Source organism: Streptomyces sp. NPDC033131, from assembly GCF_055578365.1.
Map to the genome: position 1 here is coordinate 1 of NZ_JBVIPA010000006.1, position 54776 is coordinate 54776.

The following is a 54776-nucleotide window of genomic DNA, read 5'->3' on the forward strand; positions in this document are numbered from 1 at the left end:
TACAAGTGCGCCTGGTACGGGCGCGAACTCGTGGTGATCGACCGCTGGTTCCCCAGCTCGAAGCTGTGCGGAACCTGCGGCACGGTCGCGGCGAAGATGCCGCTGAACGTCCGCGAGTGGACGTGCGAATGCGGCACCGTACATGACCGCGACGTGAACGCGGCACGCAACATCCTGGCCGCCGGGCTGGCGGCGTCTGCCTGTGGAGACGGTGTAAGACCTCAACGGGAGTCTTCCCGGACGGGGCGGTCGTCGGTGAAGCAGGAAACCCGGCGGGCGACCGCTGGAATCCCCCGCCTTTTAGGCGGGGGAAGAAGTCAACCGTAGATGTTCAGCTCCTCCTCCTTCGCCCCCGCCAGCTCGTACGCCGCTCCCGCCGCCGACCGCCCCGCGTACAGCCGTACGAGGGTGGCGGCGTCGCCGATGTACCGTGCCGGCGGCCGCTCCCCGGGGACACCGCCCAGCCTCAGCGGCTCGTCGACGTCGTCGAGGTCGGCCTGGAGGGGCACGTGGTCGCGCTCCCGGGTGATCCGGACGAGCAGCGCCAGCGCGTCCGGCAGCCCCGGTCCCGCATACGCCCCCGGCTCGCCGAGCGCCTCGCGCACGTCGCCGGCGTGCACCCACTCCCCCAGGGCGATCCCGTCCAGCACCCCGCCCGCGCGGGCGATCACCGCCCCGGCCTCGGTCATCCCGCGCTCCAGCTCGTCGACGATCCGCGCGTTCGGCCAGTCGGCCCGCTCGGCGATGTCCCGGTCGTTCGACTCGGGCGAGAAGACGTCCTTGTCGTACCTGCTCTCCACCACCCGCATCAACGCGGCCGAACAGTGCGCCAGCACATCGCGCACGGTCCAGCCCGGGCACGCGGGGGCCGGCAGGGCGTAGTCCTCGTCGGGCCTGGCCCGCAGCAGCGGGACGAGGACGTCCCGCTCGGCGGTGAGAAGTCGGCCGGGCAGGTCCGGGTCACGTACGTCGGCAGAAGTCATGGGCACCACGCTAGGGGGCACCCTCGGCTCCCGGGGACAATGGAGACATGGCCGATCCAGACGCCCTGCGCACCCGTTTCGCCCGCGCCCTGGAAGGAGCCCGGGGCCGCGAGGCCGCCGGCCCCGACCCGGCGCCGTACGCCGACAACCTGCTGGCGCGCTGGCAGGAGCCGCAGCGCCGCTACCACACGCTGACCCACCTCACCGCGGTCCTCGACCACGTCGACGTCCTGGAGAAGTACGCCGCCGACCCGGACGTCGTCCGCCTCGCCGCCTGGTTCCACGACGCGGTCTACCTCCCCGACCGCTCCGAGAACGAGGAGCGCTCGGCCCGCCTCGCCGAACGCGCCCTGCCCGAGGCGGGGCTCGCGGCGGAGAAGACCGCCGAGGTCGCCCGCCTGGTCCGCCTCACCACCACCCACGACCCGGCCGACGACGACCCGGACGGACAGGTCCTGTGCGACGCCGACCTCGCGATCCTCGCCGCGCCGCCGTCGGCGTACGCCGCGTACACGGCCGCCGTCCGGGAGGAGTACGGCTTCGTCCCGTCCGACGCCTTCCGCGCGGGACGGGCCGCGGTCCTGCGGCAACTCCTCGACCTGCCCAGGCTGTTCAGGACGCCGTACGGGCAGGCGGAGTGGGAGGCGACGGCCCGCTACAACCTCGCCGCCGAGCTGGAACTGCTGACGGGGTGAGCCCGGCCGGAGTAGCGTCACAGGCCCGGACCTCCGCAGGAAGGATCACCCTCCGTGGGCGACGCCCCGATTCGCATCCACTCCGACCGGCTCATCATGCAGGGCGTCACCCCCGCCGCCGCGGCCAACCTGAGCCTGGGCGGTGAGGGCGGGATCGCGTGGGTCGCGGACGGACCGATCCAGGGGACCCGGGACGGTGCCGGGCTGTTGGTGACGGCGTACGAGGCGGGCGTGCACCGGCCGGAGTGGGGGATGTTCGCGCTCGTCCGGCGCGAGGACGGCCTGGCGGTCGGCGCGATGGGCTTCCACGGGCCGCCGGACGAGGAGGGCCGCGTCGAGATCGGCTACGACCTCGCCGAGTCCGCCCGCGGCAACGGCTATGCCACGGAGGCGCTGCGCGCGCTGTCGCGGTGGGCGCTGGCCCGCCCGGAGGTGCGGGTGCTGTTCGCGGTGATCGAGCGGGACAACCTGCCGTCCCAGGGGGTGATCTCGCGAGCCGGGTTCACCCAGGTGAGCGGCGAGGCCGGCGACGACGAGCACTTCGCCTACGAACTGCGCGGCTGATCCCGCCCCTTCCGCCTCCGCAGCCCGGCCCCGTGCAGCAGCCGCACCACCTCGCGGCTGCTGACCTCCACCGCCCCCGCGGCCACCACCTCGGCGTACCGGTCCGACGGGATGTCGTAGTGGTCCCGCTCGAAGGCCCGCGAGGGCACGCCCAACTTCTCGGCGAACGTGTGCAGTTCGTCGTACGAGACGTCGCTGACGAGGTGGGACCACAGACGCCCGTGGCCCGACCAGGTGGGCGGGTCGATGTACACGGTCATGAGGGCGGCGTCCCGCCGGTGGCCGACCCGAGCGCCCCCACCGCGGCCACCTTCACGCCCGCCTTGTGGCACACCCAGTGCGGGTCGGGACCGAGGTCCGGCTCGACCTCCAGGGCGTGCGGGTCGCCGGTGCCGCACACCGGGCACAGCGGCCAGCGGCCGTACCGGTCAAGGAGCGAGTCCTGTACGTCCTGGGCGATCAGCCCGGACACGAAGCCCGCGCCCTCCGGCCACTGCTCGACCCACCAGCGCCGCTGCACGACGGAGTCCTCGACCATCGACACCACATCCGCGGCGGCCACCTCGCCCGCGGCCAGGTCGGCGAGCACGAGGGCGCGCGCCGCGTGCAACGCCTGCTCCAGGGGGCTGATGGGGTCCATGCACCCATTGTGCGCACTCTTGACCACCACACCGAGCCGAAAATATCTTTCAGGTGTGACCCGGGACGTGAAGGAAATTTTCGGCAACAGTCTCGCCGCGAAGGTGCGCACCCTCGCCCCCTCGATGACCCGCTCCATGCAGCGCGTCGCGGAGGCCGTCGCGCACGACCCGGCCGGCTGCGCCGCCCTCACGGTCACCGGTCTCGCCGAACGCACCGGCACCAGCGAGGCGACGGTCGTGCGCACCGCCCGCGTCCTGGGCTACCCCGGCTACCGCGATCTGCGCCTCGCCCTCGCCGGCCTCGCCGCCCAGCAGCAGTCCGGCCGCGCGCCCGCGATCACCACGGACATCGCGGTGGACGACCCCCTCGCCGACGTGGTGGCGAAACTCGCCTGCGACGAACAGCAGACCCTCGCCGACACGGCGGCCGGCCTCGACACCGTGCAGCTCGGGGCGGCAGTGTCCGCGCTGGCGGGGGCACGGCGGACGGACGTGTACGGGGTGGGTGCGAGCGGGCTGGTCGCCCAGGACCTCACCCAGAAGCTGTTGCGCATAGGGCTGATAGCCCACGCCCACAGCGATCCGCACCTCGCCGTCACCAACGCCGTGCAACTGCGGGCGGGGGACGTGGCGATAGCGATCACGCACTCGGGCTCGACCGGTGACGTCATCGAGCCGCTCCGGGTCGCCTTCGAGCACGGGGCGACGACGGTGGCGATCACCGGCCGGCCCGACGGTCCCGTCACGCAGTACGCCGATCATGTGCTGACCACGTCCACGGCTCGCGAGAGTGAACTGAGGCCGGCGGCCATGTCGTCGCGGACCAGCCAGTTGCTGGTGGTGGACTGTCTGCTGGTGGGGGTGGCGCAGCAGACGTACGAGACGGCGGCGCCGGCGCTGGCGGCCTCGTACGAGGCGCTCGCGCACCGGCACCGGCACCGGCGGTAGACCGCGGGGCCGACCGTCAGACCGAAGTGGAACAGCGCAGTGGAAAAGAGCCATCACCCCATGACCTCCACCTCCGACCCCCGTGACCTCCAGGCCCAGTTGGAGGCCCTCACCACCGAGGCCTTCCGCCCCGAGCTCGCCGACATCGACCGGCTGCCCACCCTCGACATCGCCCGTCTCATGAACGGCGAGGACGCCTTCGTGCCGGACGCGGTGGCGCGGCGGCTGCCTCAGATCGCCGCCGCGATCGACGCCGTGGCCGAGCGGATGAGGCGGGGCGGACGGCTGGTCTACGCGGGCGCCGGTACCGCAGGACGGCTCGGGGTGCTGGACGCGTCCGAGTGTCCGCCGACCTTCAACACCGAGCCCGAGCAGGTCGTCGGGCTGATCGCGGGCGGCCGGGAGGCCGTGGTCACCTCCGTCGAAGGGGCCGAGGACTCGGCGGAGCTGGCCCGCGCCGACCTCGACGCCCTCGCCCTGACCGCCGCCGACACCGTGGTCGGCGTCTCCGCCTCCGGCCGTACCCCGTACGCCATCGGCGCGGTGGAACACGCCCGGCAGCAGGGCGCGTTGACCATCGGCCTGGCCTGCAACGCGAACAGCGCGCTCGCGGCGGCAGCCGAGCACGGCATCGAGATCGTCGTCGGCCCCGAACTGCTCACCGGGTCCACCCGCCTGAAGGCGGGCACGGCCCAGAAGCTCGTCCTCAACATGCTGTCGACGATCACGATGATCCGCCTGGGCAAGACGTACGGGAACCTCATGGTCGACGTACGCGCCTCGAACGAGAAGCTGCGCGCCCGCTCCCGCCGCATCGTCGCCCTCGCCACCGGCGCCCGGGACGACGAGATCGAGCGGGCTCTCGCCGCCACCGACGGCGAGGTGAAGAACGCCATCCTGACCCTCCTCGCCGACGTCGACGGCCCGACGGCCGCCCGCCTCCTGGCGGAGTCGGAGGGGCACCTGCGCGTCGCGTTGGCGGCGGCCCGCTGATACGCCAACGGGGCTTGCTAGTGCTGTGACCGCATAGGTTCACCGGGTTGGCGGTCGTGGCGGTTGAATGGGCGGTGACGTCGCCACCGGCTCGTCTCCAAGGTGTAGACCGCCCGCCCACATCTGTGTGATACCGGAGTCTGACGGGATCCGCCGACAGGGGTACGACCAAGTACCCCTGGAGCCGGACGAGTTGCAGAGAGTCAGGGCCTAGCGTCGACTGCATGATCCCCAGACAACGCAGAGCCGCTGTGGCCACTCTGCTCACCCTGGCCCTATCAGCGCCGCTTTTGAGCGCCGCACCGGCCGTGTCCGTCAACGCCGCGCAGATTGCGCCCCAAGTCCCGTACAGCAGCCGGTTAGAACTACCGCCCCCCACCGGTCCGTACCCCGTGGGCCGCCGCACCCTGCACTTGGTCGACCGGCACCGCACCGACCCATGGGTACCGACGGCCGGTAACCGGGAGCTGATGGTGACGGTGTCCTACCCAGCACGTTCGGCGAGTGGATTACCGGCGACATACATGACAGACGAGGAGGCGCAGCTCCTCTTGGCGGCGAGAGGACTCGACGGCGTCGTGCCCCACGAAACGGTTGCCGGGGCACGTACCCATGCGCACGTGGGCGCTCGTCCGGCGCCAGGGCGTTTCCCCATGGTGCTGCTCTCCCCGGGCTTCTCGATGCCGCGCACCACCCTCACCTCGATCGCCGACGATCTCGCGAGTCGCGGCTACGTCGTCGCCTCGGTGGACCACGCATACGAATCCGTCGGCACGGCCTTCCCTGGAGGCCGGACGCTGACCTGTGTGGCCTGTCAACGGGTCGAGACTCAGGAGGAGCGGGCGGCCGTCGTGCACGGCCGGGTCAAAGACATGTCCTTCGTGATCAGCGAGTTGACCAAGGGCCGACAGGCCGGGGCGCTGTCGCATGTGATCGACCCGAGCCGGATCGGAATCGGCGGGCATTCGATCGGGGGTGCAACCGCGGCGGCAACCATGACCGCCGACCGTCGTGTGCGGGCGGGGGTTGACCTGGACGGTAACTTCCTTGTGCTCCCTGCTGCCGCCGGGCTCGGCGGGCGCCCGTTCATGATGCTCGGCGCCGAGTCCACGCACAGCCCCAGCAGCCGGCCAACCGACTGGCCTGAGGCGTGGAAACATCTGAACGGCTGGAAACGCTGGCTGACCGTGGTCGGCGCTGAACACTTCTCCTTCACGGACCTGCCGTATCTGGCCGTGCAGTTGGGCCTGTCGGACCCTGCCATACCGCTGTCCGGAGAACGCGGGTGGTACATAACCCGCGACTACGTTTCAGCCTTCTTTGACCTCCACCTGCGGGGCATATCGCAGCCACTCCTCGATGGTCCCAAGGCCACGCATCCTGAGGTCGCATTCCAGCAGCCGTGACCTGGCATCCGGTAATCGTGCCGCGACCGCATAGGTTCGCCCAGTTGTTCACGCCGCCGTTTTGAGGGGGCGTCCGCCCCAGCGGATGCCTAAACTCGTACTGCCGCGGCGTACGATCTGCTGCAGCCGCTGCCCTTCCTGGTCGGTCAGTCTGCGCACACGGACAGGCTCGGCCACCGCGCCTCCAGCGGTCGGATCGGACGTCACCGCACATCCAACCGCCCCCGACCACCAACACGGCGAACCTACGCGGTCACAGCACTAGCTTGGGTGTTCGACCAGGGGGAGGACCCGAGATGAAGCCCACGACCACGTTCCGTATCGGCTCGGACCTGGAGGTACGGCGGCTCGGATTCGGCGCGATGCGGCTGCCGACCGAGCCGGCGGACGCACGCGCCGCGTCCGTCGCGCTGCTCCGACGGGCGGTCGAACTGGGCGTCACCCTCATCGACACGGCCCACCTGTACGGCTGGGGAGCCAACGAGGAACTGGTCGCCGAGGCGCTGCACCCCAACCCCGCCGGCCTCCTCGTCACCACCAAGGTCGGCGTCGTACGAACGGAGTCGGGCGACTGGTCCTACGACGCCCGCCCGGCCTCCCTCCGCACCCAGGTGGACGAAGCCCTGCGCCGCCTGCGCACGGAGCGCATCGAACTCCTCCAACTCCACCGCATCGACCCGGACACCCCGCTCGCCGACCAGCTGGGAGCGCTGGGCGAACTCCGCTCGGAGGGCAAGATCGGCCGGATCGGCCTGTCCGAGGTGACGGTCGCGGAGCTGGCCGAGGCCCGCTCGATCGTCGACATCGCGAGCGTCCAGAACCGCTACAACCTGCTCGACCGCGAGTACGAGCAGGTACTCAAGGCGTGCGAGGCGGCGGGCATCGCGTTCCTGCCGTGGCGGCCCGTGGCGCCGGGCGCGGCGGAAAAGGACCCCGAGATCACGGCGGTCGCATCGGAGCTGGAGGCGACCCCGACCCAGGTCGCCCTGGCCTGGCTGCTCGCCCACTCGCCGGTGCTGGTGCCGATTCCGGGGACGGCGAGCATCGGCCACCTGGAGGAGAACGTGACGGCGGCGGACATCCGGCTGACCCGGGACCAGTACGACCGCCTCAACAGGGCAGCCGCCCCTCCGCGTTGACCCTGCGCACCCGCGCCCGCAGCACCTCCTCCTGCGGCGCGGGCCCCGTCGACTCCGGCGGACAGTCCCACTCCCGCCCACCGGCGACCGGCCGGAGCTGCACATTGCCACCCACGTGCCCCATGACCTCCCCGAGCCGCCCGTCCCGCACGTCCACGGCATGCGTACCGATCGCCGGCCGCTCCCCGCGCAGGACGGAGGCCAGCCGCTCGGCGGTACGGACGTTGCAGCGCCCGAGCTCGACCAGGGCGAAGGGCTCGTCGCTCGCGCCGGTCACGGGATCGACGCGCAGGGACGGCAGGACGATGCCGACGCCCACGAGGGCCTCCTTCAGGGACGTCACCACTTCTTCGGTCGACCGCACGGCCTTCTCCCTCCACACAGAGTTGATGATTCGCAACACAGCGTGGCCGCCGTATCCCTAGCCTGGCTATACGGGACATCCCAACAACCTCGTCTGTTCAACCGGGAGCCGCACATGCCGGGACCGAACGATCTCGACCCGTCCTCATCACCGCGCGCGCTGCTGGGCGCGGAATTGCGGCACGCGCGTGAGAAGGCCGGACTGAGCCAGGAGCAGATGGGCCAACGGCTGTTCGTGAGCGGGACGTTCGTCGGGCAGTTGGAGGCGGGGACGCGGCGGATGCAGCCGGAGTACGCCCAGTTGCTGGACGAGGTGCTGGGGACTGCGGACTTCTTCCAGCGGAACTGCGGGGTGTCGGCGAAGTCCAAATACCGGGAGCACTTCGCAGAAGCCGCAGAGGCCGAGTCCAGGGCTGTGGCGATCAGGCAGTACGCGTCAATGCTGATCCCCGGACTACTTCAGACACCCGCATACGCACGTGCCGTCTGCCGCGCCTACCAGCCAACAGCGACTGAAGAGGCGATCGAGGAACTGGTGACGGCCCGGATGGAACGAACCCGCATCCTCGGTGATCCAACAAGGCCGTTGTTGTGGGCAGTGATTGACGAAGCCGCGTTGCGCAGAGCCACGGGCGGGGCAGAGGTGATGGCAGAGGCCCTGCGCCACATCGTCAGCCTGGTCCGCCAGAACCGCGTCATCGTGCAAGTACTACCGTTCGACGCGGGAGCCCACCCAGCGATGCAGGGTTCCATCAAGCTGATGGACTTCGAGGACGCCCCTCCGCTGATCTACCTCGAAGGAGTCGACACGGGACGGCTGGAGGACGACCCCGCGAGCGTCGCGCGCTACAGGCTCTACTACGAACTCCTCACGTCCTCAGCGCTCCCACGCGAGAAGTCTCTGGCCGTGATCGAGGCGATGGCGCAGGATTACGCCCATGAGGAACACCCCTGAGACCTGGCGCAAGTCGACGTACAGCGGCGGTACCGGCGACGACTGCCTCGAAGTCGCCGACGGCCACCCCGCCCTCGTCCCCGTCCGCGACTCCAAGCAGCCCCACGGCCCGAAGCTCGTGTTCCGGGCGCAGACCTGGTCGGCATTCGTCGAGGCGGTCATCGAGGTCAGGATCTGACCTCTTTGACTCCTAGCGTGACCCCATGACCGACACCACACACGCCATCATCACCACCGACGAGCGCACCGACCTGCTGGAAGCCCTGGCCCACAGCCGGCACTTCCTGCGCTTCACCACCCGCGAACTCACCGACGAACAGGCCGGACAGCGGACCACCGACAGCGAGCTGTGCCTGGGCGGTCTGATCAAACACGTGACGTCGGTGGAGCGGCACTGGGCGGAGTTCATCCTCAACGGCCCGTCGGCGATGCCCGACTTCACCGCCATGACCGAGGCCGACTTCGCCCGGCGGGCCGACGAGTTCCGGATGCTGCCCGGCGAGACGCTGGCCGGTGTGCTGGCCAACTACGACGAGACGGCCCGCCGGACCGACGAGCTCGTCACGACCCTGCCCGACCTGAACGCCACCCACCCGCTGCCCAAGGCTCCGTGGAACAAGCCCGGAGCTCGATGGTCGGCCCGCAGGGTGCTGCTGCACATCGCGGCCGAGACCGCCCAGCACGCGGGCCACGCCGACATCATCCGCGAGTCCCTGGACGGCGCGAAGAGCATGGGCTGACCGGCCCCGAAGCTCAAGCCTCCAGCTCCGAGCCCTCTTTCTGAGGAATGGGTGGAGGGCCTCAACCCGCCCTCCCACCCCGCGTGTTGACTTGACGCGTTCGGCTTGCCACGCAGAGTCACGATCGTCTAGCGTGCCCAGATAACGAACAGCCCCCGCCAGGTGCTAGCAACACCTGCGGGGGCTTGACCTACGAGATCGAAGGACAAGTTCGATCCCCATGGCTGATGCCCAGCTTAGTGCTGCCCTCCTGCCCGCGCACGCCCTCTCCCACCCGATGGCCAATCCGGGCTACGGAAAACGCTCCACCCCCGGCCAACGCCCCCGCACCGCGACCGACTTCGCCCATCTCCCGCCCCGCGAAGCCGCCATCGCCGCGTACCTCGACCGGCTCCCCGACGGCGCCGACATCTCCGTAAAGACGCTGGCCAAGGTGCTGCCGTACGGACAGTGCGCGCTCCGCACGGCCCTCAACCGCCTCCAGCAGGCGGGGCACTTGCGGCGGGGACGCGAACATCTGACCGTCGAGTCCTCCGGCTCCCGTTGGATCACTCGATCGTGGTGGTCCCGTACCGCCCGCGACGACGACTGGTGGGCGGCCTTCGCACGAGGTGACGTGCCGGAAGAATCCCGGCCGTCCCCGCCGACCCGCTCCCGCGCCTACATCCTCCTCGCGGCCCTCGGTCGCGAGACCCCCGCGCTCTCCCTCTCCGCCGCCGACTGCGCGGCCCTCGCTCCCCTGGTGACCGAGTGGTACGCCCGCGGCGCCACCGACACTGCCGTACGCCACGCCCTGACCGCCGGCCTGCCCACCCCGGTCCACCACCCGGCCGCCCTCGTCCGCAGGCGCCTGACCACGAAGCTCCCGCCCGAGCCCGCACCGGCCCCGCGCCCACCCCTCCGCATCCTGGAGTGCGCCAAGTGCGGCACCCCGGGCCGCCCGGAGGCGTTGCCGGGTGGCCGATGCAGCGTGTGCCGGGGCGAACGCGCCCCTGCCCAATCCAGTGCCCCCCTGCCCGCACCCGCGATCCACGCCCGCGCGGCCGAGATCCGCACCGCGATGTCCCAGCGACGCCGAGAGAAGGCACCCACATGACGGCTCCTACGGTCCGACGCCACCAGCTCGGGGCACGATGGACGGAAGGAGGCGACGCCATGACCCCAGACACGACCGACCGCCCGCAGATGGATGTCGAAGACTTCGACGAACTCGTTCGCAGGGCTCCGAGGGAGATCCGGAACAGGTTGGAGTTTCTGGGAGGGCGGCTGTGTATCCGGCACGGCCGCCTCGACGTGGACGAGTTCGAGGAGCTTGCTGCGGTGGCTCCCGAGACGGTGCGGCTGGAGTACATCAATGGAAAGGTAGAGGTCAAGGCTGTGCCGGACGGCAACCACCGCTCGATCTTCATGTGGCTGCTGCGTCAATGCATGCGGCACCGCCCTGACCTGGACCTCGTGCCTGAGTCAGGCGTCAAAGCGGAGGCGTACCGCAAGGGCCGCGCTCGAACGGACGGGACTCTCGTGCCGGTGGGCCACTTCCGTGGCGACGGCGAGTGGTCCGACCCCGACGGCTCTCTCATGGCCGTCGAGATCACCTCCCGTGACCGCGACACCAACCAGCGCGACCGCATCGACAAGCCCATCGGCTACGCGGAAGCCGACATCCCCGTCTACCTCCTGATCGACCGCGACAACAACACGGTCACCGTCTTCAGCGAGCCCAAGGACGGCCGCTACCAGCAGTCCGTCTCCTACCCTTGGGGAGACACGGTCGAGCTGCCCTCCCCCGTCGGTATCACCCTCGACACCGAAAAACTCAAGGACTACGCGGACTGATGAATCACGCCCAGCTCACCGCCCTGGGCCGAGCCCTGCGTCTCCTCGGAGAGCACGGCGAGGCCCTCACCGGTGACACCCCCGACACCCGGCTGCACGAGGTCAAGGCGGACCTCAAGCGCGCCCTGGACCTGCTGGCGGACAGCGTCACCGGGGCCGTGCCCTCCACGCGATGCCCCGAGCACCCCAACGGGCCCGTCGACGAGAACGCCCACGATCTCTGCCTGCTCTGCGAGACCCGGCGCCGCGCGGCCCGCCGCTCCGAGTACAACGGGCCCTCCGCGCAACCGCACACGAGCGACCCCACGCCCTCCCGGTACGGCGTGCGCGAGGACCGGCCGCAGCCCCAGCAGCGCTGGCTGCCGGAGCTGTGGAACGGACAGGCGTGGCAGCTGTGCGGGACCCCGCGCCGGGACCGGCACGAGGCCGAGCTCTATCTCGCCGCCCAGCGGCGCGGCCCCCGGGCGGCCATGGCCTACCGGCTCGTGCACGAGTTCACCGACTACGAGGTGCTGCGGGTGTGGGGCACCCCGGTCCGCGTCGACATCGAGCCGCTCGGGAACCTGTAGAAGCCCCCGGCCCCGGTCTCAGCCCAGCAGCGGCATCGGCGGGAACTCGTACCCCTCCCACAGCCGCCTCGACGCCTCCTCCGGATAGGCCCGCACCTGCGGCTCCGCGTCCAGCACCTGCACCAGCCGCTCCTCGGTGCCGTACGCCGGCCAGCCCGGGTCGCCCGTCCTCGCGAACGCCGTCCAGGACTCCCGGAAGCGGTACGACAGCGCCTCGGCCTCCGGCGGGACCTCGCCGCCGGGGAACAGCATGAGGCCGACATCGGCGGTGAACGTGCCGAAGAGCAGCGGGATGTCCAGCGCGTGGCAGGCACCCAGCGCGCCCCCGCCGCCCGGCGCCGTCCAGGTCAGTTCGTAGACGTGGGCGCGGCCGCCGCCCGCGAGCTGGGCCTCGGCCAGGTGGTGGCTGGGCATGCCGAAGAGCCAGTCGGTCTGGACGCGTTCGAACAGCTCACCCGGTGAGGCGTCGGGGAAGGCCGCGCGGTAACCGTCCTCCCCCGTCTCCCCCGCCTCCCCCGGCGCGAACAGCCGCAGTGCCCACCGGGCCTGCTCCTCCGTGATGTTCCCCAGCTGCCCGCCCATCGCCAGGAACAGCCGGAACTCGTCCCGGTTGTGGCCGACGACGAGCTCCACGTCCCGGCCCGCCCCGGCCGCCAGCGCCTGCCAGGGCGTGACCGGCAGCACCTCGCCGTCGACGACGGGAGAGAAGGGGGTGAGCGTCGGGGCGGCCCGGCCCCACCTGTCCAGGTACTGCATCATCTTCCCGCCCAGCGCCTCGCCCGCGGAGGGGAGTGTGCGCGGGTCCATGCTCGACAGGTCCGCAGCCGTCGGCCGCAGGCCCGCCTCCTGCGCGATCGCCGTCGCGATGTCACGGGCCAGGGCGTCGGAGAAGTACGTGCCGGGCACGCTCTGGGCGATGGCCCGCCGGAACAGGCCGGACGCGCTCGGCATGGCCAGCAGCGCCGCCACCGATCCGGCGCCGGCCGACTCGCCGAAGACGGTCACCTGGCCGGGGTCGCCGCCGAACGCCGTGATGTTGTCCCGTACCCACTGGAGCGCGGCGACCTGGTCGAGCAGGCCGCGGTTGGCGGGCGCCCCGTCGAGGTGGGCGAAACCCTCGATGCCTACGCGGTAGTTCAGGCTGACGACCACGACGTCGCCGTCGTGCGCGATGTGCCGGGCGTCGTAGCCGGGGCTGCCGGCGTGGCCGAGCTTGTAGGCACCGCCGTAGATCCACACCATGACCGGGCGGTGGGCGGCCGGGTCCGGGTCGGGCGTCCAGACGTTGACCGTCAGCCAGTCGTCGCCCAGGGGCACGTCCAGGCCCGCGCCGCCCCGGCCGAGGAAGGCCGCCTCCTGTGGGGGCGGCGGGCCGAAGGCGTACGCGTCGCGTATGCCGTCCCACGCCGGGGCCGGGCGCGGCGCCTGGAAACGGGCCTCACCGACCGGCGGGGCGGCGAACGGGATACCGCGGAAGACGGTCAGCGCCCCCTCCCGGCGCCCGCGCACCACCCCGCCTTCGGTACGGACCACAGGCGGGGCGGAGTCGGTCGTGGTGGGGTCTCGGGGCTCGGTCGTCGTCATCGTCGGCGCACTCCTCGCGATCGTTGCCTTACTGAATCATTGCCTTTGGCCATGACTCAGGACAAGCGATCGCGCACCGGTCAGGACAGGGTCGCCAGCGCCGCCGCGTCGTACGGCTGCAGCTCGTCGAAGCGGTCGGAGAGCACCTTCGCCGCCCACTCCGGGTCCTGGAGCAGGGCGCGGCCCACGGCGATCAGGTCGAACTCCTCGGCCTCCAGCCGGTCGAGCAGGTCGTCGATGCCCTTGACCGGGGCGCCCTCGCCCTGGAAGCCCTTGAGGAAGTCGCCGTCGAGGCCGACCGAGCCGACGGTGATGACGGGCTTGCCGGTGAGCTTCCTGGTCCAGCCGGCCAGGTTGAGGTCCGAGCCGTCGAACTCGGGCAGCCAGTAGCGGCGGGTGGAGGCGTGGAAGGCGTCGACGCCGGCCGCGGCGAGCGGGGCGAGGACCGCCTCCAACTCCTCGGGGGTCTCGGCGAGGCGGGCGCGGTAGGCCTCCTGCTTCCACTGGGAGTAGCGGAAGATGACCGGGAAGTCGGCCGAGACGGTCTCGCGGACCGCCGCCACGAGCTCCTCGGCGAACCTGGCGCGGGCCACCGGGTCGCCGCCGTAGGCGTCGGTGCGGCGGTTGGTGCCGGCCCACAGGAACTGGTCGACGAGGTAGCCGTGGGCGCCGTGGATCTCCACGCCGTCGAAGCCGATGCGCTCGGCGGCCGCGGCGGCCTCGGCGAACGCGCCGATGACGTCGTCCAGGTCGCGCTGGGTCATCGCCTTGCCGGTGGGCTCGTCGGCGCCGAGGCGCAGGCCGGAGGGGCCGACGGCGGGGGCGTCGGCGTAGGGCGGCTGGCCCTGCTCGCGCACCATGCCGATGTGCCACAGCTGCGGCACGATGGTGCCGCCCGCCGCGTGCACGTCCGCCGCCACCTTCGTCCAGCCCGCGAGCTGCTCCTCGCCGTGGAAGCGCGGGATGCTGTCGCTCTGCCCCGCCGACTCGTGGCCGACGTAGGTGCCCTCGGTGACGATGAGGCCGACGCCCGCGGCGGCGCGGCGCGCGTAGTACGACGCCACGTCCGCGCCGGGGATGCCGCCCGGGGAGAACGCGCGGGTCATGGGCGCCATCGCGATGCGGTTCGGGACGGTCAGGCCGTTGATCGCGGTCGGCCGGGAGAGGATGCGGGCCGCGCGGGAGGTGGACTCGGTGGTGGTGGCGGTCACGTGAGGGCTCCAATAAGACCAGACGGTATGTGCACGCGCATATACGGTACGCAGGTTTCAACCGGCCCACCGGTCGCCGCATTCCGCCTGGGTTGTGATCCCGGACACGCCCGAGGGCGGCACCCCCTGTCTCCAGGGAGTACCGCCCTCGGCGTCGTACAGCGATGAACTCGCGATCCTCGGGAGGATCAGAAGTCCATGTCACCGCCCGGCATGCCGCCGCCGGCCGGGGCAGCGCCCGCCTTCTCCGGCTTGTCGGCGATGACGGCCTCGGTGGTGAGGAACAGCGCGGCGATGGAGGCGGCGTTCTGCAGGGCAGAGCGCGTCACCTTCGCCGGGTCGATGATGCCTTCGGCGATCATGTCGACGTACTCACCGGTCGCGGCGTTCAGGCCGTGGCCGACGGGCAGGTTGCGCACCTTCTCGACGATGACGCCACCCTCGAGGCCACCGTTGACGGCGATCTGCTTGAGCGGGGCCTCCAGGGCCAGCTTCACGGCGTTGGCGCCGGTCAGCTCGTCACCCTCGAGGTCCAGCTTCTCGAAGACCGAGGAGGCCTGGATGAGGGCCACGCCACCACCGGCGACGATGCCCTCCTCGACGGCCGCCTTCGCGTTGCGAACGGCGTCCTCGATGCGGTGCTTGCGCTCCTTGAGCTCGACCTCGGTCGCGGCACCGGCCTTGATGACGGCCACGCCGCCCGCGAGCTTCGCCAGGCGCTCCTGGAGCTTCTCGCGGTCGTAGTCGGAGTCGCTGTTCTCGATCTCGGCGCGGATCTGGTTGACCCGGCCCTGAACCTGCTCGGAGGAGCCGGCACCGTCGACGATGGTGGTCTCGTCCTTGGTGATGACGACCTTGCGGGCACGGCCCAGGAGGTCGATGGAGGTGTTCTCCAGCTTGAGGCCGACCTCCTCGGAGATGACCTCGCCGCCGGTGAGGATGGCGATGTCGTTCAGCATCGCCTTGCGGCGGTCACCGAAGCCCGGGGCCTTGACGGCGACGGACTTGAAGGTGCCACGGATCTTGTTGACGACCAGGGTCGACAGGGCCTCGCCCTCGACGTCCTCGGCGATGATCAGCAGCGGCTTGCCCGACTGCATGACCTTCTCCAGGAGCGGGAGCAGGTCCTTGACGGAGCCGATCTTGGAGTTGGCGATCAGGATGTACGGGTCGTCGAGCGACGCCTCCATACGCTCCATGTCGGTCGCGAAGTACGCCGAGATGTAGCCCTTGTCGAAGCGCATACCCTCGGTGAGCTCAAGCTCGAGACCGAAGGTCTGGGACTCCTCGACGGTGATGACGCCTTCCTTGCCGACCTTGTCCATCGCCTCGGCGATGAGCTCGCCGATCTGGGTGTCGGCGGCGGAGATGGAGGCCGTGGAGGCGATCTGCTCCTTGGTCTCGACATCCTTGGCCTGCTCGAGCAGGGCACCGGAGACGGCCTCGACGGCCTTCTCGATACCGCGCTTGAGGGCCATCGGGTTGGCGCCGGCGGCTACGTTGCGCAGACCCTCGCGCACGAGCGCCTGGGCGAGCACGGTCGCCGTGGTCGTTCCGTCGCCGGCGACGTCGTCCGTCTTCTTGGCGACTTCCTTGACCAGCTCGGCGCCGATCTTCTCGTACGGGTCCTCGAGCTCGATCTCCTTGGCGATGGAAACACCATCGTTGGTGATCGTGGGCGCGCCCCACTTCTTCTCGAGGACGACGTTGCGGCCCTTGGGGCCAAGGGTGACCTTGACGGCGTCGGCGAGCTGGTTCATCCCGCGCTCGAGACCGCGCCGTGCCTCCTCGTCGAACGCGATGATCTTGGCCATGTGAAGTGGTCCTCCCGGACAGGGGGTGGATTTCTCCGGACCGCGCTGGCGCCCGCGACGGACGGCCTGCCTGCCTCGTGGTTCCTTGCCCCACTTGGCCTGCGGGCCTCACCGACCCGGTCCTCGTTGTCACTCTCACCTTCAGAGTGCTAACGCCAATGATTAGCACTCGCCCCTCGAGAGTGCAAGCGCCCGCGAAGCGGGCTCGTTGAGGGGTGGCGGTCGGGCGACGGGTGGGCGCAAGCGCCCGCCGGGGAACGGTCCGCGCCGCGGCGACCTGTTCCGGACATGCCGAAGGGCTCGTAACCCATGACTCCCCATGGGATACGAGCCCTCCGAAGAACAGAAGAACGTCGCTGTCAGTCGGCGCGTGCTTCAGCCGGTCGCCAGTCGGACCATGTCCGCCTGCGGCCCTTTCTGGCCCTGCGAGATCTCAAAATCGACCCGCTGGCCTTCCTCCAGGGTGCGGTAGCCGTCCATCTGAATCGCGCTGTAGTGGACGAAAACATCCGCACCACCGTCGACCGCGATGAAGCCGTACCCCTTCTCCGCGTTGAACCACTTGACGGTGCCCTGAGCCATGCCTAACTCCCCTATTACTGGCCCTTGCACAGATCCACACTTCGCGGATCCGGGTCAGACCTCACCCCCCACATGGTTGGGGGCGTGCGCCGGAACGCGTCGACCGCGGCCGAATGTATCTGTCCAACTGCCCTCTGCAACAGGTCAATCGGACGAGAATTCTGGACGCGCACGGTCCGGAATGTGGTGAGAATTCACCCGAATTCGGGGCAAGTCGGGCCCCACAAAAAGCACAAAAGCCGCGAAAGAAGCACACACTTTGGCTACTTCTTATCGGGCGCAAGGGGGAAATCAAGGGCTTCCGACCCGGGGATCGGCATCGCGTTCCCCAACTGTACCGCGCTCAACCACATTGAATTGCCCCCTCCGCTTCTCTCGCGGAGGGGGCAATTCAACGAAACTCTCGGTAACCTGCGTTACCGACGGTAATAATCAGCCGCCGGCGACGGCCGGAATGATCGAGACACCGGCGCCGTCCGGGGTCGCGGTCTCCAGGCCCTGCTCGAAGCGGACGTCGTCGTCGTTGACGTACACATTGACGAACCGGCGCAGCTTGCCCTGGTCGTCGAGCACCCGGGCGGCGATGCCCGTGTGGTTCTTCTCCAGGTCGGTGATGACCTCGGCGAGGGTGGCCCCCTCGGCGGCGACCTCGGCCTTGCCACCGGTGTAGGTGCGCAGGATGGTGGGGATGCGGACGGTGACGCTCATTCTTATGACCTCCGGTCAGGTGATCGCCCTCAGGGGCGCGGGGAACTGCGCGACCAGCCCCCACCGGCCCGCAGACGAAAACGGCTAGACGAGGCCGGCCTCGCGGAACGACTCCAGGTTCGGACGAATGGTCGCGGTCAGCCCCGTCCCCGCGACCGCGTCCAGCGTCTTGAGACCGTCACCCGTGTTCAGCACGACCGTGGTCTTCGTCGGGTCGAGGAGACCACTCTCGATCAGCTTGCGGGTCACACCCACGGTCACGCCCCCGGCGGTCTCCGCGAAGATGCCCTCCGTGCGGGCGAGGAGCTTGATCGCGTCCACGATCTGCTCGTCGTTCACATCCTCCACCGCACCGCCCGTACGCCGCGCGATGTCGAGCACGTACGGCCCGTCCGCCGGGTTGCCGATGGCGAGCGACTTGGCGATGGTGTCCGGCTTCTGCGGGCGGACGACGTCGTGCCCGGCCTTGTAGGCGACGGACACCGGCGAGCAGCCCTCGGCCTGCGCACCGAAGATCTTGTACGGCTTGTCCTCGACGAGCCCGAGCTTGATCAGCTCCTGCAGGCCCTTGTCGATCTTCGTGAGCTGCGAGCCGGAGGCGATCGGGACGACCAGCTGGTCCGGGAGCCGCCAGCCGAGCTGCTCGCAGATCTCGTACGCGAGGGTCTTGGAGCCCTCGGCGTAGTACGGCCGCAGATTGACGTTGACGAAGCCCCAGCCCTCGCCGGCCGGGTCGCCGATCAGCTCGGAGCAGAAGCGGTTCACGTCGTCGTAGTTGCCCTCGATGCCGACGAGCTCGCCGCCGTAGACGGCGGCCATGACGATCTTGCCCTGCTCCAGGTCGTGCGGGATGAACACGCAGGAGCGGAAGCCCGCGCGGGCGGCGGCGGCGCCGACGGCACCGGCCAGGTTGCCCGTGGAGGAGCAGGAGAGGGTGGTGAAGTGGAAGGCGCGGGCGGCCTCGATGGCCTGGGCGACGACGCGGTCCTTGAAGGAGTGCGTCGGGTTGCCGGAGTCGTCCTTGACGAAGAGCTTGCCGGCGTCGACGCCCAGCTCGCGGCCGAGGTTGTCGGCCTGGACGAGCTTGGTCCAGCCGGGGTTGATGTTGGGCTTGTCCGCCACGTCGGCCGGGACCGGCAGCAGCGGCGCGTAGCGCCAGATGTTCGCGGGTCCCGCCTCGATCCGCTTGCGGAGTTCCTCCGTGTCGTACGCGGAGAAGTCGTAGGCGATCTCGAGCGGGCCGAAACACTCCTCGCAGGCGAAGACCGGGCCGAGGGGCACGCGGTGACCGCACTCGCGGCAGCTCAGCGCTGCGGCGGGGCCGAGGTCTACGGTGTTCGTGGTGCTTGCATCAGTCTGCACAGCCATGGAGGCGAGGCCCTTTCTCCTCATCTTCCTCACGACGCACTTCGCCGTGAGACGGATTTGGCACCTTCCCTAGTCGGGAGCCTCGCTGGTGACGAGAACCGACTGGAGGGTTGCCGGGGCTTCATCGGGCCGTATCCCTCTGCCCCTCTGGATGAGCGGTATGTAGTTGTTGATCGTTGAAACGGAACGCGGACCCCGACATGCGATGGTCATCAGCGTTGTCCAAGACTGTAACCGAAGGCCAGGACAGTTGAGATAGCCGTCCGAACCGCGAGATGGATCACATGTTCTCCCAAGGGAGCATGGATCACCCGCTCGCCGAGAGAACGCAGAGGAGCCGCGCACCGTGCTGAATGAGGTCGAGCGTTGGCTGAGCACTCGCTCCTGGTCGAAGACCGATCGCCCGCTCCACAAGATCCTGGCCGCGAAACGCGCCACGCGACAGTCGGTAAGTGTCGTACTGCCCGCGCTCAACGAGGAAGAGACGGTCGGTGACATCGTCGCCGTGATCCGTCACGACCTCATGCAACAGGTCCCGCTCGTCGACGAGATCGTCGTCGTCGATTCGGGGTCGACCGACCGCACCTCCGAGGTGGCAGCCGCCGCGGGGGCCCGGGTCGTCCACCGCGACGACATACTCCCCCGCATCCCGATCGCCCCCGGCAAGGGCGAAGTGCTCTGGCGCTCGCTCCTGGCCACCAACGGCGACATCATCTGCTTCATCGACGCCGACCTGAAGGAGTTCTCCTCCGACTTCGTCTCCGGGATCGTGGGGCCGCTGCTCACCGAACCCGGGGTCCAGCTGGTCAAGGGGATGTACGACCGTCCCCTCGGCACTGAGTTGGATTCGCCCGCCTCCGGCAGGACGGCCGGCCAGGGCGGCCGGGTCACGGAACTGATGGCCCGCCCGCTGCTGAACATGCACTGGCCGCAGCTGGCCGGTTTCGTCCAGCCGCTCGGCGGCGAGTACGCGGCCCGCCGCTCGCTCCTGGAACAGCTCCCCTTCCCGGTGGGCTACGGCGTGGAGCTGGGCATGCTGATCGACTCCCTGCACCTGGTGGGCCTCGACGCACTGGCCCAGGTCGACGTGGGGGTGCGCAAGCACCGCCACCAGGACGGCCAGGCGCTGGGCCGGATGTCCGCCGCGATCTACCGCACGGCCCAGCTGCGGCTGGCCCGCGGGCACCTCGTCCGGCCCTCCCTCACCCAGTTCGAACGGGGTGAGGACGGCTTCGAGCCGCGTACCTACTCCGTGGACACGGAGGAGCGGCCGCCGATGGTGGAGATCGCGGAGTACGCGCATCGAAAGGTCGCCTGACCGGGCGTGTCCCGGCCTCCGAGGGCCGTACAGAGCCGTGCAGGGCCGTTTACGGCCCTCGGAGCCGCCCGAACGTTTGAGTGTTTCCGGGCCAGGCTAAGTTGAGGCGTATGGCTTCCACGCACCATGCTGAGGTACTTGTCGCGTCCAACCGCGGCCCGGTTTCGTACGAGGTACGCCCGGACGGTGCGGACGGCTCGCTCCACGCCAAAAGGGGTGGCGGCGGGCTGGTCTCGGGTCTGTCCGCCATCGGACCCGACGCGGGCGCCCTGTGGGTGTGCTCGGCGCTGAGCGACGGCGACCGCGAGGCGGTGCGGCGCGGCGTCGGCGAGCCGGGCGTCCACATGCTCGACATCCCCGCCGACGTGCACGCCGACGCGTACAACGGCATCGCCAACTCCGTGCTGTGGTTCGTCCACCACATGCTGTACCAGACCCCGCTGGAGCCGGTCTTCGACGCGGAGTTCCGGCGGCAGTGGGCGTCGTACGAGACGTACAACCGCGCGTTCGCCGAGGCGCTGGCCGAGCACGCCGCCCAGGGGGCCGCGGTCGTCGTACAGGACTACCACCTCACCCTGGTCCCGGGCATGCTCCGCGAGCTGCGCCCGGACCTGCGGATCGGCCACTTCTCCCACACGCCGTGGGCGCCGCCGGAGTACTTCCGGATGCTGCCGGACGACATCGCCGGGCAGATCCTGCGCGGCATGCTCGGCGCGGACCGGCTCGGCTTCCTCACCCGCCGCTGGGCGGACGCCTTCACCGCGTGCTGTACGGAGTTCGCCGGGGGCCTCGGCGACACCCAAATCGGCGTGCACGGACTGGGCGCGGACGCGGACTTCCTGCGCGAGCGGTCGCACGAGACGGACGTCGAGGAGCGCATGACGGCCCTGCGGGCGGAGATCGGCGAGGGCCGCCGCGCCATCGTCCGCGTCGACCGCACCGAGCTGTCCAAGAACATCGTGCGCGGCCTGCTCGCCTACCGGCAGCTGCTCGTCGACCACCCGGAGTGGCGTGAGCGGGTGGTGCACGTGGCGTTCGCGTACCCGTCCCGCCAGGACCTCGCCGTGTACCGCACCTACATGGCGGAGGTGCAGCGGCTGGCGGACGAGATCAACACGGAGTACGGCACGCCGGGCTGGACCCCGGTCCTGCTGCACCTCAAGGACGACTTCGCGCGCTCCCTGGCCGCGTACCGTCTCGCCGACGTGGCCCTCGTCAACCCCATCCGGGACGGCATGAACCTCGTCGCCAAGGAGGTGCCGCTGGTCTCCGACGAGGGATGCGTGCTGGTGCTGTCCCGGGAGGCGGGGGCGTTCGAGGAGCTGGGCGAGGACGCGATCGCCGTCAATCCGTACGACGTGGTCGGCACGGCGGACGCGCTGCACCGGGCGCTGACCATGCCGACGGGCGAACGCGCCGAGCGGACGAAGCGGCTCACCGCGGCGGCGACCGCCCTGCCGCCGGCGCGATGGTTCCTGGACCAGCTGGATGCGCTGCGCCGCCTGGGCTAGGGCCGGCCGATCCGCTCCGCGAGAGCCCTCAGCACTCCTACGACCCCTTCCGGGCCGTCGACGACCACGTCCGCCCGCTTCCGCAGCTCGGTGACCTCGTCGCTGCCGCTGCAGACGAGCAGGCCGGGTGTGCCGTCGGAGCGGAGTTCGTCCACGGCGGCGAAGGCGGGGAGGTCGCCGAGGTCGTCGCCGGCGTAGAGGACCGACGTGGCGTCGATCTCCCGGACGTACTCCCGGAGGGCGACGCCCTTGTCCATGCCCGGCGGGCGGAGTTCGAGGACGAGTCGGCCGGGCTCGACGATCAGTCCGTGGCGGGCGGCCAGCTCGGTGAGAGGGATGCGCAGGGCCTCGAAGGCGGCCTGCGGATCGGCGGCCCGGCGAGTGTGCACGGCGACCGCGCGCCCCTTCTCCTCGACCCACGCCCCTTCCCGGACACCGGCCTCGTCGAGTACTCCCGGCAGCTCCGCCCGGACGGCGGCGACACCGGGGTGCGGGGCGGGTGCGCTGACGGTCCCGGTACGGGCGTCCCAGCGCTCGGCGCCGTAGTGCCCGAGGACGACGAGGTGTTCGAGACCGGGCACCCCGGCGAAGCCGCCGTGCCGAACGGCCACCGCGGCCGGACGCCCGGTGACCACGGCGACGGCGCCGACCTTCGGAGCGAGCGCGGCCAGCGCGGGTACGGCGTCCGGGTGGGCCCGGGCCTGCTCCGGATCCGCCACGATCGGTGCGAGGGTGCCGTCGAAGTCGACGGCGACGACCGCGCGCCCGGGTTGAGCGAGGAGGGTGTCGAGCCCGTCCCGCCCTGCGGGCGTCGCAGGTGTCGGCAGAGGGTCAGTGACGTCCATGAGTCGACCTTACCGGCGCTTCCCCACCCCCTGGGACGGGGCCGACAGGGGCGGCGCCCCTACCGCTCCGCCCGTCTCGCGTCCCGTACCCGCCGCAACCTGTTCACCGTCACCGGGTCGAACGCCAGCGCCCGCGCATCGTCCAGCAGCGCGTTCAGCAGCTGGTAGTAGCGCACCGGCGCCAGCCCCAGCTCCTCCCGTATCGCCCGCTCCTTCACGCCGGGTCCGCTGAAGCCCCGTCGTTCCAGCGCGAGGATCTCCCGCTCCCGGCGGTCCAGCCGCTGCTCCTCGTCCATGCCCGCACGCTAGCCGCCGGCACTGACAGTGGCCCACCGCGAGCCGCCGGCACCGGCAGTCGCCTACCGCGCGGCCTGCGCCTGGGCGGCCGTCGTCTGCAGGCGGCTCAGCACGGCGGCCGGGCTCCCGCCCGACGCGACGGCCTGCCCGATGCCCCTCTTCACGGCCGCGCTGACCCGCGCCCAGGACGTCTCCCCCACCGGATACGTCTCGGACAGCGGCAGCTCGTCCAGGAACGGCTTGAGGTCGGCGTCCTGCTTCGCCGCGCTCATGACCTCGGACGCGGAGTTGGTGACCGGGAGCAGGTCGTACTCCCGGGAGAAGGCGAGGACGTTCTTCTCGCTGTAGACGAAGTCGAGGAAGTCGCCGATCTGCTCGGCGTGCCCGTTCTTCTTGAAGGCGGTCATCCAGTCGGCGACCCCCATGGAGATCTTGTTCTGGCCGTCCTCGCCGGGCATCGGCACCATGCCGAACTTCACGCCCTTCCTCTCGGCCATCTTCATCAGCGAGGGGTGCCCGTTGAGCATGCCGACGTCCCCGTTCGCGAACGCGGCGAACGCGTCGGCCCGGTTGAGCCTGCCGGGGGCGACCGGCCCGGTCAGCCCCTTGCCGACGAGGTCGTCCTTGAGCCAGGTGAAGGTGTCGACGTTCTCCGAGGAGTCGATGCTGTACGTGCCGAGCGTGTCGGTGTAACCGCCACCGCCGCCGAGCAGCCACTGCATGGTCTCGGCCTGCGCCTCCTCCGGCCCGAGGGGCAGCGCGTAGGGGTACTTCACGCCCTCCGCCTTGAGCGCCTCGGCGTTCGCGGCGAGCTCCTCCCAGGTCGTCGGCGGGGTGAGGCCGGCCTCGGTGAAGAGGGTCTTGTTGTAGAAGAGCAGCCTCGTGGAGGCGGCGAACGGCAGCCCGTACTGGACGCCGTTGACCTCGCCCGCGTTGGACAGCTGGGAGATCCAGTCGGCCTGGACGGGGATGGAGACGAGGTCGTCGGCCTTGTAGAGCTGGTCCGCGTCCGCGTAGTCGGCGTACGCGCCGATCTGCGCCATGTCGGGCGCCTTGCCGGCGTCGACCAGTTCCCTGACCTCGCGGTCGACGTCGTTCCAGGAGTGGACGCTCACGTCGACCTGCACGCCGTCGTGCGTCGACTCGTACTCCTCGACCAGGGCGTCCCAGTACTTCCGGGAGCTGTTGGCCGTGCTGTCGCCGTAGTCGGCGGCGACCAGCCTCAGCGTCACCTCGCCGGACTCGCCGGTGAGGCCGCAGCCGCCCAGGACCGCCGTCAGGCCCAGTGCGGACACCGCCGCGATCGTTCCCGCCCTACCCCGCTGCACTGCCATCGCTCCAACATTGTTGATCATCGAAACTCTCGAAAGGTCATACATATTAATTCCATAAGGTCTACACCACGTGAGTGGACTAGACCTCTTGAGGGTCCACGGGTCAGACTGTCCTCGTGAGACACGTCATCGCCCTCGATGTGGGCGGCACCGGGATGAAGGCCGCCCTCGCAGGGGCGAACGGCGAGCTGCTGCACCAGGCCCGGCGCGCCACCGGGCGCGAACGCGGGCCGGACGCGGTGGTCGAGGGCATCCTCGGCTTCGCCGCCGAGCTGCGCGCGTACGGCATCGGGCACTTCGGCGAGCCCGCGGCCGCCGCCGGCGTCGCCGTCCCCGGCATCGTCGACGAGGAGCGGGGCATCGCCGCCTACGCGGCCAACCTGGGCTGGCGCGACGTACCCCTGCGCGCGCTGCTCGCCGAGCGACTGGGCGGAGTACCGGTCGCCCTCGGCCACGACGTCCGCACCGGCGGTCTCGCGGAGGGCCGGATCGGCGCGGGCAAGGGGGCCGACCGCTTCCTGTTCGTCCCCCTCGGCACCGGCATCGCGGGCGCCATCGGCATCGGCGGCCGGGTGGAGTCGGGTGCCCACGGCTTCGCGGGCGAGATCGGTCACATCGTCGTACGGCCCGCAGGGGCCCCCTGTCCGTGCGGGCAGCGCGGCTGTCTGGAGCGGTACGCGTCCGCGGCGGCGGTGAGCCAGGCGTGGGCGGCGGCCACCGGGGACACCGGGGCGGACGCGGCCGACTGCGCGAAGGCCGTCGCGTCCGGCGACCCGGACGCCGTACGGGTGTGGCAGGACGCCGTGGACGCCCTCGCCGACGGCCTGGTCACCGCCCTCACCCTGCTGGACCCGCGCACGCTCATCATCGGTGGCGGGCTCGCCGAGGCGGGCGAGACCCTGTTCACACCGCTGCGGGAGGCCGTCCGGCGGCGGGTCACCTTCCAGAAACTGCCGTCGATCGTCCCCGCGGCTCTCGGGGACACCGCCGGATGTCTCGGTGCCGGGCTCCTCGCTTGGGACCTCCTCGAATCCACCGACCGTACGGAGGTAACCCCCTGATGGCCACCCCCCCAGGGGCGCGGGGCAGCGCCTATGAGCGGCTCCGCCGCGGGGCACGACCAGCCACAACGCACCCGCAGGTACTCACCGGCGCCCGCGTGGTACTACCCACCGGCACAGTGCCCGACGGCAGCGTCACCATCGACGGCACCCGCATCGCCGCCGCCGGCACCCCGCAGGGAACCGTCATCGACGTACGCGGCCACTGGCTCGTGCCCGGCTTCGTCGACCTCCACAACCACGGCGGCGGCGGAGCCTCCTTCACCTCCGGAACGGTCGACGAGGTCCTCAAGGGCATCCACACCCACCGTCTGCACGGCACCACGACCCTCGTCGCCTCCACGGTCACCGGCGACATGGACTTCCTGGCCCAGCGGGCCGGACTGCTGTCCGAGCTGGCCGAACAGGGGGAGATCGCCGGGATCCACTTCGAGGGGCCGTTCATCTCCCCGTGCCGCAAGGGCGCGCACTCCGAGGAACTGCTGCGCGACCCGGACCCGGCGGAGGTCCGCAAGCTGATCGACGCGGCGCGGGGCACGGCGAAGATGGTGACCCTCGCCACCGAGCTGCCCGGCGGCATCGACTCCGTACGGCTGCTGGCGGAGCACGGCGTGATCGCGGCGATCGGGCACACGGACGCGACGTACGAGCAGACGGTGGAGGCCATCGAGGCGGGCGCCACGGTCGCCACCCACCTCTTCAACGCGATGCCGGCCCTCGGCCACCGCGCCCCCGGCCCGATCGCCGCCCTGCTGGAGGACGAGCGGATCACCGTCGAGCTCATCAACGACGGGACGCACCTGCACCCGGCCTCCCTCCAGCTCGCGTTCCGGCACGCGGGCGCGGACCGGGTGGCGTTCATCACGGACGCGATGGACGCGGCCGGCTTCGGCGACGGGCGCTACATGCTCGGCCCGCTGGAGGTGGAGGTGGCCGCCGGCGTGGCCCGACTGGTGGAGGGCGGCTCGATCGCGGGCTCCACCCTCACCCTGGACCGCGCGTTCAAGCGGGCGGTGACGGTCGACGGGCTGTCCGTCGAGGACGCGGTCGCCGCCCTCTCGGCCAACCCGGCCCGCCTGCTCGGCCTGGACGACACCGTCGGCTCCCTGGAGCCCGGCAAGGACGCCGACCTGGTCCTCCTGGACGCCGACTTCGAGCTCAGGGGTGTGATGCGCCGGGGTGAATGGGTGGTCGATCCCCAACTGGGGTGATCTGTCCGTCTGTTGAGGGCGGCGGTTGTCCTGTCAAACTGGGAGGGCCGTCGTCCGTTCGGCCTGACCGGTCCTACGGGCAGACGGACGCAAGCGCGTTCTGCGTTGTTCCTCGGGGAAGGTCGAGCCAGGTGATCCTCACGGTCACGCCGAACACCGCTCTCGACATCACCTATCGCGTGGGGTCCCTGCGCCCGCACGCCTCCCACCGGATCACGGACCTGACCGAACGGCCGGGCGGCAAGGGTGTGAACGTGGCCCGGGTCCTCGCCGCCCTCGGCCACGAGGTGACGGTCACGGGCTTCGTCGGCGGCGCGACGGGACAGGTCGTCCGGGACGGCCTCGCCGCGGTGGCGGGCCTGACGGACGCCCTCGTCCCGGTCGCCGGCGCCACCCGCCGCACGATCGCCGTCGTGGACGAGGCAACCGGCGACACGACCCAGCTCAACGAGCCCGGGCCGACGGTCACGTCCGCCGAGTGGTCCGCCTTCCAGGAGGCGTACGAGGAGCTGATCCTGTCCGCGTCCGCCGTCGCTCTGTGCGGCAGTCTGCCGCCGGGGGTGCCGGTCGGGGCGTACGCGGGGCTCGTCCGGACCGCGAAGGCGGCCGGTGTCCCCGTCCTCCTCGACACCAGCGGGGAGGCACTGCGGCGCGGGGTGGCCGCCCGGCCCGACATCGTGAAGCCGAACGCCGACGAGCTGGCCGAGCTGACCGGCTCCCACGAGCCGTCGCGTGCCACGCAGGACGCCCGGCGTCGCGGTGCCCGGTCCGTGGTCGCCTCCCTGGGCCCCGCGGGCCTGCTCGCCGTCACCCCGGAGGGCCGCTGGCGGGCCGCCCCGCCCGCCCGCGTCCACGGCAACCCGACCGGCGCCGGCGACTCGGCGGTCGCGGGCCTGCTGTCGGGGCTGGTCGCACGACTCCCCTGGCCGGACCGGCTGGCCCGCGCGGTCGCCCTGTCGGCGGCGACGGTGCTGGCGCCGGTGGCGGGGGAGTTCGACCGGGAGGCCTACGAGGAGCTGGTGGGGCGGGTGACGGTGACGGGGGAGGTCGGCGCGGCCTGACGGGCTACGACTTGACCCAGCCCTTCACCAGCCACATCTGGTCGAGGAGGGCGTCGCACTGGTTCCCCTGCTCGCAGGAGACCTTGATCGTGTTGGTGCCCTTGTTGAGCTGGATGTAGTTGTACGTCTGCGTCCAGCCCTTCGCGTAGTCGCCCGCGGCGGCGTTCGCCCAGTTCTTCAGGTCGACCGGCGTGTTGGAGGCCGTCCCGTTGACCGTGAGGGTGGCGTTCTGGTCCTTGCCGGGGACGCTGTAGCCGACGAACACGCTGTACTTGCCGCTCTTGGGGATGTTGTCGACGGTCCAGGTGACCGAGGAGCCGACCTGGTTGAAGCCGGTGATGTAGACACCGCCGTCGGCCTTGGCGCCCTTGACGTCGGAGGCGGTGGCGGCAGTCCCGCCCAGGGCCAGCGCCTTCGCGTCGATCGTCGGCAGGTCGTCCTCGCTCGCCGCGCTGTTGCTGTTCGACGGGCTCGGCTCCGCGCTCTGCGAAACCGTCGGCGTCGCGGACGCCTCGTTCCCGCTCGCCTTGTCGTTGCCGTCACCGACCGTCATCGCCACCCCGATGCCGATGACGACCGCGGCGACGACCGCGATCGCGCCGATCAGCAGCCCCTTGGTGTTGGGGCCACGCCGGCCGCCGCCGCCACCGCCGTAGGACGGCTGCGGCTGGTGGGTGGTGGGAGCGCTGCCCGGGAAGGTCTCGGGCGCCGCGTAGTGGGCGCTCGCCTGACCCTGGGCACCCTGCTGCGGCACCTGGCCGTAGGGCGCGGTCGCGGCGGCCGGAGCCTGCTGACCGTACTGTCGCTGGCCGACCGCACGCACCCGGTTGACGGAGCCCGGATAGCCGTAACCACCGGCACCGGAGGGCGGCTGGGCGCCGTTGGCCTGCCCGTCGGCGTAGAGATAGCCGAACGGGTCGTCGTCCTCGGGCGTGCTCGCGCCGTTGTTGCCGGCCGTCATCCCTTGGTCTCCTCAACAGGTGCGGTGCGGATGCGATTGGTGTGGTGAGAAGGGCGAGCCTACCCGCTCCTGATGGCCCAAACGGGTGACTCGGATCGCATCAGCTCACTGACCTGGGGATCATCCCGCGCGTCTGTGTTGTTTGGGACGCGATCGTTTCTCGACGTACATCCGCTCGTCGGCCGACTTCAACACCTCGTCCGCCGTCATCCCGCAATGGGCCCAGCCGATGCCGAAGCTGGCGCCGACCCGCATGGCCCGTCCGTCGACCCGGATGGGCTGGATGATCTCGTTGCGCAGGCGTACGGCGAGGTCCTGGGCGTCGGCCCGGCCGAGCCCGTCGGCCAGCACGACGAACTCGTCGCCGCCGAGGCGGGCGACGGTGTCGCCGTCACGGACGGCCCGGGACAGGCGCCGGGCGACCTCGATGAGGACCGCGTCACCGGAGTTGTGCCCGAACCGGTCGTTGATCGACTTGAAGCCGTCGAGGTCGCAGAAGAGGACCGCGAGCCCCTTGGTGCCGTCGTCGTGTTCACCCTCAGGGGCGACGGTGTGCACGTGGTGGTCGTAGTTGTCGTACGCCTCGGTGCCCGGCCGGAAGTCGAAGCCGTGGCCGCCCGTGTCGAAGACGGGGTGGCTGTACGCGGCGTCCACCGGCTCCAGGACGCTCGCGTGGTCGGCGCGCCGGCACAGGCGCGAGGCGAGCCGGGAGCGCAGCTCGGCGGAGTTCGGCAGGCCGGTGAGCGCGTCGTGCGAGGCGCGGTGGGCGAGCTGCAGTTCGCGGCGCTTGCGCTCCTCGATGTCCTCGACGTGCGTGAGGAGGAAACGGGGGCCGTCGGCCGCGTCGGCGACGACGGAGTTGCGCAGGTGGACCCAGATGTACGTGCCGTCGCGGCGGCCGAGCCGGAGTTCCGCCCGGCCGCCCTCGGCGGAGGTGCGCAGCAGGGTGCCTATGTCCTCGGGGTGGACGAGGTCGGAGAAGGAGTAGCGGCGCATCGCGGAGGCGGGGCGGCCCAGCAGTCGGCACAGGGCGTCGTTGGTGCGCAGGATCCGGCCGTGCTGGTCGCCGCCCATCTCGGCGATGGCCATGCCGGAGGGGGCGTACTCGAAGGCCTGCCGGAAGCTTTCCTCGCTGGCGCGCAGGGCCTGCTGCTCCCTTTCGAGCCTGACCAGTGCACGCTGCATGTTGGCGCGTAGACGCGCGTTGCTGATCGCGATGGCGGCCTGGAAGGCGTACATCTGGAGCGCTTCGCGTCCCCATGCGCCCGGACGGCGGCCGTTGCGCGGCCGGTCCACGGACAGCACGCCGATCAGCTCACCACTCACGCCGCCGGGCGGGCCGGGCGTGAACATGGGAGCGAAGAGCCGGTCGGAGGGGTGCCACTCGTCCTCGAAGCGGGGCGCGGGCCCGTCGGTGTACCACTGCGGGACGTCGTCGTCGTCGAGGACCCAGCCCTCGGTGTGCGGTATGAAGACGAGGTCGCCCCAGTGCTCGCCCATGGCCAGCCGGCGCTCCCAGGAGTCCCGGGAACCGACGCGGCCGGTGATCAGCGCCTCGGCGGCCGCGTTGCCCGCGAAGGCGGCGACGACGAGGTCACCGTCGGGGCGTACGAGGTTCACGCACGCCAGCTCGTACCCGAGGGCCTGGACCACGCCGTCGGCCACGGTCTGCAGTGTGTCGGCGAGGCTGCGGGCCGTGTTCATGTCGGCCATGACCTGGTGCAGCTGCCGCAGGGACGCAAGGCGGACGTAGGGCTCCGACTCGCTTTCCATGCTCGCCCTCCCCCCCGAGACCTCGCAGCGAATCAAGGGTTCTCATCGGCGTATCGTCCTGGCAGCTTCCCTGCCACTGAATCACAGCGCGCTGCCCACTCGGTACACAGGGTCAACAATTAGTCTCTCTTGTGACTCAAGTCACAGCTAAAGATGAACAATTGAGTGGAGTTTCTGCATTTTCCCCGTGCGTTTACCGACCGCGAAGTTTTGTGAATGTGATGACCGCAGGGGAGACCGCGAACGGAACACCACGAACGGAACACAGAGAGTACACACGGAAACTCGTCCGCGAGTCCTAGGACCGGTCTCGGCCGGAGGCCCGATGCGGCGTGCACGGACCGACGGCTAGCGTTCCGGGCGTGCCGAACACTCTCCCCGCCCCGCCCGCCACCCTCGCCGCTCCCCCCGCCGGGCATGCTGTGGGGGTGAGCAACGACGAGTTCCGAGCAGCCCTGTCCCGGCTGGCCGCCGGCGTGGTCCTGGTGACCGCGCGGGAGGCGTCGCTCGACGCGGACGACCCGCAGGCGCCGACCGGCGAGGACGTCGGCATGACCGCGACGGCCTTCATGTCGGTCTCCCTCGACCCGCCCCTGGTGCTGGTCAGCCTGCGCGAGGGCTCCCGCATGGACGACCTGCTCGACGAGCAGCCCCTGTGGGCGGTGTCGGTGCTCTCCGAGAGCCAGCGGCACATCGCCGGCCGGTTCGCCATGAAGAACCGCATCAGCGACCGTCTCCTCTTCGAGGACATCCCGTACGTCCGCGGCGAGGCGTCCGGCGCTCCCCTGGTGGGCGGCGCCCTGGCCACACTGGAGTGCCGCACGGAACAGCGCGTGCCGGCCGGCGACCACGTCCTGGTGATCGGCCGGGTCCTGACGGCGGCCGTACCGAGCGCGGACGGCGGCCCGCTGACGTATTTCCGGGGCCGGTACCGGCAGTTGGGCTGAGCCGGGAATTCGATCGCCTCCTCCCGGCCCGCCTGCCCAGGGTGCGCGCATGACGACGACTCCCGCACCGCGCCTCGTGGAGATCACACCCCACAACTTCGAGGCCGCCACCGGCATAAAGGTCCGCCCGGAACAGGAATTCGCGGTCTCCCCGGTGATGCAGTCCCTCGCCGAGGCGTACGTCCACCCCGCCGGCGTCGCCTGGCCCCGCCTGATCGTCGACGGCGACCGGCCCGTCGGCTTCCTGATGGCCTTCGTCGACTGACTGACTGGTTGGCTGAGCCCTCTTCCGCTCCGGCCTGTGGCGGCTGAACATCGCCGCCGGCGAACAGGGCCGGGGCTACGGCCGGTTCGCCGTGGAGTCGGTGGCGGCCGAGATCCGCCGCAGGGGCGGCAAGGAGATGTACGTCACCTGGCACACCGGTCCCCACGCGCCGGAGGACTTCTACCTGAAGCTCGGCTTCCGTACCGACGGGGAGACGAGCGAGGGGGAGGTCGTCGGGGTGCTGGAGCTGCCGTAGCTGCCGTAGCTGTCGCAGCGCGAGGCCCCGGGCGTCATCCCCAGTCGCGGCCGGTTCTCCCCCGCTTGGTGTCCGAGCGCTGCTTCTTCTCCCGCAGCCGGCGTTCGTTGATACCCCGGGGGATCCGGGTGGCCCGGCGCGGCTTGGGCGGCGGGGCCGTCGCCTCGGCGAGGAGAGAGGCCAGGCGTACGGCGGCGGTCTCGCGGTTGCGCCACTGGGAGCGGTGCTCGGAGGCGCGCACGGTGACGACGCCGTCGACGAGCCGGCCGGCCAGCGTGGCCAGGGCCCGCTGCTTCCACACGTCGGGCAGTGCCTCGGTACGGGCGAGGTCGAAGCGGAGCTCCACCTGGGTGTCGCTGGTGTTGACGTGCTGTCCGCCGGGCCCGGAGGACCGGGAGAAACGCCAGAGGAGCTCGGCCTCGGGGAGCGAGACGGAGCCGCGGATGACGTAGGGACCGGACATGACGTCCATGTTCCCCGAGCTGTCCGGTCCACGTCACGCGATTATCGGCGCGGCAGGGGAACAGCTCGGTAAAGAAAGTAAAGAGACCAGGAACCTCGCGTACCCCTCTCCGCGTTGATACCGGTAGCTGTAGCTTCATGCTGCCGTATGTCTAACGAGGGAAGGACTCCCAACAATGGCTGTAAGCCTGTCCAAGGGTGGCAACGTCTCGCTCACCAAGGAGGCTCCGGGCCTGACCGCCGTCACCGTGGGCCTGGGCTGGGACGTCCGCACCACCACCGGCACGGACTTCGACCTCGACGCCTCCGCGATCGCGGTCAACACGCAGGGCAAGGTCTACTCGGACGGCCACTTCGTGTTCTTCAACAACAAGCAGACCCCGGACCAGACCATCATCCACACCGGTGACAACCGCACCGGTGAGGGCGCGGGCGACGACGAGGCGATCAAGGTCAACCTCGCCGGCCTCCCGGCCGACATCGAGAAGATCGTGTTCCCGGTCTCGATCTACGACGCCGAGAACCGCTCGCAGAACTTCGGCCAGGTCCGCAACGCCTACATCCGCATCCTGAACGAGGCGGGCGGCGCCGAGATCGCCCGCTACGACCTCTCGGAGGACGCGGCCACCGAGACGGCCATGGTCTTCGGCGAGCTCTACCGCAACGGCGCCGAGTGGAAGTTCCGCGCGGTCGGCCAGGGTTACGCCTCGGGCCTGGTCGGTATCGCCCAGGACTTCGGCGTGAACGTCTGATCGACGTCCACCCGCAGCTCCGCCGAAGCCCCCGGCCGTCGTGACGGCCGGGGGCTTCGGCGTTCCCGCCACCTCACCGCCGGCCGGCCGAGACGTCGCCGCCCGACCACGGCCTCCCGGGCCCTGTGCGTGCGGAGCCCGCCGCGGCCCCGGAGCCGGTGTGGCCGCCGGATTGGCGCGACTGCTGGACGAGTCGGGCTAGCTGCCCTCCTGGAAGATGCCGTCCAGGTGGTGTGCGAGCACCGCGGCCGCCGATTCCGCGCTGCGCTGCCCGACCAGGATGCCCGTGCCGAGCCCCGCGGACATGGCGAGCAGCCCGGCCGCCGCCGGCCGCGGGTCCACGTGGGTCCGCAGCAGGCCCGCCTCCCGCGCCTCGCCGAGGAGCGCGGCCACGACGTTCTCGGCGGCGTCGGGATCCCTGACGAAGGGCTGGGCGGCGAGCGCGGGGTCGCTCACGGCGAGCACGGCGTACGAGGTGAGGACGTGGTGGAAGGTGCGGCTCTCCTCGTCGACGGGCAGCGCCGTCGTCAGCAACGCCTCGATGCGCGCACGCGGTCCGGGGCTGTCCCCGGCGTCCCGCAGCCGGGCGGCGACCCGCTCGCCGAACCGCTCCGTCAGGTGCCGCAGCCCGAAGAGCAGCAGCTTCTCCTTGGTCTCGAAGTAGTACTGCACCAGCCTGAGTGACACTCCCGCCTCGGCTGCCACATCACGCATCCCGACGGCATGCAGCCCGCGCCGCCCGGCGACCCGGACGAGCGCCTCGGCGATCTCGGTACGCCGTTCGGCATGGTCCACGCGCTTGGGCATCGGCCGTTTCTCCGCTCGTCGTTCGGTGCCGGTACGCCCCTGGCGGGGCCCGTTGATGATACAGCGGTACCATCATCATGGTACGTTCGTATCACCAAGCCCCCCAGACGAACCCGACCCCCCGGAGGTGCCCCGTGCCCGACACCGCTGCCCGCAGCCGGCCGGACGTCGGCCGCTATGTGAGCGACGCCTGGCGCGACCGCCACTTCGCGGCCTGCGACGCCCTCTACGCGCTCGGGGCGCCCGCGCTGTCGGAGCAGGACGTGGAGACCTCGTTCGGCACCACCCACGTCTACCGCTACGGCCCCGCCGCCCCGGCCGACCCCTCCCTCGCCCCCGTCGTCCTGGTCCACGGAGCGGGCTCCTGCTCGGCCATGTGGTACCCGAACACCCCCGACCTCAGCGCCGAGCGTCCCGTCTACGCGATCGACACCCCGGGCGACCCCGGACGCAGCGTGCAGCGCGAACCCATCCACCAGCCCGAACACGCCGCCCAGTGGCTGGACGAGACCCTCGCCGGCCTCGGACTCGACCACGTCCACCTCGTCGGCTCCTCCTACGGCGGCTGGCTCGCCCTGAACCAGGCGCACCGCCGGCCCGACCGCCTCGCCTCGGTCACGCTGCTCGACCCCGGCGGCCTGGAGAAGGTGGGACTGCGCTTCTTCGTCTGGATCTTCGCCGGCCTCTTCGCGACCTTCGCCCCCAAGGCCCTGCGCCCCCGCCTCGCGGCCTGGCTGGAGCAGCCGGTCCTCGTCGTGCCGGAGCTGCGCGCGATGATCAGGACGGCCGTCCGCGCCTACCGCATACGCCGGCCGGCTCCCCTCCCCCTGTCCGAGGCGGAACTGTCCACCATCCGCACCCCGCTCTACCTGGTGCTCGGCAAGCGCAGCCTGCTCGTGCACCCGGAGCGGCAGGCGGAACGCGTCCCCCGCCTGATCCCCGGTGCGCGGGCCGAGATCATTTCCGACACCGGCCACGGACCGCAGATCGACCACGCGGAGGAGGTCAACCGCCGGATGCTCGACTTCATGACGTCGGCCGACTGAACGCCGCCCGCCCCGCCCTCACTCCCGGGCGGGCGCCGGCTTCCCCTCCCCGTACAGCCAGTCCGCCCAGATCGCGGCGACGTCCTTGCCCGGCGCCCGCCGCTCCACGTACGCCGTGAAGTCGGCCGTGTCCGCGTTGCCGTGCCGGTGGGCGGTGGCCCAGCCGCGCAGGAGGGCGCGGAAGGCGGTGTCACCGACCGTCTGACGGAGCCGGTGCAGGACCATCGCGCCGCGCTCGTAGACGGGGCTGTCGGAGAGGTGCGCGGCGCTCGTCGGCTCGGCGGGCGGGAAGGACCAGAGGTCCTCGTAGGTCTCCTCGCCGTGGTCGTACAGCGCGTCGAAGGTCTGCTGGGCGCTGTCGCCGCCGTGCTCCTCCTGCCACAGCCACTCCGCGTACGTCGCGAAGCCTTCGTTGAGCCACATGTCCTGCCAGGTCTTCGGCGTGACCGAGTTGCCGAACCACTGGTGGGCGAGTTCGTGGACGAGAAGCGCGGTGTCGGGGACGCCCGGGAAGACGGGCCGGTTCTGGGTCTCCAGGGCGTAGCCGGCGTCACCGGCGCGGTCGACGATCGCTCCGGTGGAGGAGAAGGGGTACGGCCCGAAAATCCCCGTGGCCCACTCCATGATCTCGGGGATCCCCTGCAGCACCTTCCGGCTCGCCGCGGCCAGGCTCGGGTCGACGGCGACGTACACGGGCAGTCCGTCGGCGGTGGTGGAGCGGCGGACGTCGTAGTCACCGACGGCGACCGTGGCCACGTGACTCGCCATGGGCTCGGCGGTGCGCCAGGTGAACGCCGTACGGCCCCCGCCGGTCCGCTCTCCCACCAGCTCGCCGTTGGACACGGCCCGCAGTCCCTCCGGCACGGTCACCGTGACCTCGTACGACGCCTTGTCCAAGGGGTGGTGGTTGCCCGGGAACCACGCCATCGAACCCGTCGGCTCCCCGAGGGCGAGCGCCCCGTCCGCGGTGCGCAGCCAGCCCTCCTGGGAGCCGTCCGGATCGGTGATCGTCACCGGGGTGCCGGAATAGCGGACGGTCACGCGGAAGGGCTCGTCCTCACCGGGCCCTTCGCGTGGACGCACGGTCAGCTCCTGCCCGGCGCGGTCCCAGCGGGCGTCCTCGCCGTCCACGGTGACCCCGCCGACCTCGAGCCCTTCGAGGTCGAGGTCGAAGGCGGAGAGGTCCTGGGTGGCGCGGGCGCTGATCGTCGCCGTGCCGGTCAGGTCGCCGGTGCCGGGCTCGTAGCCGAGGTCCAGGTCGTAGTGCGTGACGTCGTACCCCCCGTTGCCCGCTTTCGGGAAGTACGGGTCGCCCGCACCGGAATCGCCGGGGCCGCCGGACGCCTCCCCGCCACCGCACGCGGTCAGGGTGAGGGCCAGGACCAGGGCGAGGGCGGGAAGCCGGGACGCACAGGTCCGGGCAACGGGTGCGGATCGGGACACGCCGGTGATCCTACGAGGGCGCGCGTGGCACCATCTCGTACGTGCTCGACATCGGCTACGCCCTCTCCAACCGCTTCCCGGACCCCCCGCAGACCGACTACCGCCGCGCGGACGTCCACACCCTGCGCCACGACCTGTTCTGCGGGGACGTCTACCTCGCCGACACCAAGGCGGACCGGGAGCTGTCCACGGCCTGGGGATGGGTTCCGGTGCTCGACTTCGCGTGGGCCCTGTGCGACATCGTCGAGCAGATCGACCGCGACCCGGCCGGCTCCCGCGCCGCCCGCCCGCAGCGCGCGGAGCTCGACTTCACCGAGTCCACCGACCGCATGCTCTTCGAGCGCCGCTTCGGCTGGGTGGACATCGAGGCCGACTGGATGCCGGCCGAGGAGCCCCCGCTCAGTTTCTCCCACGCCGAACTCCGCAAGGAGGCGCGGGACTTCCTGCACGATCTGATCGCCGACCTGGTCGACCTGCACGACGACCTGGGCGAGAACCCGGCGATCTGGACCCTCCAGGCGCGCTTCCCCCGGGCCTGAACCGCCGCGTCCCCTTCCCTCTCCCCCCACGGCGGGCTGGGACACCCGTCACCCGTCACCCTCCCCCCACGGCGGGCTGGGACACCCGTCACCCGTCACCCTCCCCCCACGGCGGGCTGGGACACCCGTCACCCGTCACCCTCCCCCACGGTGGGCTGGGGCACCCGTGAACCGTCACCGTCCACCCGTCCCCCATCACCCCCGTTCCCCCATCACCCCTCCACCCGAACCCCCAGCTCCGCCGCCAACACCGGCGCCAGATCCAGCAGTTGAGCCGGGCTGATCACCGCCCCCGCCAGCCGGTCCACGCCACGCGCGATCTCCAGCGAAGCGGCCCCGCGCAGGTCGACGTCCTTCAGCGTGGCCGCGCTGAGATCCGCCCCCTTCAGCTCGCAGTCCACGAACTCGACCCGCTCCAGCCGCGCTCCCCCGAAGTCCGGCTCGACCAGCACACAGCTCTGGAAGACGACGTCCTTGAGGCGGGCCGTGCGCAGGTTCAGATAGTCGATCTTGCCGCCGCGGATCAGGACGCGCTCCAGGACGGCTCCGTGCATCTGCGTCCCGCCGAGCCGGGCGTCGACCAACTCGACGTCCCGCAGCGTCGACTCGGCCAGGTCGGTGCCCACGCCCCGGATGCCGGTGAGCACCGAGTCCAGGAAGCGGGCGTGGTGCAGCCGGGTCTCGTCCAGCGCGCACCCCGTCAGCGCGCAGTCCATGAAGCGGGCGCCGCGTCCGTCCTGCCCGGCGAAGTCCGCCGTCACGAACTCCAGCCCGTCGTAGTCCCCGTCCGGCTCCAGCCCCCCGCCGTCGTACGGCTCCAGCGGAGGCAGCCGTATCTCAGGGCGCCGCGCCGCCTTCACCCCGGTCCCACCCGCCCGACCCGTCCCGCCCACTGCTCTCCTCGCCATGCCCCCATGCTGCACCCCACCACTGACAATCGCCCTGACCTGTACAAACACCGGCGATGTCACATTCGAGGGCCCCGCATCGGTCGTATCCACAGGACCGACCGAAGGAGACCCGAACCATGCACCGCATCACCGTCATCGGCGGCGGCTTCGCCGGACTCACCGCCGCCCTCACCGCCGCCGAGGCGGGCGCCAAGGTCACCGTCTACGAAGCCCACCACACCCTCGGCGGGCGGGCGCGGACCGCCGAGGGGCCGTACCGGACGAACGAAGGACCGCACGCCCTCTACAGCGGCGGCCCGCACTGGGCCTGGCTCAGGCAGCGCGACCTCATCGGCCCGCTCGCGCCGATCCCGCCCCTGGAGGCGGCCCGGCTGCGGCTGCGCCACAAGGGCGTCCTGCGCCGCACCCCGCCCTTCGCGATGCTCAAGCTGCTGCGCCCCGGCGTCCGGCAGGCGCCCGTCGACGTCGACTTCATGGCCTGGGCGACCGAACAGACCGGCGAGGAGGGTGCCCGCGCCGCCGCGCACTACTCGGCCGTCGCCCTCTTCCACCACGACCCCGGCTCCCTGTCCGCGGCCTTCGTACAGGAACGCCTGCGCCGCGCCACCAAGCTCCCGCCCGAGGCCCAGTACCCGCGCGGCGGCTGGGCCAGTGTCATCGACCGGATGGCCTCCCGGGCCTGGAACCTGGGAGTCCGGATGGAGACGCTCGCCCGGATCGACACCCTCCCCACCGACACGCCCGTCGTCGTCGCCACGTCCCTGGACGCCGCCCGCCGCCTCCTCGGCGACGACTCCCTGACCTGGTCCAGTGGCCGTACCACCCTCGTCGACCTCGCCGTACGCACCCGGCGCGGCGACGCCTTCGCCGTCTCCGACCTCGACTCCCCCGGCTGGCTCGAACGCTTCACCGCCCAGGACCGCTCCCTCGCCCCCGCCGGCGAGCAGCTGATCCAGGGGCAGATCCCGATCGCCCCGCACGAGACGAAGGCCGACGGCGTCGCCCGTGCCGAGCAGCTTCTCGACCTCGCCTTCGAGGGCTGGCGCGGGCGCGTCACCTGGCGCCGTGAGGCCGTCGCGAACGGCCGTACCGGCGCCGTCGACCTGCCGGGCACGAGCTGGCGCGACCGGCCCGCCGTCGACCGCGGCGACGGCGTCTACCTGGCGGGCGACCAGGTCGCCGCGCCCGGCGTCCTGTCCGAGGTCTCCTTCAACAGCGCCCTGACCGCCGTCTCACTCGCCCTCGGCCGGAACACCCTTGACCTCAAGCATGCTTGAGGTTGAAAGGTGGGCCCTGACGACAGCACGGCAGCAGGCAGCACGGCGGCACAGCAGCTCGCCGACGCGCCGACGCGCCGACCTCAGCGACCGATGGGGGACTCCCATGCACGCCATCCGCCTGCACGCCTTCGGCCCGGCCGACCACCTCACCTACGAGGAGACCGACGATCCCCGGCCCGCCCCCGGCCAGGTCCGTATCGCCGTGGCGGCGGCCGGGGTCCACCTCCTCGACACCGCCCTGCGCGAGGGCATGCGGGGCCCCCTCCCCGCGCCGCCCACCCTGCCCACGATTCCCGGCCGCGAGGTCGCCGGTGTCGTCGAAACCCTTGGCGAGGGCGTCGCCGGGCTGTGGCTCGGCAAGCGCGTGGTCGCCCACCTCGGGTTCGCCCCCGGCGGCTACGCCGAACTCGCCGTCACGGAGGTGGAACGCGTCCACGAGATCCCCGCGAACCTGGACTTCGCCCAGGCCGTCGCCATGATCGGCACAGGCCGTACGACCATGGGGATCCTCCAGTTCGCCGAGCTCGGCCCCGGTTCCGTCGCCGTGATCCCGGCCGCCGCCGGCGGCATCGGCACCCTCCTCGTCCAGTACGCCAAGCACACCGGCGCCACCGTCGTCGGCCTCGCCGGCGGCCCGGAGAAGACCGCCCGCGTCCAGGCGAACGGCGCCGACCTCGCCGTCGACTACAAGGACCCGTCCTGGCCGGACAAGGTCCGCGCCTACCTGGGCGGCCTCGCCGCCACCGTCGTCTTCGACGGCGTCGGCGGCGACGTCGCCCGCGAGGCCGTCGGCCTGCTCGGCCCCGGCGGCAGGCACATCGTGTTCGGCTGGTCCGGGGAGGGCATCCACGACGGCGGGCCCTACCTCGTCGACGGCGTGTCCGAGCAGGTCCTCGGCCCGCTCATGATGCAGAAGGCCGGCGGCCCCGACCCCGTACGCACCCTCGAACTGCGCGCCCTCACCCAGGCGGCCGAGGGCCGCCTCACCCCCGCCGTACAGCGCTTCCCGCTCGCCGAGGCCGCCGCCGCACACCGGGCCCTGGAGACCCGCGGCACGACCGGAAAAGTCGTCCTGGAACCATGATCCGGCGGGATGCGGAGGGCCCCGATCCATGGTCTGCTGACCGGATGAGCGTGACCCCAGCAGGTGATCCCGAAGCCGCCGACCCCCGCCGCTGGTGGGGCCTGGTGATCATCGCCCTCGCCCAGCTGATGGTCGCCCTCGACGCGACCATCGTGAACATCGCGCTCCCCTCCGCACAGCACGACCTCGGCATCTCCGACGGCGACCGGCAATGGGTCATCACCGCCTACACGCTCGCCTTCGGCGGCCTGCTCCTCCTCGGCGGCCGCATCGCCGACCTGGTCGGCCGCAAACGCGCCTTCGTCATCGGCCTCGTCGGCTTCGCCGCCGCCTCCGCCCTCGGCGGCGCCGCCACCGGCTCCGGCATGCTCTTCGGCGCCCGCGCCCTCCAGGGCGTCTTCGCCGCCGTACTCGCCCCCTCCGCCCTCTCCCTGCTCACCACCACCTTCACCGACCCGAGAGAACGCGGAAAGGCCTTCGGCATCTACGGCGCCCTGGCCGGCAGCGGCGCCGCCATCGGATTCATCGTCGGCGGCCTGCTCACCGAATACCTGGACTGGCGCTGGTGCCTCTACGTCAACGTCCCCATCGCCGCCGTCGCCGTCTTCGGCGCCCTCGCCCTCCTCCACGACCGCCCCCGCCACACCGGCGCCCGCCTCGACATCCCCGGCGTGCTCCTCGGCTGCGGAGGCCTGGTCGCGATCGTCTACGGCTTCAGCGAGGCCGAACCCCGGGGCTGGGCCGACCCCGTGGTCCTCGGATTCCTCGCAGGAGGCGTCGCCCTCCTCGCCACGTTCGTGTGGTGGCAGACCCGGGCCCCGAGGCCCCTGCTCCCCCTCCACGTCATCAAGGACCGCAACCGCGCCGGCTGCTTCCTGACCATGGGCCTCGCCGTCATCGGCATGTTCGGCCTGTTCCTCTTCATGACGTACTACCTGCAGGTCGTCCTCGCCTACTCCCCCGTGCAGACAGGCCTCGCCTTCCTCCCCCTCACCGCCTCGATCATCACCGGCTCCACCCAGATCTCGGCCCGCCTGATCAACCGCGTACCACCCCGCATGCTCATGGTCCCGGGCATGATCCTCGCCTCGTCCGGCATGATGCTCCTCACCCGGATGACGGTGGACAGCTCGTACGCGACCGACATCCTCCCCGCCCTGATCCTCCTGGGCCTCGGCATGGGCCTCACCTTCATGCCGGTCTTCTCCACCGCCACCGCGGGCGTCGCCCCACAGGACTCCGGCGTGACCTCGGCGACCCTCAACACCTCCCAACAGGTCGGCGGCTCCATCGGCACGGCACTCCTCAACACCATCGCCACCACCAGCAGCACCGCCTACGTCACCGCCCACCTAGCCGACCCGGGCGACCGGGCCCGGATGGCCGAGGAAGCCGTCGTCCACGGCTACACGGTCGCCATCTGGTGGGCCGCCGGCATCATGCTCCTGGCCGGCCTGATCGCCGGCCTGATGGTGACGACGAACCCCACGAAACGCGGCGCCCCGGAGAGCCGGACACAGGTGCCGGGGGCGCTGCGGACGTAGCGCATGTCCACACCCTGTGGATACGCCGGTCAATTCACATGAGGCGATTCCCGCACGCGAGTAGGGTCCGCACCGTGATCGACATTCCGGAGGCGCTGGCCGCATCGCAGGAGGAGTTCAACGGGGAGGCGGGCCGCGCTTTCATCGCCGGCCTGCCGCGACTGACCGCGGAGTTCCTGGAACGCTGGGAACTGACCGTCGACGGACGGCCGATGCACGGCGTCACCGCACTGGTCCTGCCGGTCGTCCGCACCGACGGCACTCCGGCGGTCCTGAAGCTGCAACTCCTCGACGAGGAGAGCGAGGGCGAGCCCGTCGCCCTGCGCGTCTGGGACGGCGACGGGGCCGTACGGCTCCTCGATCACGACGAGACCACCGGCACCCTGCTCCTCGAACGCCTCGACCCCACCCGCATGCTGTCCCACCTGGGTGACACCCGCGAGGCCGTCCTGGTCATCGCCCGCCTCCTGGCCCACCTCATCGCCGTGCCCGCCCCCCAGGGCGTACGCCGCCTCGGTGACATCGCCGAGGCCATGCTCGACCGGACCCGGTCGGCCCTCAGCCACATCCCGGACCCGGACACCCGCCGCCTGGTCGCCGACTGCGCGGCCGCCGTACGCGAAGTGATGGACGAACCCGGAGACCGCCTCCTGCACTGGGACCTGCACGACGAGAACGTCCTCGCCGGTGACCGCGCCCCCTGGCTCGCCATCGACCCCAAGCCGCTCGCCGGCGACCCCGGCTTCGAACTCTGGCCCGCCCTCGACAACCGCTTCGACGCCGACGAGGTCCGCTGGCGCTTCGACGCCATGACCGACGTACTCGGTCTGGACCGCGCACGCGCGCGTGCCTGGACCCTGGGCCGGCTCCTCCAGAACGCCCTGTGGGACGTCGAGGACGGCCGCCCGCCGAAGCCCCGGCAGCGGGAAATCGCCAAGCGCCTGAGGAACGCCGGGAGCTAGCCTCCGGGCATGATCCGCACCGCGACTCCCGCCGACGTTCCCGTCATCCACGCCCTCGTCCGCGAACTGGCCGAGTACGAGAAGGCCCCGAACGAGGCGAAGGCGACCCCGGACCAACTCCACGAAGCCCTCTTCGGCGAACGCCCGGCCGCCTACGCCCACATCGCCACCGACGACACGACCGGCGAACCCGTCGGCTTCGCCCTGTGGTTCCTGAACTTCTCCACCTGGCGCGGAGTCCACGGCATCTACCTGGAGGACCTCTACGTCCGCCCCACCGCCCGGGGCGCCGGCCACGGCAAGGCCCTGCTCACCGAACTGGCCCGGATCTGCGTCGACCGCGGCTACGAACGCCTGGAGTGGTCCGTCCTGAACTGGAACACCCCTTCCATCGCCTTCTACGAGGCGCTCGGCGCGCGGCCCCAGGACGAGTGGACGGTGTACCGCCTGACGGACGGGGCGCTGGCGGAGCTGGGGACCCTGACATGAAGAAACCCAGGCCAGATACCACCTGACCTGGGTCTTTCCTGAGCGGGAGCCCCCTGTCGGATTCGAACCGACGACCTACGCATTACAAGTGCGTTGCTCTGGCCAACTGAGCTAAGGAGGCCTGCACGCGTGTGACGTGAGGACGTGCCCGTGCAGTGTACCCAGGCCACACGGTGCCCTTCTCGAAAATTTCGGCGAAGTTCACACTCCCCCAGCTACTGACAGATGAGGTTGACGCCAGGTACCGTCCTGACCCAGTTCACACGCGTGGACTACACCACCCCGGACCTGGTCCGGGGCGGCTCACCACCTTCCTACAACGGATCGTCCGGCACGTTCCTGCCGGTAGAAGGGGGCCCTTCACCATGGCCACTGTCTCGTTCGACAAGGCGACCCGGATCTACCCGGGTTCCACCAAGCCCGCGGTCGACGCTCTGGAGATCGACATCGAGGACGGCGAGTTCCTCGTCCTCGTCGGTCCGTCGGGTTGCGGCAAGTCCACCTCGCTCCGGATGCTCGCGGGGCTCGAGGACGTGAACGGCGGCGCCATCCGCATCGGTGACCGCGACGTCACGCACCTGCCGCCGAAGGACCGGGACATCGCCATGGTGTTCCAGAACTACGCGCTGTACCCGCACATGTCGGTCGCCGACAACATGGGCTTCGCGCTCAAGATCGCCGGCGTCAACAAGGCGGAGATCCGGCAGAAGGTCGAAGAGGCCGCGAAGATCCTCGACCTGACCGAGTACCTGGACCGCAAGCCGAAGGCGCTCTCCGGCGGTCAGCGTCAGCGTGTCGCCATGGGTCGCGCGATCGTGCGTGAGCCGCAGGTGTTCCTCATGGACGAACCGCTGTCCAACCTGGACGCCAAGCTCCGTGTGTCGACGCGTACGCAGATCGCGTCGCTGCAGCGCCGCCTCGGCATCACCACCGTCTACGTCACCCACGACCAGGTCGAGGCCATGACGATGGGCGACCGGGTGGCCGTGCTGAAGGACGGCCTGCTCCAGCAGGTCGACTCGCCGCGCAACATGTACGACCGGCCCGCCAACCTCTTCGTCGCCGGCTTCATCGGCTCCCCCGCGATGAACCTCGTCGAGGTCCCGATCACCGACGGCGGCGTGAAGTTCGGCAACAGCGTCGTCCCGGTCAGCCGGGACGCCCTGGCGGCCGCCGCCGACAAGGGCGACCGCACGGTCACCGTCGGCGTCCGCCCCGAGCACTTCGACATCGTCGAGCACAACGGCGCCGCCGCCTCGGCCCTGTCGAAGGACACCGAGGACGCCCCGGCCGGTCTCGCGGTCTCCGTGAACGTCGTCGAGGAGCTCGGCGCCGACGGTTACGTCTACGGCAGCGCCAAGGTCGACGGCGACCTCAAGGACCTGGTCGTCCGCGTCAGCGGCCGCGCGGTCCCGGACAAGGGCGCCACGCTGCACGTCGTGCCGCGGCCGGGCGAGATCCACGTGTTCTCGACCTCCACGGGCGAGCGCCTCACCGACTGAGCGAAAAGAACCACCGACCCGGGCAGATTCACCCGAGTTGACGAAGAGGGCCCCGCAGCCTGCTGCGGGGCCCTCTTCGCTGTCGACAAATACCCCGGCAGACCGGTCATTTCGAGCAGTGTGCGTCAACCCGGTACCCGGAAGAAGGCACCAGTTCATCCCCCGAACCGGTGACTAAATGTCGCCAAATCATCACCCCGCGCTACCCTCACACGCGTGAAGCACTCCACTAACCAACAGACGCGACGCGGCCGGGGCCCCGCCCGCCGGATCGGCCGCACCCTCGCCCTCGTCCTGCCCGTCGTCCTGGTGCTCTCCGGGACCCTCGCGGTCACCCGGGTCAACTGGTCGGGGAATCCCTCGAATTCCGTGCTCACCGCGTCGGACGCCACGCTGTCGGACGCCAAGGCGCCCGCGGCCCGTGCTCCGCAGGACGTGCTGCGCGACCAGCTCCTGACCGAACTCCAGGAGAAGAACCCGGGTCTCGCGCTCACGCACCTCCAGGAAGCGGTCAACGGCCGTCCGTCGCTGGCGAAGCACTGTGTCTCCATCGCGCGTGCCCTGGGCCGTGCCGCGGTCCGGGTGTACGGACCCACGCGTGCGCAGTCGTACGCCCGCCCGGTCTGTGACACGGCCTTCGCGACGGGCGTCGCGGCGGCGCACAGCTGATCGCGGACCAACCGGGGGGGAGGGTGGTAACGGCTGATTAAGGAACGGTTGCAGGCCCCGGCCGCGGGCGGGACGCCACGTACAGTTCGGTCATGACCGATCCGAACGCCGCGTCCCGCCCTGCTCAAGCCGTCATTCTGGCCGGCGGCCAGGGCTCCCGGCTGCGCCCGTACACCGACGACCGGCCCAAGCCGATGGTCGAGATCCCCGGCACGGGGACTCCGATCATCGGCCATCAGCTTGTCTGGCTGGCGGAGGAGGGCGTGACGGACGTGGTGGTCAGCTGCGGCCACCTCGCCGACGTCCTGCAGAAGTGGCTGGAGAGCGCCGATCTCCCGGTGAACGTCACGACGGTCGTCGAGACGGAGCCGCTCGGCCGCGGCGGCGGCCTGAAGTACGCCGCCGCGCATCTCCCGCACCCGGACCGGGCCTGGTACGCCACCAACGGCGACATCTGGACCCGCTTCTCGCTGCGCGACATGGCGGACTTCCACACCGAGCGCGACGCGGTGGCGACCCTCGCGCTGGCCCGCCCCCGCATCCCGTGGGGCGCGGTGGCGACGGACGGCTTCGGGCGCGTCACGGACTTCATCGAGTCCCCGCCGACGACGTACGACATCAACGCGGGCGTCTACGTCTTCTCGCCGGAGTTCGCCGGGCTGCTGCCCGAGCGCGGCGACCACGAGCGCACGACGTTCCCCCACCTCGCCCGTGAGCGGCGGTTGGCCGGCTTCCCCATTCCGCAGGGCTCGTACTGGCGTGCCATCGACACGGCGAAGGATCTGACGGAGGCGGCCAAGGAACTGGCCGCGCTGGGCCGCTAGAGACGGCCCGGAGCATGACGACGGGGGTCCCGCACTTGTGAAGTGCGGGACCCCCGTCGTCGTACGGGCCGGGGTGTTCAGCCGGCAGGCGTGCCCAGAATCCCGCCCACCGGCTCCGTTACCCCAACAGGCCGCCCACCAGGCCCGGCTGGGAGGAGGAACCTCCGCCGTCGGAGCCGCCTGAGGAGCCCACGCTGGCGCTGCCGCCGGAGGTGGGGCCGGAGCTGGTGCTGGGGGCCTCCTGGACCGGGGAGGACTGCTGCGGTGGGGCCTGGCCGGTGGTGCCCTGGGTCTGGGTGGGCGAGCCGCCGGTGGCGGTACCGGTGTCGCGGGTGGCGTCCGGGGTGGCAGCGGTTCCGGCGGAGGGGCTGGTCGTGGCGCTCTGGGTAGGCGAACTGGAGGCCGACGGGGTCTTCTTCTGCCGCTTGGCGGGGTCCTGCGGGAGCGGGGAGCCGGGCAGTTCGTTGCGCGGGGCCTCGCCGGGGCCGGGGACGACGACGCGGTCGGCGTCACGGACGGCACCGCCGAGGAGCGAGCCGACGAGCAGGGTGAGACCGGCGGCGATGACGGTGATGAGGGCGCCGCGGCGCAGGACGTAGTGGCGCAGGTCCCAGATGTCGGCGCGGGGTCCGAGGCGGCGCCAGGCGCTGCCGGCGAGACGGCCGTCGATGGAGTAGACGGGGGCGCCGGCGATGATCAGCGGGGACCAGGCGGCGAGGTAGATGATGTCGGGGGTGTCGTAGGCGGGGACGCTCTTCCAGCTGACGGTCACGAGGAGCGCGGCGGACAGGCCGGCGCCGACGACCGCGGCGACGCGCTGCCAGCAGCCCAGGATCGTGAGGACGCCCACGATGACCTGGAGGAAGGCGATGACGAGCCCGGCGCCGACCGGATGCTGGAGGGCGAACTGCCGCAGTGGCTCGGCGACTTCCCAGGGGTGCAGGGTGTTGAGCCACTTGACCATGGAGCCGCGTTCGCCGCCGTCGAAGTAGACGGGATCGCAGAGTTTGCCCATGCCGGCGTAGATGGAGATGAAGCCGAGGAAGATGCGCAGCGGGAGGAGGACGACGCCGAGGTTCATGCGGCGGCCCGGGTAGTAGGCGTGCCGGGCGGGGTCGTCGCTGTGGCGCCTGGCGCGGTGACCCCGGTCGGTGCCGCTGTCCTCGTACTCCTCGAACTCCTCGCCCGCGTAGGCGGGTTCGTCGTCGACGCTGCCCACGGTCCGCATGTGGGGCAGGAGCCGGGTGCCGTCGGAGTCGTGCGTGCGCTGGGCGCCGACGACGGGGGTCTCGACGGTCTGGGCGAGGTCGTCGTAGCCGTCGTCGGCGTAACGGCCGTCGCGGTAGCCGCCGTTGACGTCGACACGGGGGATGACCTGGGTCGCTCCGGCGTCGGCCGCCGCCGGTTCCTCGCCGTGGCGGACGCTGCCGCCCCGCACGGCCTGGAGCAGGCGGTGGGCGCCGGTGTCGTCGGGGTCGGACTTGCCGCTCCACACGACGGCCCGGCGGCGGGCGCCCGCGGCAGCGCCGGGTCTGCCCGCCGCGGCGCCGACCGCGGAGATCCGGGCGGTGTCGTCGGCGGTCAAGTGCCGGGCGACCCGCGGGGATTGGGTGCGTCGCGTCGACGCACCCAGCTGCACGCGGAAGCTCGCATGATTGACGATGATCTGCGCCGGATCGCTCGGCACCTTCACCATGCTCAGCGCGGGAGCGTCGTCGAAGCCCGACGGGCCGTCCCCCGTGGGTGTGCGGGGTGTTCTGGTGTCCACACTCATCTAACCGAGTGACATGTGCTTAGGACACTGCTTTGACTGGGCGGATCTGTCCGGACCCCGTCAAGGTTGTCCTCGACGCCAGGAATACCCCGTGTGGGTGACTACGTCGAACAGTCGTCAGGCGCGTCGGCGTGCCGTTTCGTACAGCACGATGCCCGCCGCGACACCGGCGTTGAGCGACTCCGCGCCGCCCGGCATCGGGATCCGCACCCGGTGGTCGCAGGTCTCGCCGACCAGTCGCGACAGGCCCTTGCCCTCGCTGCCGACGACGATGACGACGGGCCCGGACAGTGCCTCCAGGTCGCCGAGTTCGGACTCGCCGTCGGCGGCGAGGCCGACGACCGTGATGCCGGCCTTCTTGTACGCCTCCAGGGCGCGCGTCAGGTTGGTGGCGCGGGCGACGGGCGTCCGGGCGGCCGCACCGGCGGACGTCTTCCAGGCACCGGCGGTCATGCCGGCCGCGCGCCGCTCGGGGACGACGACGCCGTGGCCGCCGAAGGCGGAGGCGGACCGGACGACGGCGCCGAGGTTGCGCGGGTCGGTGACACCGTCGAGAACGACGATGAGCGGGTCCTCGCCCTTGTCGTAGGCGGCGTTCGCCAGGTCCTCGGGGTGCGCGTACTCGTACGGCGGGACCTGCAGGACGAGGCCCTGGTGGTTGAGGCCGTTGGTCATGCGGTCGAGCTCGGGGCGGGGGGCCTCCATGAGGTGGATGCCGCCGCGCTCGGCGACGAGCTGCAGCGCCTCGCGCACCCGCTCGTCGTTGTCGATGAACTGCTGGACGTAGAGCGTCACCGCGGGCACGCCCTCGCGCAGCGCCTCGACGACGGGGTTGCGGCCGACGACCATCTCCGAGGTGCCCTTGCCGCCCCGGCCGCGCGCCGTGGGGCGGCGTACCGCCTGCTTCGCCTTGGCGTTGGAGATGCGGTTCTTCTTGTGTCCCTTGCGCGCCTCGGCAGGCGGGGTCGGGCCCTTGCCCTCCAGGCCCTTGCGCCGCTGGCCGCCACTGCCGACCTGCGCGCCCTTCTTGCCGGACATGCGGCGGTTGTTGGCTGCCATGACCTACCTGTCTGTTCTCTGCGACGCCGAAGCGTGCGGGTGCGTGCGTGTGTACGTATATGCAGTGTGCCGCCCGGATGGCCGGGCGGCACAATCGATCAAGAAAGGGTCAGCGCGGGCCGAGGCTCCAGCGCGGTCCCTGCGGGCCGTCCTCGATGACGAGGCCGGACTGGTTGAGCTGGTCGCGGATGGCGTCCGCGGTGGCCCAGTCCTTGCGGGAGCGGGCCGCTTCCCGCTGGTCGAGCACCAGTCGTACGAGACTGTCGACGACCCCGTGCAGGTCGTCCCCGCGGTCGGCCTCGCCGGCCCAGTGCGGCTCGAGCGGGTCCAGGCCGAGGACGCCGAGCATGGCGCGGACCTCGGCGAGACGGGCCACCGCGGCTTCCTTGTCGTCGGCGGCCAGTGCGGAGTTGCCCTGCCGGACGGTGGTGTGCACCACGGCGAGTGCCTGCGGGACGCCGAGGTCGTCGTCCATCGCCTCGGCGAAGGCGGGCGGGACGTCGGCGGAGGGCTCGACGACTCCCCCGGCCTTCTCCACCACGCGCTGCACGAAGCCCTCGATCCGCGCGAACGCGGACTCCGCCTCGCGCAGGGCCTCCTCGCTGTACTCGATCATCGAGCGGTAGTGCGGGGTGCCGAGGTAGTAGCGCAGCACGATCGGGCGCCACCGCTGGACCATCTCGGACACGAGGACCGAGTTGCCGAGCGACTTGGACATCTTCTCGCCGCTCATGGTGACCCAGGCGTTGTGCAGCCAGTAGCGGGCGAACTCGTCGCCGTAGGCCTTGGCCTGGGCGATCTCGTTCTCGTGGTGCGGGAAGATCAGGTCCAGGCCGCCGCCGTGGATGTCGAAGGCGGAGCCGAGGTACTTGTGGGCCATCGCCGAGCACTCCAGGTGCCAGCCGGGGCGGCCCCGGCCCCACGGCGTCTCCCAGTCGGGCTCACCGGGCTTGGCGGCCTTCCACATGGCGAAGTCGCGCGGGTCCCGCTTGCCGGTGATGCCCTCCTCGGCGGGCTGGCGCATCTCGTCCAGGTCCTGCCGGGACAGCTCCAGGTAGGCGGGCCAGGAGCGCACGTCGAAGTAGACGCTGCCGTCGGCCTCGTAGGCGTGTCCGCGTTCGATGAGGCCGCGCATCATCTCGACCATCTCGGTGACGTGGCCGGTGGCGCGCGGTTCGTAGGTCGGCGGCAGGCAGCCGAGGGCGTTGTAGCCGTCGTTGAACGCGCGCTCGTTCTCGTAGCCGATGGACCACCAGGGGCGGCCCTGCTCGGCGGCCTTGGTGATGATCTTGTCGTCGATGTCGGTGACGTTGCGGATGAACGTGACGTCGTAGCCGCGGTACTGGAACCAGCGGCGCATGATGTCGAAGTTCAGGTAGGACCGGACGTGCCCGATGTGCGGTGCCGCCTGCACGGTCGCGCCACACAGGTAGATCGAGACGCAACCCGGCTGGAGCGGGGCGAAGTCACGGATCTGCCGGGCGCTGGTGTCGTACAGGCGAATAGTCACGACTCCAGGGTAGTAGGCGCAGGGCAGTGCCTTGCGCCCGTTTCTGCCAAGGGGCACACATTCGTGACGTGGGGTCGGCCCGGTCAGCCGGTCCGGGCCACGAGGGCCGTCGCCACCGCCATGAGGCCCTCGTCCCGGCCGGGGAATCCGAGGCCGTCGGTGGTCGCGCCGGACACCGACACCGGGGCGCCGGCCGCCTCCGAGAGGAGCTTTTCCGCCTCGTCGCGGCGCTTGCCGATCTTCGGGCGGGGTCCCACGACCTGTACGGCGATGTTGCCGATGGTGAAGCCCGCCTCACGGACGATCCGGGCGGCCTCCGTGAGCAGGGTGACGCCGGACGCGCCGGACCACTCGGGGCGCCCGGTGCCGAAGTGCTGTCCGAGATCACCCAGCCCGGCCGCGGAGAACAGGGCGTTGCAGGCGGCGTGGGCGACGACGTCGGCGTCGGAGTGACCGGCGAGGCCCGGACCCTCGCCCTCCCACTTCAGGCCGGCGCACCACAGTTCGCGGCCCTCTTCGAAGGCGTGGATGTCGGTGCCGATGCCGACCCGGGGAAGCAGGGGTGCCTCAGAAGCCATCGTTGAGCCTCCTGCGGGCCAGGACCGCCTCCGCGAGGACGAGGTCCAGCGGGCGGGTGACCTTGAAGGCCTCTTCGTGTCCGGGGACGGTCACGACCGTGAGGCCGAGCTGCTCGACCATGCCCGCGTCGTCGGTGACGTCGCCGGTGACCGTCTCGTGGGCGCGGATCAGGGTGGCGCGGTCGAAGCCCTGGGGGGTCTGCACGGCACGCAGGCGGGCCCGCCGCGGAGTGGCCACCACCGGCTCCGGCTCGCCCGGGGTCTCGGCGGGCTCGACCTCCTTGACGGTGTCCGTGAGGGGCAGCGCCGGGACGACGGCCACGGCTCCGTCTCGTACGGCCTCGATGACGGCGTCCACCGTGTCGACCGGGACGAGGGGGCGGGCCGCGTCGTGCACCAGCACGATGTCGTACGCGGGCGGCAGGGCGTCCAGGCCGAGCTTCACGGACTCCTGACGGCTGTCGCCGCCGGGCACGACGAGGAAGTCGGTGCGCTCGGGCAGGGCGTGCGCGTCGAGCAGCGACTTGACCTCGGCGGCGCCGTCGGGCGGGGCGACGACGACCACGAGGGACACGGCCCGGGAGGCGGCCAGTGCGCGGAGTGCGTGGATGAGCATGGGGGTGCCGTTCAGCGCGCGGAGCGCTTTGGGGGCGCCCGGGCCCAGGCGCACGCCTCGGCCGGCGGCCGGGATCACGGCAGCCGTGCGGGCAGCCGTACGTGCGGGCACGGGCGAAGGAGGCGAAACGTCAGACATCGGTTCCTGTCAGGTTTGTGTGCTCGGCCTAGGTGGGTATGGCCTCAGCGTGCCGGGTACGACAGCTTGACCGGAACCCTTCCGTGACCCTGGTCGAGCCCGTTACCCGGACCGGGCACACCGAGTGTCGGGGGATTTCCCCCGAGGTGAACCCGCTTACGGGCGCCGGAGTGCGAACATGCCGCAGCGCCCGGCGACGGGAAATACGTCATCGGGCACCGCGGCATTTCAAATGTGCTGAGGCTGGCTTGCGCCGGCGTCAGGACGCGAGAACCTCGTCGAGCAGGGCCTCGGCCTTGTCCTCGTTCGTGTTCTCCGCGAGCGCGAGCTCGCTCACCAGGATCTGGCGGGCCTTGGCGAGCATGCGCTTCTCACCGGCGGAGAGTCCGCGCTCGCGCTCACGACGCCACAGGTCACGCACGACTTCCGCGACCTTGATGACATCGCCGGAGGCGAGCTTCTCCAGGTTTGCCTTGTAACGACGCGACCAGTTCGTGGGCTCCTCGGCGTACGGCGCGCGCAGCACCTCGAAGACCCGGTCCAGCCCATCCTGACCGACCACATCACGCACGCCGACGAACTCCGCATTGTCCGCTGGCACACGCACCGTCAGGTCACCCTGGGCGACCTTCAGAACCAAGTAGGTCTTGTCCACGCCTTTGATCTGGCGAGTTTCGATAGCCTCGATCAGCGCGGCCCCGTGATGGGGATAGACCACGGTGTCGCCAACCTTGAACGTCATGTGACAGGTACCCCTTCCGTGGCTATCCAGAGTAACACGGAAACTGCGGGTTCTGAATGGCGTTTCCGCAGGTCAGGGCATATCTCGGGGCTTGACAACAGCAACAGGAACGTGCTGCGCGGGGCGAGCGGAAGAATGTATTCGCAGGTCGGAGCGGCTGTCCGGCCGAGGTGAAACGCGTACGTTACACGCACTCGGAGACCCCTCCGAGCAGCCGAACGTCCCCATATGTCCGCTTCCAAGCGTGCGACTTCCGCTACTCCGTTCGGTGAGCGGAGTCGGGTACGAGACGAATCCGGAATTGATCACAGGGGTGCCCGACCGGCGGGACGGTGATCAATTCCCGGGTTCCCGGATTCCTGCACGAAAAATCCCCGGGGCACGGTCGGCGGTACTTATGTGAATGCCGGACAAGCGTCGCGACCAATGTGACGCAGGAGGCACTTGTGAGCACCGCGGCTACGCCCCGCCCGAGGGAAGACGGACGGAAGACAGCGCGAAGACGAGGCGAAGACCGAGCGAAGAAGGCGCGAAGAGGGCGCGAAGAGGGCGCGTGGACCGAGCGAAGACGAACGGAAGAAGGACGGAAGAAGCGGGCTCGGGGGAGGGTCGGGTGCGGTCCCGTCGGAACGGCTCGGTAACCTAAGGCCGCTGACAGTCACTTAGCGCGGCTTTACGGGCCGCCTCGCTCGAGTCAAGGAGTTGCCGCCGCCGTGAGCAGCAGCCTTCGACGCGGTGCCCTCGCCGCCACCGCCATCGCGTTCTCGATCGCCTCGCTCTCCGCGTGCGCGGCCGGCAACAACGCTCAGACCCTGGAGATCAAGCCGGACAACGCTGCCACGACCATCGGTGACCTCGAGCTTCAGGGCATCGTGATCATCACCCAGCCGGACGCCGCGGCCGAAGGACCGGCCGTGATCTCCGGCACGCTCTACAACAACGGCAGTACCCCCCAGACGCTGGACTCGGTGAGCGTCGCCGGTGGCGGCAACGCCGAGCTCAAGCCCGCCAGGGGCTCGGGCAAGGTGACCGTCCCCGCCAACGGCTCCGTCATCCTCGGCGGCAAGGGCAACGCCTCCGCGGCGCTGAACGGCCTCGGCGAGAGCGTCCAGAACGGCAACGCCCAGAAGATCACCTTCACCTTCAGCAAGACCGGTGACGTGAGCCTGCGCGCGTTCGTCGTCCCGGCCGAGAGCTACTTCTCCACGTGGGGCCCGACCAAGATCCCGGCCACGCCGGGTGCCACGGCGAGCCCCACCGCGACGACCAGCGAGGAGCCGGGCGCCGGCACCTCGGGCTCCCCCTCCGAGCCCGCGTCGGGCACCCCGACCGGCTCGGCCACGCCGAACGCGGGCGAGCCGGCGGACACCGCGGCCGCCGGCCACTGAGCGGCCGTACGAGATCGTCGTACGCCGAAGGGCGGGACCTCACCAGGAGGTCCCGCCCTTCGGCGTCAGTGCGCGTACGGCCCGCGTGTGGAGCCTGCGCATTCGACTTGCGCGTTCGGCCTGCGCGTTCGGTTTACGGCTCGAACTTGTAGCCGAGGCCCCGGACCGTCACCAGGTACCGCGGCGCGCCCGGGTCCGGCTCGATCTTGGCGCGCAGGCGCTTGACGTGGACGTCGAGGGTCTTGGTGTCACCCACGTAGTCGGCGCCCCAGACCCGGTCGATGAGCTGCATGCGGGTCAGGACACGGCCCGCGTTGCGCAGGAGCATTTCCAGGAGGTCGAACTCCTTGAGGGGGAGGTCGACCTTGGAGCCGGAGACGGTCACGACGTGGCGGTCCACGTCCATGCGGACCGGGCCCGCCTCCAGGGCGGCCGGGGTGACCTCCTCGGGCTCGCCGCGGCGGCGCAGCACGGCACGGATGCGGGCGACCAGCTCGCGGGAGGAGAACGGCTTGGTCACATAGTCGTCGGCTCCTATTTCCAGGCCGACGACCTTGTCGATCTCGCTGTCCTTGGCGGTCACCATGATGACGGGCACGTTGGAACGGTTGCGCAGCTGGCGGCACACCTCGGTACCCGGCAGGCCGGGCAGCATCAGGTCCAGGAGGACGAGGTCGGCGCCGTTGCGCTCGAACTCGTCGAGTCCGTCGGGCCCGGT

Annotated in this window: 56 protein-coding genes, 1 tRNA gene, 2 pseudogenes and 1 riboswitch (1 of these 60 running past the window's edge); of the genes and pseudogenes, 32 read left to right on the top strand and 27 right to left on the bottom strand. The window is 71.0% G+C overall.

The annotated features are described in order from the left end of the window. Positions 1–327: zinc ribbon domain-containing protein (locus ACZ5XS_RS10245; RefSeq protein WP_468649687.1), on the top strand; the 327-nt coding region annotated here is incomplete at its 5' end. On the opposite strand, the gene ACZ5XS_RS10250 is transcribed toward ACZ5XS_RS10245, so the two are convergent. Then, on the bottom strand, positions 318–983 hold the full coding sequence (locus ACZ5XS_RS10250) for a maleylpyruvate isomerase family mycothiol-dependent enzyme (protein ID WP_468649689.1): 666 nt from the start codon (positions 981–983) through the stop codon (positions 318–320). The two genes, ACZ5XS_RS10245 and ACZ5XS_RS10250, sit on opposite strands and share 10 nt — an antisense overlap. 47 nt (positions 984–1030) lie before the next feature. On the opposite strand from ACZ5XS_RS10250, the gene ACZ5XS_RS10255 reads away from it, so the two are divergent. Together ACZ5XS_RS10255 and ACZ5XS_RS10260 are read left to right on the top strand one after the other, a co-directional pair. Then, a complete protein-coding gene (locus tag ACZ5XS_RS10255; protein WP_468649691.1) occupies positions 1031–1678 on the top strand; it encodes an HD domain-containing protein in 648 nt (215 codons plus the stop codon). 75 nt (positions 1679–1753) lie between these two features. Continuing rightward, positions 1754–2242: pseudogene (locus tag ACZ5XS_RS10260) on the top strand (GNAT family N-acetyltransferase); the annotation flags it as partial. On the opposite strand, the gene ACZ5XS_RS10265 reads toward ACZ5XS_RS10260, so the two are convergent. Together ACZ5XS_RS10265 and ACZ5XS_RS10270 are read right to left on the bottom strand one after the other, a co-directional pair. After that, positions 2224–2502, bottom strand: a complete 279-nt coding sequence (locus tag ACZ5XS_RS10265; protein WP_468649693.1) for a DUF4031 domain-containing protein — start codon at positions 2500–2502, stop codon at positions 2224–2226. The pseudogene ACZ5XS_RS10260 and the gene ACZ5XS_RS10265 overlap by 19 nt on opposite strands. Then, positions 2499–2882 (bottom strand): hypothetical protein, encoded by a 384-nt coding sequence (locus ACZ5XS_RS10270; RefSeq protein ID WP_468649694.1) that lies wholly within the window; start codon positions 2880–2882, stop codon positions 2499–2501. The genes ACZ5XS_RS10265 and ACZ5XS_RS10270 overlap by 4 nt, the downstream gene beginning before the upstream one ends. Before the next feature lie 55 nt (positions 2883–2937). Between ACZ5XS_RS10270 and ACZ5XS_RS10275 the strand changes: the two genes are divergently transcribed. The 4 genes from ACZ5XS_RS10275 to ACZ5XS_RS10290 all read left to right on the top strand — a co-directional run bounded on the left by ACZ5XS_RS10275 (position 2938) and on the right by ACZ5XS_RS10290 (position 7369). Continuing rightward, entirely contained in the window at positions 2938–3831 is an 894-nt protein-coding gene (locus ACZ5XS_RS10275) for a MurR/RpiR family transcriptional regulator (RefSeq protein ID WP_468649696.1), read from the top strand. Positions 3832–3891: 60 nt separating this feature from the next. Then, the gene (gene murQ, locus ACZ5XS_RS10280) at positions 3892–4824 is read left to right on the top strand and encodes an N-acetylmuramic acid 6-phosphate etherase (protein ID WP_468649698.1); all 933 of its coding nucleotides are present in this window, start codon (positions 3892–3894) and stop codon (positions 4822–4824) included. Positions 4825–5048: 224 nt separating this feature from the next. Then, positions 5049–6230, top strand: a complete 1182-nt coding sequence (locus ACZ5XS_RS10285) for an alpha/beta hydrolase family protein (RefSeq protein ID WP_468649700.1) — start codon at positions 5049–5051, stop codon at positions 6228–6230. A gap of 296 nt (positions 6231–6526) precedes the next feature. Beyond that, positions 6527–7369 carry an aldo/keto reductase gene (locus ACZ5XS_RS10290; RefSeq protein ID WP_468649702.1) on the top strand — a complete coding sequence of 281 codons (843 nt, stop codon included), beginning with the start codon at positions 6527–6529 and terminating at the stop codon, positions 7367–7369. Here the strand turns inward: ACZ5XS_RS10290 and ACZ5XS_RS10295 are convergent. After that, positions 7341–7733, bottom strand: coding sequence for a hypothetical protein (locus tag ACZ5XS_RS10295; RefSeq protein ID WP_468649704.1), 393 nt, complete (start codon positions 7731–7733; stop codon positions 7341–7343). The genes ACZ5XS_RS10290 and ACZ5XS_RS10295 overlap by 29 nt on opposite strands. A 114-nt stretch (positions 7734–7847) precedes the next feature. Between ACZ5XS_RS10295 and ACZ5XS_RS10300 the strand changes: the two genes are divergently transcribed. From ACZ5XS_RS10300 to ACZ5XS_RS10325, 6 genes are all read left to right on the top strand, one after another. Then, complete coding sequence (locus tag ACZ5XS_RS10300; RefSeq protein WP_468649706.1) at positions 7848–8687, top strand: helix-turn-helix domain-containing protein; 840 nt, start codon at positions 7848–7850, stop codon at positions 8685–8687. Further along, positions 8671–8865 (top strand): DUF397 domain-containing protein, encoded by a 195-nt coding sequence (locus ACZ5XS_RS10305; RefSeq protein ID WP_468649708.1) that lies wholly within the window; start codon positions 8671–8673, stop codon positions 8863–8865. Before ACZ5XS_RS10300 ends, ACZ5XS_RS10305 begins: the two co-directional genes overlap by 17 nt. Before the next feature lie 25 nt (positions 8866–8890). Then, the gene (locus ACZ5XS_RS10310; protein ID WP_468649710.1) at positions 8891–9427 is read left to right on the top strand and encodes a DinB family protein; all 537 of its coding nucleotides are present in this window, start codon (positions 8891–8893) and stop codon (positions 9425–9427) included. A 220-nt stretch (positions 9428–9647) separates the two neighbouring features. Further along, positions 9648–10523 (top strand): hypothetical protein, encoded by an 876-nt coding sequence (locus ACZ5XS_RS10315; RefSeq protein WP_468649712.1) that lies wholly within the window; start codon positions 9648–9650, stop codon positions 10521–10523. Positions 10524–10582: 59 nt separating this feature from the next. Beyond that, complete coding sequence (locus ACZ5XS_RS10320) at positions 10583–11263, top strand: Uma2 family endonuclease (protein WP_468649714.1); 681 nt, start codon at positions 10583–10585, stop codon at positions 11261–11263. Continuing rightward, positions 11263–11832: a hypothetical protein gene (locus tag ACZ5XS_RS10325; RefSeq protein ID WP_468649716.1), complete on the top strand. Its 570-nt coding sequence runs from the start codon at positions 11263–11265 to the stop codon at positions 11830–11832. The genes ACZ5XS_RS10320 and ACZ5XS_RS10325 overlap by 1 nt, the downstream gene beginning before the upstream one ends. Positions 11833–11850: 18 nt before the next feature. Here the strand turns inward: ACZ5XS_RS10325 and ACZ5XS_RS10330 are convergent, their stop codons facing one another. From ACZ5XS_RS10330 to thrC, 6 genes are all read right to left on the bottom strand, one after another. After that, on the bottom strand, positions 11851–13416 hold the full coding sequence (locus ACZ5XS_RS10330; RefSeq protein ID WP_468649718.1) for a carboxylesterase/lipase family protein: 1566 nt from the start codon (positions 13414–13416) through the stop codon (positions 11851–11853). Between the two features lie 80 nt (positions 13417–13496). Then, a complete protein-coding gene (locus ACZ5XS_RS10335) occupies positions 13497–14627 on the bottom strand; it encodes an NADH:flavin oxidoreductase (RefSeq protein WP_468649720.1) in 1131 nt (376 codons plus the stop codon). Positions 14628–14815: 188 nt separating this feature from the next. Then, the gene (gene groL / locus ACZ5XS_RS10340) at positions 14816–16441 is read right to left on the bottom strand and encodes a chaperonin GroEL (RefSeq protein WP_053749950.1); all 1626 of its coding nucleotides are present in this window, start codon (positions 16439–16441) and stop codon (positions 14816–14818) included. A gap of 375 nt (positions 16442–16816) precedes the next feature. Continuing rightward, a complete protein-coding gene (locus ACZ5XS_RS10345; protein WP_007493268.1) occupies positions 16817–17023 on the bottom strand; it encodes a cold-shock protein in 207 nt (68 codons plus the stop codon). Between the two features lie 432 nt (positions 17024–17455). Then, positions 17456–17731 (bottom strand): MoaD/ThiS family protein, encoded by a 276-nt coding sequence (locus ACZ5XS_RS10350; RefSeq protein WP_053749951.1) that lies wholly within the window; start codon positions 17729–17731, stop codon positions 17456–17458. Between the two features lie 84 nt (positions 17732–17815). After that, positions 17816–19099 (bottom strand): threonine synthase, encoded by a 1284-nt coding sequence (gene thrC / locus ACZ5XS_RS10355; protein ID WP_468649723.1) that lies wholly within the window; start codon positions 19097–19099, stop codon positions 17816–17818. Positions 19100–19116: 17 nt separating this feature from the next. Then, positions 19117–19257, bottom strand: a riboswitch (SAM riboswitch). A 188-nt stretch (positions 19258–19445) separates the two neighbouring features. Here thrC and ACZ5XS_RS10360 point away from each other — a divergent pair. Together ACZ5XS_RS10360 and ACZ5XS_RS10365 are read left to right on the top strand one after the other, a co-directional pair. After that, entirely contained in the window at positions 19446–20417 is a 972-nt protein-coding gene (locus ACZ5XS_RS10360) for a glucosyl-3-phosphoglycerate synthase (protein WP_217236960.1), read from the top strand. 110 nt (positions 20418–20527) lie between these two features. Next, positions 20528–21928: an alpha,alpha-trehalose-phosphate synthase (UDP-forming) gene (locus tag ACZ5XS_RS10365; protein WP_468649725.1), complete on the top strand. Its 1401-nt coding sequence runs from the start codon at positions 20528–20530 to the stop codon at positions 21926–21928. Here ACZ5XS_RS10365 and otsB read toward each other — a convergent pair. The 3 genes from otsB to ACZ5XS_RS10380 form a co-directional block, all read right to left on the bottom strand. Continuing rightward, positions 21925–22773, bottom strand: coding sequence for a trehalose-phosphatase (otsB, locus tag ACZ5XS_RS10370; RefSeq protein WP_468649727.1), 849 nt, complete (start codon positions 22771–22773; stop codon positions 21925–21927). The genes ACZ5XS_RS10365 and otsB overlap by 4 nt on opposite strands. A gap of 59 nt (positions 22774–22832) precedes the next feature. Further along, positions 22833–23069, bottom strand: a complete 237-nt coding sequence (locus tag ACZ5XS_RS10375) for a DUF3263 domain-containing protein (protein WP_468649729.1) — start codon at positions 23067–23069, stop codon at positions 22833–22835. A gap of 63 nt (positions 23070–23132) precedes the next feature. Next, positions 23133–24404 (bottom strand): ABC transporter substrate-binding protein, encoded by a 1272-nt coding sequence (locus ACZ5XS_RS10380; protein WP_468649731.1) that lies wholly within the window; start codon positions 24402–24404, stop codon positions 23133–23135. A gap of 116 nt (positions 24405–24520) precedes the next feature. On the opposite strand from ACZ5XS_RS10380, the gene ACZ5XS_RS10385 reads away from it, so the two are divergent. From ACZ5XS_RS10385 to ACZ5XS_RS10395, 3 genes are all read left to right on the top strand, one after another. Beyond that, positions 24521–25465 carry an ROK family protein gene (locus ACZ5XS_RS10385; RefSeq protein WP_468649733.1) on the top strand — a complete coding sequence of 315 codons (945 nt, stop codon included), beginning with the start codon at positions 24521–24523 and terminating at the stop codon, positions 25463–25465. Continuing rightward, a complete protein-coding gene (gene nagA / locus ACZ5XS_RS10390) occupies positions 25465–26676 on the top strand; it encodes an N-acetylglucosamine-6-phosphate deacetylase (RefSeq protein WP_468649735.1) in 1212 nt (403 codons plus the stop codon). Before ACZ5XS_RS10385 ends, nagA begins: the two co-directional genes overlap by 1 nt. 131 nt (positions 26677–26807) lie before the next feature. Further along, positions 26808–27737 (top strand): 1-phosphofructokinase family hexose kinase, encoded by a 930-nt coding sequence (locus ACZ5XS_RS10395; protein WP_468649737.1) that lies wholly within the window; start codon positions 26808–26810, stop codon positions 27735–27737. Between the two features lie 4 nt (positions 27738–27741). Here ACZ5XS_RS10395 and ACZ5XS_RS10400 read toward each other — a convergent pair whose 3' ends face one another. Both ACZ5XS_RS10400 and cdgB read right to left on the bottom strand, forming a co-directional pair. After that, the gene (locus ACZ5XS_RS10400; RefSeq protein ID WP_468649739.1) at positions 27742–28698 is read right to left on the bottom strand and encodes a CBM35 domain-containing protein; all 957 of its coding nucleotides are present in this window, start codon (positions 28696–28698) and stop codon (positions 27742–27744) included. A gap of 120 nt (positions 28699–28818) precedes the next feature. Further along, positions 28819–30471: a diguanylate cyclase CdgB gene (gene cdgB / locus ACZ5XS_RS10405; protein ID WP_468649741.1), complete on the bottom strand. Its 1653-nt coding sequence runs from the start codon at positions 30469–30471 to the stop codon at positions 28819–28821. A 362-nt stretch (positions 30472–30833) separates the two neighbouring features. Here cdgB and ACZ5XS_RS10410 point away from each other — a divergent pair, with 362 nt between their 5' ends. Then, positions 30834–31418: a flavin reductase family protein gene (locus tag ACZ5XS_RS10410; RefSeq protein WP_468649743.1), complete on the top strand. Its 585-nt coding sequence runs from the start codon at positions 30834–30836 to the stop codon at positions 31416–31418. A gap of 49 nt (positions 31419–31467) precedes the next feature. Next, positions 31468–31939: pseudogene (locus ACZ5XS_RS10415) on the top strand (GNAT family N-acetyltransferase). Positions 31940–31973: 34 nt separating this feature from the next. On the opposite strand, the gene arfB reads toward ACZ5XS_RS10415, so the two are convergent. Further along, the gene (gene arfB / locus ACZ5XS_RS10420; RefSeq protein ID WP_217236972.1) at positions 31974–32411 is read right to left on the bottom strand and encodes an alternative ribosome rescue aminoacyl-tRNA hydrolase ArfB; all 438 of its coding nucleotides are present in this window, start codon (positions 32409–32411) and stop codon (positions 31974–31976) included. A 166-nt stretch (positions 32412–32577) separates the two neighbouring features. Between arfB and ACZ5XS_RS10425 the strand changes: the two genes are divergently transcribed. Continuing rightward, complete coding sequence (locus tag ACZ5XS_RS10425; protein ID WP_217236973.1) at positions 32578–33153, top strand: TerD family protein; 576 nt, start codon at positions 32578–32580, stop codon at positions 33151–33153. A 198-nt stretch (positions 33154–33351) separates the two neighbouring features. Here the strand turns inward: ACZ5XS_RS10425 and ACZ5XS_RS10430 are convergent, their stop codons facing one another. Continuing rightward, complete coding sequence (locus ACZ5XS_RS10430) at positions 33352–33960, bottom strand: TetR/AcrR family transcriptional regulator (RefSeq protein WP_468649745.1); 609 nt, start codon at positions 33958–33960, stop codon at positions 33352–33354. Positions 33961–34094: 134 nt separating this feature from the next. On the opposite strand from ACZ5XS_RS10430, the gene ACZ5XS_RS10435 reads away from it, so the two are divergent. Further along, positions 34095–35006: an alpha/beta fold hydrolase gene (locus tag ACZ5XS_RS10435; protein ID WP_468649747.1), complete on the top strand. Its 912-nt coding sequence runs from the start codon at positions 34095–34097 to the stop codon at positions 35004–35006. A gap of 18 nt (positions 35007–35024) precedes the next feature. Here ACZ5XS_RS10435 and ACZ5XS_RS10440 read toward each other — a convergent pair whose 3' ends face one another. Next, the gene (locus ACZ5XS_RS10440; protein WP_468649749.1) at positions 35025–36449 is read right to left on the bottom strand and encodes a M1 family metallopeptidase; all 1425 of its coding nucleotides are present in this window, start codon (positions 36447–36449) and stop codon (positions 35025–35027) included. A gap of 41 nt (positions 36450–36490) precedes the next feature. Here ACZ5XS_RS10440 and ACZ5XS_RS10445 point away from each other — a divergent pair, with 41 nt between their 5' ends. Next, on the top strand, positions 36491–36988 hold the full coding sequence (locus tag ACZ5XS_RS10445; RefSeq protein ID WP_468649751.1) for a hypothetical protein: 498 nt from the start codon (positions 36491–36493) through the stop codon (positions 36986–36988). Between the two features lie 212 nt (positions 36989–37200). On the opposite strand, the gene ACZ5XS_RS10450 is transcribed toward ACZ5XS_RS10445, so the two are convergent. After that, positions 37201–37896, bottom strand: coding sequence for a pentapeptide repeat-containing protein (locus tag ACZ5XS_RS10450; RefSeq protein WP_468649753.1), 696 nt, complete (start codon positions 37894–37896; stop codon positions 37201–37203). 119 nt (positions 37897–38015) lie between these two features. On the opposite strand from ACZ5XS_RS10450, the gene ACZ5XS_RS10455 reads away from it, so the two are divergent. The 5 genes from ACZ5XS_RS10455 to ACZ5XS_RS10475 all read left to right on the top strand — a co-directional run bounded on the left by ACZ5XS_RS10455 (position 38016) and on the right by ACZ5XS_RS10475 (position 43258). Beyond that, a complete protein-coding gene (locus tag ACZ5XS_RS10455) occupies positions 38016–39176 on the top strand; it encodes an NAD(P)-binding protein (protein WP_468649755.1) in 1161 nt (386 codons plus the stop codon). A gap of 106 nt (positions 39177–39282) precedes the next feature. Further along, positions 39283–40263 carry a zinc-binding dehydrogenase gene (locus tag ACZ5XS_RS10460; protein WP_468649757.1) on the top strand — a complete coding sequence of 327 codons (981 nt, stop codon included), beginning with the start codon at positions 39283–39285 and terminating at the stop codon, positions 40261–40263. A gap of 44 nt (positions 40264–40307) precedes the next feature. Next, positions 40308–41807: an MFS transporter gene (locus ACZ5XS_RS10465; RefSeq protein WP_468649759.1), complete on the top strand. Its 1500-nt coding sequence runs from the start codon at positions 40308–40310 to the stop codon at positions 41805–41807. Positions 41808–41845: 38 nt separating this feature from the next. Then, entirely contained in the window at positions 41846–42769 is a 924-nt protein-coding gene (locus ACZ5XS_RS10470; RefSeq protein ID WP_468649761.1) for an aminoglycoside phosphotransferase family protein, read from the top strand. Positions 42770–42778: 9 nt separating this feature from the next. Then, on the top strand, positions 42779–43258 hold the full coding sequence (locus tag ACZ5XS_RS10475) for a GNAT family N-acetyltransferase (protein WP_468649763.1): 480 nt from the start codon (positions 42779–42781) through the stop codon (positions 43256–43258). A 47-nt stretch (positions 43259–43305) separates the two neighbouring features. Here the strand turns inward: ACZ5XS_RS10475 and ACZ5XS_RS10480 are convergent. Continuing rightward, positions 43306–43379, bottom strand: a tRNA-Thr gene (locus ACZ5XS_RS10480). 244 nt (positions 43380–43623) lie between these two features. Here ACZ5XS_RS10480 and ACZ5XS_RS10485 point away from each other — a divergent pair. The 3 genes from ACZ5XS_RS10485 to ACZ5XS_RS10495 all read left to right on the top strand — a co-directional run bounded on the left by ACZ5XS_RS10485 (position 43624) and on the right by ACZ5XS_RS10495 (position 46253). After that, positions 43624–44760, top strand: a complete 1137-nt coding sequence (locus ACZ5XS_RS10485; protein WP_217236982.1) for an ABC transporter ATP-binding protein — start codon at positions 43624–43626, stop codon at positions 44758–44760. 216 nt (positions 44761–44976) lie between these two features. Next, complete coding sequence (locus ACZ5XS_RS10490) at positions 44977–45429, top strand: hypothetical protein (protein ID WP_468649765.1); 453 nt, start codon at positions 44977–44979, stop codon at positions 45427–45429. A 92-nt stretch (positions 45430–45521) separates the two neighbouring features. Further along, entirely contained in the window at positions 45522–46253 is a 732-nt protein-coding gene (locus tag ACZ5XS_RS10495) for a nucleotidyltransferase family protein (protein WP_468649767.1), read from the top strand. Between the two features lie 118 nt (positions 46254–46371). Here the strand turns inward: ACZ5XS_RS10495 and ACZ5XS_RS10500 are convergent, their stop codons facing one another. From ACZ5XS_RS10500 to ACZ5XS_RS10525, 6 genes are all read right to left on the bottom strand, one after another. Further along, positions 46372–48027 (bottom strand): DoxX family protein, encoded by a 1656-nt coding sequence (locus ACZ5XS_RS10500; RefSeq protein WP_468649769.1) that lies wholly within the window; start codon positions 48025–48027, stop codon positions 46372–46374. Positions 48028–48144: 117 nt separating this feature from the next. Continuing rightward, positions 48145–49086 carry a 23S rRNA (guanosine(2251)-2'-O)-methyltransferase RlmB gene (rlmB, locus tag ACZ5XS_RS10505; protein ID WP_217236986.1) on the bottom strand — a complete coding sequence of 314 codons (942 nt, stop codon included), beginning with the start codon at positions 49084–49086 and terminating at the stop codon, positions 48145–48147. A gap of 109 nt (positions 49087–49195) precedes the next feature. After that, the gene (gene cysS / locus ACZ5XS_RS10510) at positions 49196–50596 is read right to left on the bottom strand and encodes a cysteine--tRNA ligase (RefSeq protein ID WP_468649771.1); all 1401 of its coding nucleotides are present in this window, start codon (positions 50594–50596) and stop codon (positions 49196–49198) included. A gap of 83 nt (positions 50597–50679) precedes the next feature. Then, positions 50680–51174, bottom strand: coding sequence for a 2-C-methyl-D-erythritol 2,4-cyclodiphosphate synthase (gene ispF, locus ACZ5XS_RS10515; RefSeq protein WP_217236988.1), 495 nt, complete (start codon positions 51172–51174; stop codon positions 50680–50682). Then, the gene (ispD, locus tag ACZ5XS_RS10520; protein ID WP_468649773.1) at positions 51164–51928 is read right to left on the bottom strand and encodes a 2-C-methyl-D-erythritol 4-phosphate cytidylyltransferase; all 765 of its coding nucleotides are present in this window, start codon (positions 51926–51928) and stop codon (positions 51164–51166) included. The genes ispF and ispD overlap by 11 nt, the downstream gene beginning before the upstream one ends. Positions 51929–52187: 259 nt before the next feature. Continuing rightward, a complete protein-coding gene (locus ACZ5XS_RS10525; RefSeq protein ID WP_003953493.1) occupies positions 52188–52670 on the bottom strand; it encodes a CarD family transcriptional regulator in 483 nt (160 codons plus the stop codon). Between the two features lie 713 nt (positions 52671–53383). Between ACZ5XS_RS10525 and ACZ5XS_RS10530 the strand changes: the two genes are divergently transcribed. Next, positions 53384–54058, top strand: coding sequence for a copper chaperone PCu(A)C domain-containing protein (locus ACZ5XS_RS10530; RefSeq protein WP_468649774.1), 675 nt, complete (start codon positions 53384–53386; stop codon positions 54056–54058). A 133-nt stretch (positions 54059–54191) separates the two neighbouring features. Here the strand turns inward: ACZ5XS_RS10530 and phoP are convergent, their stop codons facing one another. Beyond that, on the bottom strand, positions 54192–54776 hold the 3' portion of the coding sequence (gene phoP / locus ACZ5XS_RS10535) for a two-component system response regulator PhoP (protein WP_383866577.1). It continues 96 nt past the right edge of the window; only the last 585 of its 681 coding nucleotides appear in the window; its start codon lies off the right edge, out of view; the stop codon is at positions 54192–54194.

Excerpts from the sequence above, each read along its gene's own strand:
- ACZ5XS_RS10450 (WP_468649753.1), bottom strand. The coding sequence starts at position 37,896 with ATGGCGAGGAGAGCAGTGGGCGGGACGGGTCGGGCGGGTGGGACCGGG.
- ispD (WP_468649773.1), bottom strand. The coding sequence starts at position 51,928 with ATGTCTGACGTTTCGCCTCCTTCGCCCGTGCCCGCACGTACGGCTGCC.
- ACZ5XS_RS10300 (WP_468649706.1), top strand. The coding sequence starts at position 7,848 with ATGCCGGGACCGAACGATCTCGACCCGTCCTCATCACCGCGCGCGCTG.
- ACZ5XS_RS10285 (WP_468649700.1), top strand. The coding sequence starts at position 5,049 with ATGATCCCCAGACAACGCAGAGCCGCTGTGGCCACTCTGCTCACCCTG.
- otsB (WP_468649727.1), bottom strand. The coding sequence starts at position 22,773 with ATGGACGTCACTGACCCTCTGCCGACACCTGCGACGCCCGCAGGGCGG.
- ACZ5XS_RS10330 (WP_468649718.1), bottom strand. The coding sequence starts at position 13,416 with ATGACGACGACCGAGCCCCGAGACCCCACCACGACCGACTCCGCCCCG.
- ACZ5XS_RS10460 (WP_468649757.1), top strand. The coding sequence starts at position 39,283 with ATGCACGCCATCCGCCTGCACGCCTTCGGCCCGGCCGACCACCTCACC.
- ACZ5XS_RS10400 (WP_468649739.1), bottom strand. The coding sequence starts at position 28,698 with ATGACGGCCGGCAACAACGGCGCGAGCACGCCCGAGGACGACGACCCG.
- ispF (WP_217236988.1), bottom strand. The coding sequence starts at position 51,174 with ATGGCTTCTGAGGCACCCCTGCTTCCCCGGGTCGGCATCGGCACCGAC.
- ACZ5XS_RS10525 (WP_003953493.1), bottom strand. The coding sequence starts at position 52,670 with ATGACGTTCAAGGTTGGCGACACCGTGGTCTATCCCCATCACGGGGCC.
- ACZ5XS_RS10325 (WP_468649716.1), top strand. The coding sequence starts at position 11,263 with ATGAATCACGCCCAGCTCACCGCCCTGGGCCGAGCCCTGCGTCTCCTC.
- ACZ5XS_RS10425 (WP_217236973.1), top strand. The coding sequence starts at position 32,578 with ATGGCTGTAAGCCTGTCCAAGGGTGGCAACGTCTCGCTCACCAAGGAG.
- ACZ5XS_RS10365 (WP_468649725.1), top strand. The coding sequence starts at position 20,528 with ATGGCTTCCACGCACCATGCTGAGGTACTTGTCGCGTCCAACCGCGGC.
- thrC (WP_468649723.1), bottom strand. The coding sequence starts at position 19,099 with ATGGCTGTGCAGACTGATGCAAGCACCACGAACACCGTAGACCTCGGC.
- ACZ5XS_RS10345 (WP_007493268.1), bottom strand. The coding sequence starts at position 17,023 with ATGGCTCAGGGCACCGTCAAGTGGTTCAACGCGGAGAAGGGGTACGGC.
- ACZ5XS_RS10250 (WP_468649689.1), bottom strand. The coding sequence starts at position 983 with ATGACTTCTGCCGACGTACGTGACCCGGACCTGCCCGGCCGACTTCTC.
- ACZ5XS_RS10350 (WP_053749951.1), bottom strand. The coding sequence starts at position 17,731 with ATGAGCGTCACCGTCCGCATCCCCACCATCCTGCGCACCTACACCGGT.
- cdgB (WP_468649741.1), bottom strand. The coding sequence starts at position 30,471 with ATGGAAAGCGAGTCGGAGCCCTACGTCCGCCTTGCGTCCCTGCGGCAG.
- nagA (WP_468649735.1), top strand. The coding sequence starts at position 25,465 with ATGGCCACCCCCCCAGGGGCGCGGGGCAGCGCCTATGAGCGGCTCCGC.
- ACZ5XS_RS10495 (WP_468649767.1), top strand. The coding sequence starts at position 45,522 with ATGACCGATCCGAACGCCGCGTCCCGCCCTGCTCAAGCCGTCATTCTG.
- ACZ5XS_RS10290 (WP_468649702.1), top strand. The coding sequence starts at position 6,527 with ATGAAGCCCACGACCACGTTCCGTATCGGCTCGGACCTGGAGGTACGG.
- ACZ5XS_RS10270 (WP_468649694.1), bottom strand. The coding sequence starts at position 2,882 with ATGGACCCCATCAGCCCCCTGGAGCAGGCGTTGCACGCGGCGCGCGCC.
- ACZ5XS_RS10380 (WP_468649731.1), bottom strand. The coding sequence starts at position 24,404 with ATGGCAGTGCAGCGGGGTAGGGCGGGAACGATCGCGGCGGTGTCCGCA.
- ACZ5XS_RS10305 (WP_468649708.1), top strand. The coding sequence starts at position 8,671 with ATGAGGAACACCCCTGAGACCTGGCGCAAGTCGACGTACAGCGGCGGT.
- ACZ5XS_RS10485 (WP_217236982.1), top strand. The coding sequence starts at position 43,624 with ATGGCCACTGTCTCGTTCGACAAGGCGACCCGGATCTACCCGGGTTCC.
- ACZ5XS_RS10315 (WP_468649712.1), top strand. The coding sequence starts at position 9,648 with ATGGCTGATGCCCAGCTTAGTGCTGCCCTCCTGCCCGCGCACGCCCTC.
- ACZ5XS_RS10455 (WP_468649755.1), top strand. The coding sequence starts at position 38,016 with ATGCACCGCATCACCGTCATCGGCGGCGGCTTCGCCGGACTCACCGCC.
- ACZ5XS_RS10465 (WP_468649759.1), top strand. The coding sequence starts at position 40,308 with ATGAGCGTGACCCCAGCAGGTGATCCCGAAGCCGCCGACCCCCGCCGC.
- groL (WP_053749950.1), bottom strand. The coding sequence starts at position 16,441 with ATGGCCAAGATCATCGCGTTCGACGAGGAGGCACGGCGCGGTCTCGAG.
- ACZ5XS_RS10375 (WP_468649729.1), bottom strand. The coding sequence starts at position 23,069 with ATGGACGAGGAGCAGCGGCTGGACCGCCGGGAGCGGGAGATCCTCGCG.
- ACZ5XS_RS10475 (WP_468649763.1), top strand. The coding sequence starts at position 42,779 with ATGATCCGCACCGCGACTCCCGCCGACGTTCCCGTCATCCACGCCCTC.
- ACZ5XS_RS10470 (WP_468649761.1), top strand. The coding sequence starts at position 41,846 with ATGAGGCGATTCCCGCACGCGAGTAGGGTCCGCACCGTGATCGACATT.
- rlmB (WP_217236986.1), bottom strand. The coding sequence starts at position 49,086 with ATGGCAGCCAACAACCGCCGCATGTCCGGCAAGAAGGGCGCGCAGGTC.
- ACZ5XS_RS10320 (WP_468649714.1), top strand. The coding sequence starts at position 10,583 with ATGACCCCAGACACGACCGACCGCCCGCAGATGGATGTCGAAGACTTC.
- ACZ5XS_RS10500 (WP_468649769.1), bottom strand. The coding sequence starts at position 48,027 with ATGAGTGTGGACACCAGAACACCCCGCACACCCACGGGGGACGGCCCG.
- ACZ5XS_RS10310 (WP_468649710.1), top strand. The coding sequence starts at position 8,891 with ATGACCGACACCACACACGCCATCATCACCACCGACGAGCGCACCGAC.
- ACZ5XS_RS10255 (WP_468649691.1), top strand. The coding sequence starts at position 1,031 with ATGGCCGATCCAGACGCCCTGCGCACCCGTTTCGCCCGCGCCCTGGAA.
- arfB (WP_217236972.1), bottom strand. The coding sequence starts at position 32,411 with ATGGACGTCATGTCCGGTCCCTACGTCATCCGCGGCTCCGTCTCGCTC.
- ACZ5XS_RS10265 (WP_468649693.1), bottom strand. The coding sequence starts at position 2,502 with ATGACCGTGTACATCGACCCGCCCACCTGGTCGGGCCACGGGCGTCTG.
- ACZ5XS_RS10430 (WP_468649745.1), bottom strand. The coding sequence starts at position 33,960 with ATGCCCAAGCGCGTGGACCATGCCGAACGGCGTACCGAGATCGCCGAG.
- murQ (WP_468649698.1), top strand. The coding sequence starts at position 3,892 with ATGACCTCCACCTCCGACCCCCGTGACCTCCAGGCCCAGTTGGAGGCC.